Origin of the sequence: Saccharospirillum sp. MSK14-1 (assembly GCF_003054965.1) — a bacterium.
Classification (GTDB): domain Bacteria; phylum Pseudomonadota; class Gammaproteobacteria; order Pseudomonadales; family Natronospirillaceae; genus Saccharospirillum.
Map to the genome: position 1 here is coordinate 911,645 of NZ_MIES01000026.1, position 57,671 is coordinate 969,315.

General features: G+C 56.5%; 49 protein-coding genes (2 of these 49 running past the window's edge). 25 read left to right on the forward strand and 24 right to left on the reverse strand.

Translation table 11 applies throughout. The features are described from left to right. From BGP77_RS08155 to BGP77_RS08165, 3 genes are all read left to right on the forward strand, one after another. A protein-coding gene (locus BGP77_RS08155; RefSeq protein ID WP_108164206.1) for a carbohydrate ABC transporter permease crosses the window boundary here: on the forward strand, positions 1–603 show its 3' portion. 288 nt of this gene lie to the left of the window's left edge; the window shows 603 of its 891 coding nt (coding positions 289–891); its start codon lies beyond the left edge, outside the window; its stop codon occupies positions 601–603. A gap of 2 nt (positions 604–605) precedes the next feature. Then, entirely contained in the window at positions 606–2,009 is a 1,404-nt protein-coding gene (locus BGP77_RS08160) for an FAD-dependent oxidoreductase (RefSeq protein ID WP_108164207.1), read from the forward strand. 97 nt (positions 2,010–2,106) lie between these two features. Then, positions 2,107–3,516 (forward strand): hypothetical protein, encoded by a 1,410-nt coding sequence (locus BGP77_RS08165; protein ID WP_108164208.1) that lies wholly within the window; start codon positions 2,107–2,109, stop codon positions 3,514–3,516. Here BGP77_RS08165 and gcvA read toward each other — a convergent pair. From gcvA to BGP77_RS08205, 8 genes are all read right to left on the reverse strand, one after another. Further along, positions 3,513–4,454 (reverse strand): transcriptional regulator GcvA, encoded by a 942-nt coding sequence (gene gcvA / locus BGP77_RS08170; RefSeq protein WP_108164209.1) that lies wholly within the window; start codon positions 4,452–4,454, stop codon positions 3,513–3,515. The genes BGP77_RS08165 and gcvA overlap by 4 nt on opposite strands. A 63-nt stretch (positions 4,455–4,517) precedes the next feature. Then, on the reverse strand, positions 4,518–5,927 hold the full coding sequence (locus tag BGP77_RS08175) for a hypothetical protein (RefSeq protein ID WP_108164210.1): 1,410 nt from the start codon (positions 5,925–5,927) through the stop codon (positions 4,518–4,520). A gap of 171 nt (positions 5,928–6,098) precedes the next feature. Continuing rightward, positions 6,099–7,439, reverse strand: a complete 1,341-nt coding sequence (astB, locus tag BGP77_RS08180) for an N-succinylarginine dihydrolase (protein ID WP_108164211.1) — start codon at positions 7,437–7,439, stop codon at positions 6,099–6,101. Then, positions 7,436–8,905: a succinylglutamate-semialdehyde dehydrogenase gene (gene astD, locus BGP77_RS08185; RefSeq protein ID WP_108164212.1), complete on the reverse strand. Its 1,470-nt coding sequence runs from the start codon at positions 8,903–8,905 to the stop codon at positions 7,436–7,438. The genes astB and astD overlap by 4 nt, the downstream gene beginning before the upstream one ends. Further along, complete coding sequence (gene astA, locus BGP77_RS08190) at positions 8,898–9,947, reverse strand: arginine N-succinyltransferase (protein ID WP_108164213.1); 1,050 nt, start codon at positions 9,945–9,947, stop codon at positions 8,898–8,900. The genes astD and astA overlap by 8 nt, the downstream gene beginning before the upstream one ends. An 11-nt stretch (positions 9,948–9,958) precedes the next feature. Beyond that, on the reverse strand, positions 9,959–10,972 hold the full coding sequence (locus tag BGP77_RS08195) for an arginine N-succinyltransferase (protein ID WP_108164214.1): 1,014 nt from the start codon (positions 10,970–10,972) through the stop codon (positions 9,959–9,961). Between the two features lie 64 nt (positions 10,973–11,036). Further along, complete coding sequence (locus BGP77_RS08200) at positions 11,037–12,242, reverse strand: aspartate aminotransferase family protein (protein ID WP_108164215.1); 1,206 nt, start codon at positions 12,240–12,242, stop codon at positions 11,037–11,039. A gap of 167 nt (positions 12,243–12,409) precedes the next feature. Then, positions 12,410–13,801 (reverse strand): serine hydrolase, encoded by a 1,392-nt coding sequence (locus tag BGP77_RS08205; protein ID WP_108164216.1) that lies wholly within the window; start codon positions 13,799–13,801, stop codon positions 12,410–12,412. Between the two features lie 180 nt (positions 13,802–13,981). On the opposite strand from BGP77_RS08205, the gene BGP77_RS08210 reads away from it, so the two are divergent. Next, positions 13,982–15,295 carry a DEAD/DEAH box helicase gene (locus BGP77_RS08210; RefSeq protein WP_199224217.1) on the forward strand — a complete coding sequence of 438 codons (1,314 nt, stop codon included), beginning with the start codon at positions 13,982–13,984 and terminating at the stop codon, positions 15,293–15,295. Between the two features lie 112 nt (positions 15,296–15,407). Beyond that, entirely contained in the window at positions 15,408–16,403 is a 996-nt protein-coding gene (locus tag BGP77_RS08215) for a prenyltransferase (RefSeq protein WP_108164218.1), read from the forward strand. A gap of 6 nt (positions 16,404–16,409) precedes the next feature. On the opposite strand, the gene BGP77_RS08220 is transcribed toward BGP77_RS08215, so the two are convergent. Together BGP77_RS08220 and BGP77_RS08225 are read right to left on the reverse strand one after the other, a co-directional pair. After that, complete coding sequence (locus tag BGP77_RS08220; RefSeq protein ID WP_108164219.1) at positions 16,410–17,369, reverse strand: GlxA family transcriptional regulator; 960 nt, start codon at positions 17,367–17,369, stop codon at positions 16,410–16,412. A gap of 86 nt (positions 17,370–17,455) precedes the next feature. After that, a complete protein-coding gene (locus tag BGP77_RS08225; RefSeq protein ID WP_108164220.1) occupies positions 17,456–18,382 on the reverse strand; it encodes a LysR substrate-binding domain-containing protein in 927 nt (308 codons plus the stop codon). Positions 18,383–18,498: 116 nt separating this feature from the next. On the opposite strand from BGP77_RS08225, the gene betC reads away from it, so the two are divergent. The 5 genes from betC (at position 18,499) to BGP77_RS08250 (ending at position 24,445) form a co-directional block, all read left to right on the forward strand. Then, positions 18,499–20,022, forward strand: a complete 1,524-nt coding sequence (gene betC, locus BGP77_RS08230; protein ID WP_108164221.1) for a choline-sulfatase — start codon at positions 18,499–18,501, stop codon at positions 20,020–20,022. A gap of 52 nt (positions 20,023–20,074) precedes the next feature. Beyond that, positions 20,075–21,019, forward strand: coding sequence for a choline ABC transporter substrate-binding protein (gene choX / locus BGP77_RS08235; protein ID WP_108164222.1), 945 nt, complete (start codon positions 20,075–20,077; stop codon positions 21,017–21,019). 231 nt (positions 21,020–21,250) lie between these two features. Then, positions 21,251–23,083 (forward strand): methyl-accepting chemotaxis protein, encoded by a 1,833-nt coding sequence (locus BGP77_RS08240; protein WP_108164223.1) that lies wholly within the window; start codon positions 21,251–21,253, stop codon positions 23,081–23,083. Positions 23,084–23,216: 133 nt separating this feature from the next. After that, entirely contained in the window at positions 23,217–24,002 is a 786-nt protein-coding gene (locus tag BGP77_RS08245) for a hypothetical protein (RefSeq protein ID WP_108164224.1), read from the forward strand. Further along, positions 23,999–24,445 carry a hypothetical protein gene (locus tag BGP77_RS08250; protein WP_108164225.1) on the forward strand — a complete coding sequence of 149 codons (447 nt, stop codon included), beginning with the start codon at positions 23,999–24,001 and terminating at the stop codon, positions 24,443–24,445. The genes BGP77_RS08245 and BGP77_RS08250 overlap by 4 nt, the downstream gene beginning before the upstream one ends. 7 nt (positions 24,446–24,452) lie before the next feature. Here the strand turns inward: BGP77_RS08250 and BGP77_RS08255 are convergent, their stop codons facing one another. From BGP77_RS08255 to BGP77_RS08305, 11 genes are all read right to left on the reverse strand, one after another. Beyond that, positions 24,453–25,199 (reverse strand): TrmB family transcriptional regulator, encoded by a 747-nt coding sequence (locus BGP77_RS08255; protein ID WP_108164226.1) that lies wholly within the window; start codon positions 25,197–25,199, stop codon positions 24,453–24,455. Continuing rightward, complete coding sequence (locus tag BGP77_RS08260; protein ID WP_158269318.1) at positions 25,199–25,912, reverse strand: hypothetical protein; 714 nt, start codon at positions 25,910–25,912, stop codon at positions 25,199–25,201. The genes BGP77_RS08255 and BGP77_RS08260 overlap by 1 nt, the downstream gene beginning before the upstream one ends. A 73-nt stretch (positions 25,913–25,985) precedes the next feature. Beyond that, positions 25,986–26,399, reverse strand: coding sequence for a YgjV family protein (locus BGP77_RS08265; protein WP_108164228.1), 414 nt, complete (start codon positions 26,397–26,399; stop codon positions 25,986–25,988). Between the two features lie 87 nt (positions 26,400–26,486). Further along, complete coding sequence (gene ubiD, locus BGP77_RS08270) at positions 26,487–27,950, reverse strand: 4-hydroxy-3-polyprenylbenzoate decarboxylase (RefSeq protein ID WP_108164229.1); 1,464 nt, start codon at positions 27,948–27,950, stop codon at positions 26,487–26,489. Positions 27,951–28,025: 75 nt separating this feature from the next. Then, positions 28,026–28,454: a VOC family protein gene (locus BGP77_RS08275; RefSeq protein WP_108164230.1), complete on the reverse strand. Its 429-nt coding sequence runs from the start codon at positions 28,452–28,454 to the stop codon at positions 28,026–28,028. Between the two features lie 384 nt (positions 28,455–28,838). Continuing rightward, positions 28,839–29,219, reverse strand: a complete 381-nt coding sequence (locus BGP77_RS08280; RefSeq protein ID WP_108164231.1) for a gamma-butyrobetaine hydroxylase-like domain-containing protein — start codon at positions 29,217–29,219, stop codon at positions 28,839–28,841. 1 nt (position 29,220) lies between these two features. Further along, the gene (gene hslU / locus BGP77_RS08285; protein WP_108164232.1) at positions 29,221–30,567 is read right to left on the reverse strand and encodes an ATP-dependent protease ATPase subunit HslU; all 1,347 of its coding nucleotides are present in this window, start codon (positions 30,565–30,567) and stop codon (positions 29,221–29,223) included. A 10-nt stretch (positions 30,568–30,577) separates the two neighbouring features. Then, positions 30,578–31,096: an ATP-dependent protease subunit HslV gene (gene hslV / locus BGP77_RS08290; RefSeq protein WP_108164233.1), complete on the reverse strand. Its 519-nt coding sequence runs from the start codon at positions 31,094–31,096 to the stop codon at positions 30,578–30,580. A 121-nt stretch (positions 31,097–31,217) separates the two neighbouring features. Beyond that, on the reverse strand, positions 31,218–31,823 hold the full coding sequence (locus BGP77_RS08295; protein ID WP_108164234.1) for an SPOR domain-containing protein: 606 nt from the start codon (positions 31,821–31,823) through the stop codon (positions 31,218–31,220). Then, positions 31,824–33,509 carry an arginine--tRNA ligase gene (argS, locus tag BGP77_RS08300; RefSeq protein ID WP_108164235.1) on the reverse strand — a complete coding sequence of 562 codons (1,686 nt, stop codon included), beginning with the start codon at positions 33,507–33,509 and terminating at the stop codon, positions 31,824–31,826. A gap of 90 nt (positions 33,510–33,599) precedes the next feature. After that, on the reverse strand, positions 33,600–35,786 hold the full coding sequence (locus BGP77_RS08305; protein ID WP_158269319.1) for a primosomal protein N': 2,187 nt from the start codon (positions 35,784–35,786) through the stop codon (positions 33,600–33,602). A 155-nt stretch (positions 35,787–35,941) separates the two neighbouring features. Between BGP77_RS08305 and rpmE the strand changes: the two genes are divergently transcribed. Continuing rightward, the gene (gene rpmE, locus BGP77_RS08310) at positions 35,942–36,157 is read left to right on the forward strand and encodes a 50S ribosomal protein L31 (RefSeq protein WP_108164237.1); all 216 of its coding nucleotides are present in this window, start codon (positions 35,942–35,944) and stop codon (positions 36,155–36,157) included. 292 nt (positions 36,158–36,449) lie between these two features. Then, positions 36,450–37,697: a malic enzyme-like NAD(P)-binding protein gene (locus BGP77_RS08315; protein ID WP_108164238.1), complete on the forward strand. Its 1,248-nt coding sequence runs from the start codon at positions 36,450–36,452 to the stop codon at positions 37,695–37,697. A gap of 63 nt (positions 37,698–37,760) precedes the next feature. On the opposite strand, the gene BGP77_RS08320 is transcribed toward BGP77_RS08315, so the two are convergent. After that, positions 37,761–40,283: a penicillin-binding protein 1A gene (locus BGP77_RS08320; RefSeq protein WP_108164239.1), complete on the reverse strand. Its 2,523-nt coding sequence runs from the start codon at positions 40,281–40,283 to the stop codon at positions 37,761–37,763. Between the two features lie 170 nt (positions 40,284–40,453). Between BGP77_RS08320 and pilM the strand changes: the two genes are divergently transcribed. The 10 genes from pilM (at position 40,454) to BGP77_RS08370 (ending at position 54,649) form a co-directional block, all read left to right on the forward strand. Continuing rightward, positions 40,454–41,470, forward strand: a complete 1,017-nt coding sequence (gene pilM, locus BGP77_RS08325) for a type IV pilus biogenesis protein PilM (protein WP_146171220.1) — start codon at positions 40,454–40,456, stop codon at positions 41,468–41,470. Next, the gene (locus tag BGP77_RS08330) at positions 41,457–42,020 is read left to right on the forward strand and encodes a PilN domain-containing protein (RefSeq protein WP_108164241.1); all 564 of its coding nucleotides are present in this window, start codon (positions 41,457–41,459) and stop codon (positions 42,018–42,020) included. The genes pilM and BGP77_RS08330 overlap by 14 nt, the downstream gene beginning before the upstream one ends. Next, on the forward strand, positions 42,017–42,652 hold the full coding sequence (locus tag BGP77_RS08335) for a type 4a pilus biogenesis protein PilO (protein WP_108164242.1): 636 nt from the start codon (positions 42,017–42,019) through the stop codon (positions 42,650–42,652). The genes BGP77_RS08330 and BGP77_RS08335 overlap by 4 nt, the downstream gene beginning before the upstream one ends. Then, positions 42,652–43,191, forward strand: a complete 540-nt coding sequence (locus BGP77_RS08340; RefSeq protein WP_108164243.1) for a pilus assembly protein PilP — start codon at positions 42,652–42,654, stop codon at positions 43,189–43,191. Before BGP77_RS08335 ends, BGP77_RS08340 begins: the two co-directional genes overlap by 1 nt. Positions 43,192–43,210: 19 nt before the next feature. Continuing rightward, positions 43,211–45,331 (forward strand): type IV pilus secretin PilQ, encoded by a 2,121-nt coding sequence (gene pilQ / locus BGP77_RS08345; protein WP_108164244.1) that lies wholly within the window; start codon positions 43,211–43,213, stop codon positions 45,329–45,331. Between the two features lie 90 nt (positions 45,332–45,421). After that, a complete protein-coding gene (aroK, locus tag BGP77_RS08350; protein ID WP_108164245.1) occupies positions 45,422–45,940 on the forward strand; it encodes a shikimate kinase AroK in 519 nt (172 codons plus the stop codon). Then, positions 45,941–47,023 (forward strand): 3-dehydroquinate synthase, encoded by a 1,083-nt coding sequence (gene aroB / locus BGP77_RS08355; protein WP_108164246.1) that lies wholly within the window; start codon positions 45,941–45,943, stop codon positions 47,021–47,023. A 91-nt stretch (positions 47,024–47,114) separates the two neighbouring features. Next, the gene (locus tag BGP77_RS08360) at positions 47,115–48,545 is read left to right on the forward strand and encodes an SPOR domain-containing protein (RefSeq protein ID WP_108164247.1); all 1,431 of its coding nucleotides are present in this window, start codon (positions 47,115–47,117) and stop codon (positions 48,543–48,545) included. A 222-nt stretch (positions 48,546–48,767) separates the two neighbouring features. After that, positions 48,768–53,213 (forward strand): glutamate synthase large subunit, encoded by a 4,446-nt coding sequence (gltB, locus tag BGP77_RS08365; RefSeq protein ID WP_108164248.1) that lies wholly within the window; start codon positions 48,768–48,770, stop codon positions 53,211–53,213. 17 nt (positions 53,214–53,230) lie between these two features. Beyond that, on the forward strand, positions 53,231–54,649 hold the full coding sequence (locus tag BGP77_RS08370; RefSeq protein ID WP_108164249.1) for an FAD-dependent oxidoreductase: 1,419 nt from the start codon (positions 53,231–53,233) through the stop codon (positions 54,647–54,649). Between the two features lie 38 nt (positions 54,650–54,687). On the opposite strand, the gene BGP77_RS08375 is transcribed toward BGP77_RS08370, so the two are convergent. Then, positions 54,688–55,263: an ACP phosphodiesterase gene (locus tag BGP77_RS08375; protein WP_108164250.1), complete on the reverse strand. Its 576-nt coding sequence runs from the start codon at positions 55,261–55,263 to the stop codon at positions 54,688–54,690. A gap of 117 nt (positions 55,264–55,380) precedes the next feature. Here BGP77_RS08375 and hemE point away from each other — a divergent pair, with 117 nt between their 5' ends. From hemE to BGP77_RS08390, 3 genes are all read left to right on the forward strand, one after another. Further along, entirely contained in the window at positions 55,381–56,445 is a 1,065-nt protein-coding gene (gene hemE / locus BGP77_RS08380; protein ID WP_108164407.1) for a uroporphyrinogen decarboxylase, read from the forward strand. Between the two features lie 145 nt (positions 56,446–56,590). After that, on the forward strand, positions 56,591–56,890 hold the full coding sequence (locus tag BGP77_RS08385; protein ID WP_108164251.1) for a Bor family protein: 300 nt from the start codon (positions 56,591–56,593) through the stop codon (positions 56,888–56,890). A gap of 14 nt (positions 56,891–56,904) precedes the next feature. Further along, positions 56,905–57,210, forward strand: a complete 306-nt coding sequence (locus BGP77_RS08390) for a hypothetical protein (RefSeq protein WP_146171221.1) — start codon at positions 56,905–56,907, stop codon at positions 57,208–57,210. A gap of 36 nt (positions 57,211–57,246) precedes the next feature. Here BGP77_RS08390 and purU read toward each other — a convergent pair whose 3' ends face one another. Next, a protein-coding gene (gene purU, locus BGP77_RS08395) for a formyltetrahydrofolate deformylase (protein WP_108164253.1) crosses the window boundary here: on the reverse strand, positions 57,247–57,671 show its 3' end. Its footprint extends 442 nt past the window's final position; only the last 425 of its 867 coding nucleotides appear in the window; its start codon lies off the right edge, out of view; its stop codon occupies positions 57,247–57,249.

The window sequence follows — 57,671 nt, forward strand, 5'->3', positions numbered from 1 at the left end:
GCCGTTACCATGTTAATTCTGGCGGTTGCATCGATGGCGGGTTACGCCTTTGCGCGGCTGAAATTTCGCGGCAGTAATTTCATCTTTGTCTTCCTGTTGATGGGTCTGATGATGCCCGAGGAAGTCACCATTATTCCCAACTTCTACTGGATGAAACATCTGGGCTTGGTGAATACCCATTGGCCGTTGATCCTGCTGCCGGTATTCGGTTCGCAAGGCATCATCGCCACCTTTTTGATGCGCCAGTTCTTCGCGGCCTTGCCGGTGGAACTGGAAGAAGCGGCTAAGCTCGATGGCCTCAGTCGCTTCGGCATCTTCTGGCGCATTGCACTGCCATTGTCGAAACCGGCACTGGCCGCGGTCGCCATCATTTCCTTTCTGCATTCCTGGAATCTGCTGCTGGAGCCGTTGGTGTTCCTCAGTGATCTGGACAAATTCACCGTACCACTGGCACTGACCAACTTCTCCGATGCCTACGGCCTGCCGTTGTGGCATCTGCAACTGGCAGCGACGTCGCTGTCGGTCATTCCGGTCTTGTTGGTGTACATCATCGCCCAGCGGCAAATCGTCGAAAGTTTCGCGATGTCGGGCGTTAAGGGGTAACCATGACTCAAGCAACGAAAACCACCACCGTAGCCACACAACCTGCACCGCATTACCAATTGGTGGTGATGGGCGGCGGTCCATCCGGTGCGATGGCCGCCACCATGGCCGCACGTTTGGGAGTGAAAACACTGTTGATTGAACGCGGCGGTTTTCTCGGTGGAACACTGACCATGATGGGCGTCAGCCCCATGATGTCGTTTCACAATCCAGCGGGCGAACAAGTGGTCTGGGGGTTGGCGGATGAGATGGTTGAGCGGCTAAAAGCTTTAGGCGCTTCACCGGGCCATGTGATCGACTCCGTCACCTATTGTTCCACGGTAACGCCCTTTGATGCCGAAGCGTTGAAGCGCGTGCTGGAAGAGATGGTGGTAGACGCCGGTGCCGACATTCTCTATCACACCATGCTTGCCGATGTGAAAGTCGAAGACGGACGCATTGAGCATCTGGTGGTGTGTAACAAAGGGGGCTTGTCGGAAGTGACGGCGGACCACTTTATTGACGCCACCGGCGATGGCGATTTGTCGTCACGCGCCGGCATTCCCTTCGAGATGGGCCGCGAAGGCGACCACGCCACTCAGCCGATGACCATGAATGTGAAGATTGCTGGCGTTGATATTGATCGCATCCGCGCCGATGTTCAGGCGAACCCGGATCATTATGAATTCGATAAAGGTCCTGAGGAAGGTGTGCGACGTGCGCTGGCAACTGAGCGACTCAGTTTAAAAGCGTTTGGTAAGCAGTGGATGGATTATCGTCGGCGTAACAACGTCACCATTCCGCGTGAGTACATTTTGTTTTTTGAAACCCATGAGCGCGGCACCGTGGTGGTTAATTCCTCGCGCTTACAGGGTTTCGATGCGACCAATCCCTGGGATGTCACGCGCGCCGAAATCGAAGGGCGACGTCAGTGTTATCAGATCTTTCGGTTCTTGAAAGACGAAGCCATCGGCTTTGAAAACAGTGTGTTGTTGTCGACGCCTTATCACGTCGGTGTGCGTGATTCTCGTCGCATCAAAGGCGCTTATACATTGACCGCGGATGATGTGATGAATCAGGTGAAATTTGACGACACCGTTGTGCAGGGCGCTTATCCGATTGATGTGCATTCACCCGATAAAGAGGCGACCGAGTCGATTCACCTGTCGCCCAATCACACCTATTACGTGCCACTGCGCAGTCTCTATGCGAATGAAATTCGAAACCTGGTGGTCGCTGGCCGTTGCATCAGCGCTGATCACAATGCGTTTTCCGCGATACGGGTAACGCCCATTGCCATGTCCATCGGTCAGGCAGCGGGTGCGGCAGCGGCGTTGGCAGCGTCTCGGAACGTCAGCGTGGCCGATCTTGATCCGAAAGCGGTGCAGCAGGCGTTGCAAGATCAGGGCGCCAAACTGAAATTGTAATATCCAATGTATTCGGCGGCTTTCGGGTCGCCGTTTTTTTTAAAGGGAGGTTTATCGCTCGGTACGGTTTCATTTAATCCACTTCGAGGACATAACAATGACAAAACTTTCGAAGCAATTATTAGCCACCTTGTTTGGCTTAATGACAGCGGTTGGGCTTTATGCGGCGCCACCGAATTTTAATCATCAGAGTGTGGTGGTCGATCCTGCCAATCTGGCTGAAGATCTGACTGGCGAAATTATTTTCCCCAGCTTGTTGCGAGTGGCCGATCATGTTGCCAATCCACTCGGTGACTACTATCTGTATTTTGCGCCGCACGATGCACCCGGCGACATTAAAGTGGCTTACGCCGATAACATCGGAGGTCCTTATACCGAATACGCGGGCAATCCGTTGATCGACAACACCGGTCAGGGGCAGCTAGGGGTTTCGGCGGTGTCACATGTATCCAGTCCAAACGTTGTCTGGATGCCACAATACAACAAATACTTCCTGTACTTTCATGGGGAGAACAATACGACTCGCTGGGCCTGGTCGACCGATGGTCTGAATTGGACATTGGCGAACGATAATGTTGCCGTTACAGCAGCCGATTTTAATGCGGCCTTTGGCAGTGGTTTTACTGAAACCTCATACGCCCGGGTGTTCGAGTACACCATCCCAACTTGGGGTGATCGTTACACCATGGTGTTGATGGTGAACCGCAATGGTACGCGCAGTATTGCGCTGGCAACGTCGGACGATGGTAAGCATTTCACACCACGTGATGGTGCACTGGTCTCCCCCGGTCCGGACGGTCAAAGTAATATTTCCGGTGCGTTTTATTGGCAGGATGCTGGCAAGCATTATGTGTTGTATCACGGCGCCAGTAATATTTATTACACGGAAGTGGGTGCCAGTTTTAATCAGGAAATTCATCACGGTGTATTTTATAACCCTGCCAATACCGGGCCTGAATACAACAAAGCGGCTGAGCCTTTTTTGCACTATGAAAGCGGTCAATGGCACATGTTTTATTCGGTCGGCCCGCGCCTGAGTCAGAAGATTGGTTATGCCAACGAAAGCGATCCGCCGCCGACAGCCGACCTGGGTATCGTTATCGATAACGACAGCGCAGGTTTCCTGCGCAGCACCAGTGGCTGGCTAAGCAGTAACTCGACCTACGGCTATTGGGGCACGGACTATTTGGTGGATGAAAATTCGGGTACCGATGTGGGTGTTTGGGCGGTCTGGCAACCGACACTGCCAGCCAGTGGTGAGTATCAGGTTTATGCCCGCTGGAGCGCGAACAGCAACCGACCGGATGCGGTACTGTATCGGGTTTATCATCAGGGGCAGGTGACGGAAGTTTGGAAAAACCAGACCATCAATGGCAACAGCTGGCAGTCGCTGGGAACCTACTGGTTTGACGCCAATGATCTGGCCAACAACCGTGTTTCAATCGATGCCGCCAGCGACCAGGGGCGCACCATTGCCGATTCGGTGCGCTTTGTACCTGTCGATTAATAAGGGTCAGCCGAGGGTAGGGCGGCATCGGCCGCCATCTCGGCCAAAATCCAGTCACGGAACTGGCGCATGGCAAAGCTCAGTGGACGGTCTTTTTGATGAACCAGATACAGCGCCTTGCCCAGTTCCAGTTTCAGTGGCCAGGCAACCACTAATTGACCACTTTGAAACTCTTCGCTGACCAGACTCAAATCGGTCAGCGCAACCCCCAAGCCACGCGCTGCGGCCTGAGCCGTTAAGAGACCGCTGGAAAAGTGCTGACCTTTGCGCGTTTCCTGATAAACAGCGCCTGCCGCTTCAAACCAAGCCGGCCACTCGTCCGGCCGCTCCATAACATGCAGCAGCGTAAAGGCGGTGAGATCGCTCGGTCCGTCGATCGCCGTGTCGCTCAGCAGATCCGGTGAACAGACCGGTACCAGTGCAACGTCTTTGAGGTGTAAGAGCTCGACATCTTCCCATTGGCCATCGCCGAAATAGACGGCCATATCGGTATTGCTGTGCGAAAAATCAATACGATCGACCGACGCCGAAATGTCCAGTTCGATATTGGGGTGCTGGTCGTAGAAGCGACTGATGCGCGGTAACACCCAGCGCGTTAAAAAGGCCGGCGCCACAGCCAGATTCAGCTCACCACTGTTATGGGTATTGGTGAGTTTCTGGGTGGCTTTGTCGATGTCATTGAGCGCTTTTTGGATGGTTTTTAAATAGTCCTTGCCAGCAGAGGTCAGTTCAATGCGACGGGTTTGTCGAATAAACAAGTCGACTTCCAGGAAAGCCTCAAGTGATTTGATCTGGTGACTGATCGCTGATGGCGTCACAAATAATTCCCGCGCCGCCTGTTGGAAACTGCCCAGGCGGGCGGCGGCTTCGAAACTGCGTAGGCTGTTTAACGGCGGCAGGCGTTGAATGACGGCGCTCCATGGATGAACTGAATTCAAGTATAGCCGTAATCGTCGCACTGTGTCGCGAGCCCAGGATATCGGGCTCGTTGTGGTGGGTGATCAGTACTCCCAATCATTGGATGACCACGCCGGAGCGGGCAACGCCTGGGTTGTGGGTCCGTCATTCATGCTGGTAATGCGTTGATTCTGCGGCGAGTGGAAGGTGTGGTTGAGTTGCCAGTCGGTAGACACCGTTCGGGTGAACAGCTGTACCTGGCCCGCGCCGAAGGCGTTTGTTGAAGCAGCGTTGGCGTGTTCAAAAGCGCCCACGGCCAGGACGCTGCCATTGCCGTTTAGAGTGACTGAGTGACCGAAAAAATTGGCGTTATGAGGGTCCGCCGAACGCACCGTTGTCTGCAAAACCCAATGTCCATTGGGATGGCGTTGATACAGGTGGACGGCGCCACGCAGTCGTGGGAATGGTTCATTCGTGGAGAGCAGCGCCGGAGCGCCCACCGCCAGAACCTGGCCGTCGCCGCTCAGGCTGATGGCATAACCAAAGTAGGCATCGCTACGGTAACGGCTGGGCCAAAGTCGCCGGGGTGTTTGCCAGCCGTCAGGCCCTTGCTCAAAGATCTCGACGAATCGTTTCGAGTGATACAGCGGTATGTCTTCGTGCTCTTGGTTTTTGGGTGGCTGGCTGAGGATGTCGTATTGAGTGGCAACCGCCAGTACATCACCAGCCAGACTCAGACGTTTTGATCCGGCCAATGGGCTGCCAGTATGGGTGGTCGAGTCGGGAGCGACGTTGCCTCGCTGCCACTTGTTGTTGTCTTGGCGAGTGAAAATATGGGTGGCACTGCGCCGGCGGTCGCGGCTGCTAATCGCCATGACCTGACCGTTTTCATCCAGCTGAACGCGGTAACCAAACTCATCCATGGCAATGTCTGGAGTCAGCATGACGGGCTTTAGCCATTGGCCGGCCGTGTGACGATAGAGGTAAACCGTTCCGGCAGAAGTGATGCGTTGAACCTGATTGGCCGGCGCGCCGATTGCCAGTACTGTGCCGTCGTTGTTCAGGCTAAGGGTGCTGCCGAATAAATCGCTGTGCAAGTGAGGCAGCCCGAGTGTCCGAGTGTTTGTTGAGTTGTGGTGCAGGGTGACGCGGTTGGATGTGCTGCAACCGGCGCTGTTGCAACTGAGCAGACGAAAGTGGTGTTTCGAAACGTCATTGAGCGGCAGAGATACCCGATAATGAAGCAACGTCGCAGGCAAGTTGGCAGCGAAGTCGACAAAGTGGCCATTGGGTTCGGTGCTGTGTTGCAGGTGATACACGCGGGCGTCTGATACCTTTGGCCAGTGAAAGCGCAGTGTAGTGTCGTCATCAAACTCAAGGCTCAGCACAGCCGCTGGCGGAAAGTGAGTTTTTTCTGGGTGAGGCGTGATGGGTTCGGCGCCAACGAACTGGCCAACCATCAAAAGAGTGAGACTGCCGAGCGATCGAATGGCTTGAATGAAGAATCGGTGCATCAGACGGACATCCTTGATCCGGGTTGGAGATTGGATCGTTAAGGCTATGCCATGTCCGTTTGAGAAATCGTTATAATTGCCGCGGTTTTTTGACCCCAATGGCGGTTTTATCGTTTGAATTTAAGGCTTTCACCCCGTGTCGTGATGTAAAGGTGTGAAAGCCTAAGCGACTCAGCGTTGGAATGGATAAAGCGAACCGAGCCCCGTCAGTTGCGTCAGTTCATCCAGGGCGGTGCGGCTTTCCAGCAGCAGCTGAGGATCGGCCAGATCGGCTTGGGTCAGGCGATCCCGGTAGTGACGATCCACCCAGGTGTTGAGGTCGTTAAAGAGTTGATCGGTCAGGATGACGCCGCTGTTCATGGCGTGATACTCGCTTTCGTTCAGCGCCACGCGCAACCTCAGGCACGCCGGACCACCCCCGTTTTGCATCGACTGTTTCAGGTCGAACACTTCGACGGCATCGATGGGGTTGTTCGCATCAGCAACCAGAGCGTCGAGGTAGTCAGAAACCGCCGGAATTTCACGGCACTCCCCAGGCACGACCAACACCATTGTGTCGTCATCCACGCTCAGTAACTGGCTGTTAAAAAGGTAGGATCGAACGGCGTCTTGCAGTGACACCTCGTCACTGGAAACGCAGATGGCGATTAACTCAACATCCCCCAGTTTGCTCTGTAATTCATCGAGCACGGCCTGCGTATTGGCAAACGCCTGGTCGTGATAAAACAGCACATTGCGGTTGCCGACGGCGATAACGTCGTTATGAAAGACACCGGCATCGATGGTTTCGGGCTTTTGCAATGCAAAGACCGAATGGCGATCACTCAACCCGTGCAGGCGCGCAATGGCCTGGCTGGCTTCGAGTGTTTGCCGGGCCGGAAATTTAACCGGTTTTGGGGCTGTATGATCAAAAGCCGCCTGACCATAGACAAACAACTCGACACCCGGTGCATCGTAAGCACCGCAAAAACGGGTGTGATTGGCCGCGCCTTCGTCGCCAAAAAAGCTCACGGCGGGCAATGCTTCGTGGTGCGCAAAATGTCGTTCGTCGGCGAAAATCGACTGCAACATGGCCGTGGTCGTCGGGTGCTCGATGGAGCGATGGAATTTGGCGTTCAGATTGGCGGCGGTGAAATGCACCTTGCCATCAGCGGTGTCAGCACTGGGCGAAACGGTGGCCGCATTAGCGGTCCACATACACGACGCGGAACTGACCGCGCTGAGAATTTCCGGATTCTGTTGCGCAACCTTTGCCAGCACCTGAGCATCACTGCCGCTGAAACCCAGGTTGCGCAATGCCCAGATCGCCGGGCGTTCGTGCGGCAATAAAATGCCCTGACGCAAACCCCGGTCAGCCAGCGCTTTCATTTTACGCAAGCCCTGTTTGGCGGCCTCTTTGGGGTTGGACGCGGACTGCTCGTTCGACAACGAAGCGATGTTGCCATACGACAACCCCGCGTAATTATGCGTCGGGCCGACCAGGCCATCGAGGTTCATTTCAAAGGCGGTCATAAGTTCATACCCGGCGATGTTTGAGCGGGTTTTTCCAGCGTGTCACTTTCCATGGAAGCAACCGGATAGGAGCAATAATCAGCCGCGTAATACGCCGAGGCGCGGTGGTTGCCGCTGGCACCCACACCACCGAATGGCGCGGTACTGGCAGCACCGGTAATCGGTTTATTCCAGTTCACGATGCCCGCGCGGATTTCTTCCAGGAACCAGTCGTACTTGGCTTTGCTGTTCGACAGCAAACCAGCCGAAAGACCATAGCGGGTGTTGTTGGCACCCATCAGCGCATCTTCGAAATGATCGTACCGATAGACGCTGAGTAACGGACCGAAATATTCGGTATCGGGTACGTCGCGCGCGTCGGTCAGGTCAATGATGCCCGGTGTCAGCAAGGCAGTACCGGCTTCCGCGGATTTCATTTCCAGCAATATTTTACCGCCCAGATCGACCAGATTGCGTTGGGCGGTGAGCAGATTTTCAGCCGCGGCCAAAGACACCACCGAGCCCATAAAAGGCTGCTCTTCGGCATCCCAGTGACCGACGCTGAGGTTGCGTGTTGCAGCAATGAGCTTTTCCAGAAAGGCATCGCCCATGTCACCGCGTGGAATGAACAAACGACGCGCGCACGTGCAGCGCTGGCCGGCAGAAATAAAAGCGCTGAACAATACATGATGCAGTGCACCGTCGACGTCGATGTTGTCGTCGACAATCAAGGGGTTATTGCCGCCCATTTCCAGCGCCAGAATCTTCCCGGGCTGGCCGCCGTATTGCTGATGCAACAGTTCGCCGGTGTTGGAGGAGCCGGTGAAGAACAGGCCATCAATGCCGGGATGACCGGCCAGGGCAACGCCGGTTTCCTTAGCGCCCTGAACCAGATTGATAACGCCATCCGGTAAGCCGGCGGCTTGCCACAGTTTCAATGTTTCTTCGCCGGTTTTGGGCGTGAGTTCGCTCGGTTTAAACACCACGGTATTGCCCGCAATCAAGGCCGGAACGATGTGACCATTCGGCAGATGGCCGGGAAAGTTGTACGGACCGAAAACCGCAACCACGCCGTGAGGACGATGGCGCAACACCGCTTCGCCGCCAGGGATGTCTGAATGTTTTTCGCCGGTGCGTTCGTCGTACGCTTTGGCTGAAATACCCACCTTGCCAATCATGGCGCCGACTTCGGTGCGTGCTTCCCAAAGCGGCTTGCCGGTTTCGCTGGCGATGGAATGTGCCAGGGCTTCTTTGTGGGTTTCCAGCAGTTGCGCAAAGCGTTCACAGATGGCCAAACGAACATCGAGTGGCGTTTTGCGCCAGGCTCGAAATGCGGAACGGGCGCTGTCGATGGCGCGATCGACATCATCGGCGCTGGCGGTGTTGCCCGACCAGACCACCGCCTGACTGACGGGGTCGATGGAATCGAGGCTTTCGCCCTGGCCGTTTTGCCAGGTGCCATTAATAAAAAGGCTGGAATCAGACATGGGTCGTCTCCGGTCGCAGCGTTACAGCCCGGACCGAGTCGCCGTCAGCGACTTGCAGTGTTGCGGCCTGGGCAGCGCTTAAATGAAGGGTGGATTCGTTGATCGCGTTGGTGGCTACCAAACACACGCGGAAATTATCGAACCCGCGGTTGGACACCAGCGTTAAACCGTCTTTGCGGGTGAGGTCAGGCAGGGGGGCCTGATCGTCAATTTTAACGCTGTAGAGTTTGCTGTCGCGCACGGCGCGAATTTCTTTGATCTTGGCGGAAACGGTCGGGCCGCCATCGAAGATGTCGATGTAACCGTTAAAGTCGAAACCTTCGGCTTGCAGCATGGCCAGCGCCGGTTCGGTATCCGGGTGTACGCGACCGAAAGCTTCCTGTGCATCGGCCGAAAGCATGGGTACATAAATCGGAAACTTCGGCATCAATTCGGCGATAAACGCTTTGTCGCCAAGGCCGGTTAAATAGTCGGCATCGGAAAATTCCATTTGAAAAAAGTGCCGGCCCAGACTTTCCCAAAACGGCGAGCGACCTTCTTCGTCGGAGTAACCGCGCATTTCAGCAATAATGTCGCGACCGAAGAGTTGCGGGTGCTCCGCCAGGAATAGATAACGCGATTTACTGAGTAATTGACCGTTCTGATTTTTGCGGAAGTTCGGCATCAAAAACAACGTGCAAATTTCCGAACTGCCAGTTAAATCGTTGCTCAAATACAGCGTGCGAGTGATTTTATGCACGCCGATGTCTTTCGACATATGAACGGTTTTGCCAACGTGATAATTGTACCAGATGTCGTCGTGACCGATGCTGGCTTCGAGCGCGCAGATACCGGCAATTTCATCGCTGTCTGAATCGATCATGGCAAACAAATACAGCCGGTCTTTTTCTTCCAGGTCGCGCTTGAAAGAAGCCACGGCTTTGTCGAGCTTGGCCTGCATTTTTTGGCGGTTATCGGGCAGGGTGGTGACACCAATACCGGAATTTTTGGCCATCAAATAGAGGTACTCGATATCGGCCGGTGTGACGGGGCGAATGTACATGGCAGCCTCCCTTACAGCGGCGCGTAGGCGATGGGGTCGCCTTCGGAGACGCCAAGTGCTTCGGCAACATCCAAGGGCAGACGAATGGTTTCCCCGATGCCATCAACCAAGGTGCCGATGGTGCAACGGAAATCTTTCAATGAGCGATTGCAGATCAAATATTTCAAACCGCCGACCACATCACTGGGTCGCGCCTTTTTGAAACGCACCTGTTTGACGGTGTGCAAGTCGCGGACTTCGCCCGACAATACCGGGCCGCCATCGAAGGGGTCGATAAAGGGCGTTTTCTCAAAGCCTTCGCGATAGAAGAGACTGCAGGCGCGATTGGCGGCTTGCTGATTCTGACCAATGGTATTACGTGCGCGTTCCGGCAACAGCGGTACATAAACCGGGTGTTGCGGAATCAGTTCCGACATAAAGGTTTTGCTTTTTACTGAGCAATAATAATCGGCGGTATTAAAGTCGATGCCGAAGAAATGACGACCCACGCCATCCCAGAACGGACAATCGCCTTTTTCGTCAAAAATGCCTTGCACCTCGACGATCACCTGGCGCTGAAAACGTTCCGGTAAACACGCGATAAACAGCAGCCGAGCGCGGGAGAGCAATTCAAAAGCGTCGGTTTTTTTCAGGCTCGGTTCGATGGAAAACGAACGCAGCAAGGTTTTGCCAGTCAGTTCGTGCGACAGAAACAGAATGGGAACTTTGGCGCTGACGTTGAGGTTGTGTGAGGCGTGTACAACTTCATCGAGCCGGTAGTTAAAAAACGGATAACCGCCACCGGCTTCGGTGTCGAGCCCGGAGGTGCCGAGCAGTTGTTGTTGATCACTGTCTTCGAGCACAAACAAAAACGCCGCCGGTCCATCCTGGTCGAGACCGGAGGCAAAGGCATCTTCGGATGTGGTGATTTTTTCTGACAGCTTGTCGCGTTCCTTGGGCAAGGTGGTAACGCGGGCGTCGGTTGCGTGCAGTAAACGCTCGATGCTGGGCAGATCGGCGAATTGACTCGGTCGGACGACGAGCATGATGGTTCCTCTTGCTCTTGCGCAAAGGGGCCGCAGCGCGGCCCAATCTAACCAGAAAGTGAACTTAGCCTACAAAGCGAGCGATGGCTTTTTCCAGGCGGGTCAGGCCTTCATCGATGTCGGCATCAGGGACGTTCAACGCCGGCGCCAAACGCAGCACGTTGGGCCCGGCGACCAGGCACAGCAGGCCTTCTTCCAATGCCAGTGCGAGCAGATCTTTGGCCTGGCCGGCGCGGTCGTCGGTCAGTTCACAGCCAATCAACAGGCCCATGCCGCGAATGTCTTTAAAAACGCTGTGCTGTTCGTTGATGCGCGCCAGTGAGTCGAAATAATGCTGTGATTTCGCAGCAACGCCATCGAGCACGCCGTCGTTGGTGAGCACGTCGAGTACCGCCAGTGACACCGCACAGGCCAGGGGGTTGCCGCCGTATGTTGAGCCATGAGTACCAAAGCCGAGGCTGGGTGCAACGGCATCGGTGGTCAGCATGGCGCCAATCGGGAAGCCGCCGCCGAGGGCTTTAGCCGTGGTCAGAATGTCGGGTGTAACGCCGTAACGTTGGTACGCATAAAGAGAACCCGTGCGGCCTACACCGGACTGAATCTCATCGAAAATCAGCAGGGCGCCGTGCTTGTCGCACAACTCGCGCAAACCTTGCAGATACCCTTCAACCGCTGGCGTGATACCACCTTCGCCCTGAATGGGTTCGACGATGATGGCGGCCGTTTTGTCAGAAATGGCGGCGGCCATGGCGTCGAGATCGTTGTAAGGCACGTGGCTGATGCCGCCCGGTGTCGGCTCAAACCCTTCTTTGTATTTGGCCTGACCACCCACGGAAACGGTGAACAAAGTACGGCCGTGGAAGGATTGCAAGGTGGAGATAATCTCGTGCTTTTCCGGGCCCACGTTCAAGTAAGCATGACGACGCGCCAGCTTCAGCGCTGCTTCGTTGGCTTCGGCGCCGGAGTTGCAGAAGTAGACCTTGTCGGCAAAGGTGAGATCCGTCAGTTTCTGCGCCAGCTCGATCGCCGGTTCGTTGGTCATGACGTTGGCCAGGTGCCACAGTTTCTGGCCTTGTTCGGTCAGCGCACCGACCAGTTTGGGGTGGGCGTGACCGAGCGCACTGACCGCAATACCGCCTGCGAAGTCGATGTATTCGCGGCCGTCCTGATCCCAGATTCGTGACCCTTCACCGCGTACCGGAATGATTTTCCCCGGCGCGTAGTTGGGGACCATGACTTGATCGAACTGTTCTCGGGTAATGGCGCTCATATCGACTTCCATAGTTGCAGTGGGGGTGTGGCGTTGGGACGACAGTGTCATCCCAAGCATAACCGGTTCATTGAAAGGACTAGTGTAAGGATAGCGGTGGCAAAAAGGTTATGCCGGTGCGACATGGGGTTATATCGCGTGACCGGCATTTGGGGTCTTTAAGTGATTCAGCGAACCTGGGCGGTGTCGGCGACGGCGTCCAGCCATTGACGACTTTGCTCGGCGTTGAGCGCCTTGGCAAAGCGAAAACCCTGTTCCGTCGGTTCGCCCAATTGCACAAACAGCTCGCGCATCTGGTCGGCACCCACCTCACCGCTGAACTGGCGATATATCAACGCTTCCAGTGTTTTATCCGCCTGTTTCAGTTCGCTGTCGGATAAGCCGGAATGGTCCATCAGTCCGGCTTTGGCTGCGTAGAGCAACTTCATACTGAAAGAAGGCGACTGGGCGATAAAGCCGAACATGCCGGGTAGTGCGGGCTCTGGCAGCGCCGATAAGTAGTGCCAGGTGTCGGCGTCACGCTGCGCCAGTACCGCATCGGCATCGGGCCAGGTGGCTTGTAACAGGGCACGCACGATCAACTCACCATTGGAGCTGTTGGTGAGCATCACCAGGCCGCGTTTGCTGACCGGGTCGATCATCACCAGGGTCCGGATACCCGGTTCGCGGCCATCGTGCTCGATGAGCGTGCGGTCCTCCTGTTGCGTTAACCGCCAGCCCAAACCCCAGAATTCCAGTGGGTCTGGATGCGCCGATTGCGGTTGTGTCATCTGCTGGAATAACGCCGGATCGAGCTCGGCACCGCGTGACACCCAGGCGGCGAAACGGCCGTAGTCTTCGATGGTGGTAAAGGTGTTCGCGGCGGCGTTGGGTTCGCGGCGGCTGAAATCCAGATCGAGATTGTTACCCGCTTCGCCGTAACCGGCGGCAACTTGTCCGGCCAATTCGGGCTGCCAGCCAAAGGTCGTATTCTCCATGCCGGCAGGGGCGAGCACTTGTTGTTGCATCATCACCGGCATCGGTTCGTCGGTTTGTTGTTGCAGCGCGCGACGTACGTATTCGAACCCTTCGCCGGAATATTCATGGCGCTCACCGGGTGCAAACATAAAGTAGAGCCCATCGCTGCCGCGCCAGTTGGGGAAGCCGCTCTGGTGACTCAGGGCCAGACGCGCGGTCAATTCGTTCAGCCGTGGATCATCGGCCACATCCGGGTCGACCCAGTGCTCTGCCAGAGGTTCGTCCAGATCGGCATTGCCGTTGGCAACGCTGTGCAAATAACCGACCGCAAACAACGGTTTGGTGAGTGAGGCGACGTTAAAGCGTGTGCTGCGCTCGACCGGCCGATGGGTATCGGCCTGGCCATAGGTGCCTATCCATTGGATGTGGCCACGCTCAATTTTCGCCAGCGCCAGACCGGGCACGTCATAACGCGTCATCACCTGTTCGGCCGTTTGGTTGATGGTGGCTGGCGCTGCGGAGGGTACGCTCATGCAGCCTGCAAGACTGGCCAGCATAAATACGAAAGCGCTATAGCGCAGCGCTAGAGGGTTGTCCTTCATCGATGTGTTTCCTTTTTCTGAACCGACGGGTGCCGCTCGACAGCGGTTTGTGGTGTCAGTATGGCCTAGCCCGGTTCACCCTGACTATGGGTCGAAGGTACCGAAAAGCGCCCTTTGGGCGTTCGCCTCTGCTATAGTCGCGCCCAACAATCATCTGACTTTTTGAAGGTAAACCGCTTCGTGTTTGAGACTATGCAACTGCCGCCGCCGCTGGCCGCCGCGCTGAATAAAGCCGGCATCACTGAACCGACTGAGGTACAAGAATCGGTGATTCCTGCGGTGACCGACGGCAAGGACTTGTTAGTCAGCGCCCAAACCGGCAGCGGTAAAACCGTCGCCTTTGCTTTGCCGCTTATATTGCGTTTTAACAAACCCGCGCCACCCAGTACGGGGATTCGTGCTCTGGTGCTGGTACCGACTCGTGAGCTGGCGCGGCAGATCCATCAAGTGTGTCGGCAACTGGGCTCGGGCATTCAAGTCGGCAGTTTCAGCCTGACCGGTGGTGCGACGTTTAAAGAACAGAACGCGGCGCTGCGTAAGGTGCCGGATATTCTGATCGCTACGCCCGGCCGGTTGCTGGAGCATCTGAAACAAGGCTCGGTGGATCTCAATGACATTGAATGCCTGGTGCTCGATGAAGCCGATCGCATGCTCGACATGGGTTTTCGGGAAGACGTGCTGAGCATCATCGAGCAATGCCCGGCGCAGCGGCAGACGTTGCTGCTGTCGGCTACGCTCGATCACCGCGGTGTGACGGGCCTGGCCAAAACCTTACTGCACGAACCACAGACCATTGCGCTGAACGAAGCTCGCTCGGTGCCGGAAAACATCGCGCAACAATTCTTGCTCACCGATGATGATGCGTTCAAAGAAAAACAAATTCTGGCGTTGCTGAGTCAGGCTGGGAAAGATCCGGTGATTATCTTCACCAACACCATCGCCAAGGCGGAACGGTTGCAGGCGCGTTTGCGCAATGGCGAACGGCGCTGTGGTTTGCTGCATGGCAACCTGACGCAGGATGAACGCAATGCCGTCGTCAGTAGTTTGCGCAGTGGTAAATTCAAAACGCTGGTAACGACGGATGTGGCCGCTCGTGGCCTGGATCTGCCGAGTGTGGCCATGGTCATCAACTACGATCTGGCGCGTAAAGGCGATGAGTATGTGCACCGTGTTGGCCGCACGGGGCGTGCCGGTCAGGCAGGCCGGGCGATCAGCCTGATTGCTGCGAATGAATGGAACCTCTTAGCCAGTATTCAGCGCTACACCGGCCAGGTCTTTGAACGCATTGAATTGCCAGGCCTGAAAAGTTCCTATCAGGGGCCGGCAAAGGTACGCGCCTCTGGGAAAGCCTACGGCAAGAAAAACCCGAAGAAAAAAGCCGGCGGTAAAACCAAGACGGCAAACAAAAAGCCGGCGACAAAGCGGCCGCGCTCAACGCCGGGTGAGCGCGACGGTTCCGCGCCAATGAAACGAAGAAAACCCACCGCGGACTGAATCTTTTTTATCGTCCATGACGTTTTATCACCCATGACTTTGGGCCAGCGGTGTTGTCGCAAAACTTTGGTACAGTGATTGACCGTTTAACACTGAGCTGACGGAGTTTGCGATGATCCCTGGCTGGCATGACCTGCTGACAAAAATCTCGCGCCTGGAGACCGGCGACTGGCAAGCCATGGGCTGGCTTAAACGCTGGTTTGTGGCGACCCGGGCGGCGGTCTTTGTGATGACGCTGTTCTCTGCCTTAATCGGCATTATTCTCGCCATTCCCAATGCCCAGTTTGATGGGCTCAATGCGGTTCTGGTCTGTCTCGGTCTGGTGCTGGCGCATGCCACCAACAATCTGGTTAACGACTGGACCGACTTCAAAAAAGGCGTCGATAAAGACAATTACTTCCGCACTCAATACGGCCCGCAGCCGTTGGAAAGTGGTTTGCTCAGCGAACGTCAGTTGTTTGGGTACATCGCATTAACGGGCGGACTGGCGATGATGGTGGGCGCGGTGCTGATTGCGCGCACCGAATTGCAAACGCTTTACTGGATGCTCGCCGGTGCCTTCTTTGTGCTGTTCTACACCTGGCCGCTGAAATACGTCGGCCTCGGTGAACCGGCGGTCTGGATCGTCTGGGGGCCGTTGATGGTGCTGGCATCGTCGCTGGTGGTCTCGGGCGAGTACAGCACCACCGCGATCTGGGTGTCCTGCTTGTATGGCATCGGACCGACCACAGTGGTGTTCGGCAAACACATCGATAAGTTAACAGAAGATACCGCCAAGGGTGTGCGTACCTTGCCGGTGCAGTTGGGCGAGCGGCTCAGTCGGGCCAGTGTGCTGGGTTTGTGGCTGATTCAATACGTGGGAGTAACGGTTGGCGTCATACTCGGTGCCTTGCACTGGGCGTATCTGATCATCTGGCTGGCATTGCCCAAATTCTTCGACGCCTGGCGTCGGTACCGTCAACCTCGTCCGGAGGTTTGCCCCGATGATTGGCCCGAGCAAGCCTGGCCGCTGTATCTGGTACACGTCGCTTTTCTTTATAACAAAGGCTTCAGCGGTCTGATGTTTTTGGGTGTGGTGCTGAGCGTGGTGTTGCCCGTTGTTTTCTAGAACGGCTTATTTATCCACCGCCATCTGCTGATGCAGGCTGCGATCTTCCGAGGGCGTTAAGCCATATTGATTGCGGTAGGCGGTGGAAAAATGCGCGCCGGAACTGAATCCACAGCTCAGACCAATATCGGCAATGCTGTCGTTGCGTCCAAGCAAACGGGTGCGCGCTTTTTCCAGGCGAATCTGTAAGTAGTAGCGGCTGGGGACAGCGTTCAGATGCTTTTTGAATAAACGCTCCAGTTGCCGCCGACTGATGCCGACGTGAAACGACACATCATCGGTGCTCAGCGGTTCTTCGATATTGGCTTCCATCAATTCCAGCGCTTCGGCGAGCTTGGGTTGCTCAGCGCGAGTTCGTTCGCTCAGTTGCTGAGGCAGACTGTCGGAGGGCACGCCCAGGCGCTCATTAACGAAGTGCCGCGATACGGCCTCAGCGGTATCCGCACCGAGGCTGCGCGCGATCCACATCAGCATCATGTCCAGGCTGGCACTGCCGCCACGGCAGGTCAGACGGTTGCGGTCGATGCAGAACTGTTCCGAGGCCAGCAAAATAGAACGATGTTGTTTGAGCAACTCGTCGTAGCCCAGCCAATGCACCACAGCGCGATAACCGTTCAGCAACCCTGCCTTGCCCAATACATAACTGCCCGACGCCAATCCACCCAGCGCGCAATGCGCAGGCAAAGCGCGCAGAAAATCGTCCAGCCCCGGTGTTGCCGGGTGACGGGCCGGAGAGGTGCCCGCGACGATCCAAACGTCGGCTTCGGGTGCGTTGTCCAGCGAATAATCGGTGTCCATGCGGTTGCCCAGGCTGGAATGGGTCTTGTTGCCCGACAAGGCCACAGTAAAGGCGCTGAAGCGGTCTTCACCGGTCAGATCGTTACACACCAGCAGGGGTTCCATGGCCGAAACGTAAGCCATGGATGAGTAGCCGGGCAGCAAAATAAAGCCGATTCGCTCGGTCAACTTGGGGTGAACTCCTGTCTGAATGAGGTCGGTAGGCGCAGATCGCCCCGCGATGATACTGGGCTCGGGCGCTCAGACCAAGGCGACTAGGATGCCCCTCGCTTGGCCCGGCTTTCCGCCTGCAACCAATCGGCGAGCGTCAGCACCTGTGGTGCCAGTCGCTGATGGCTGGAAAACGCCAGGTAATAACCCAGGTCGTCATCGCCGCCGAGCCGGTTTTCAGTCAACGCCACCAGACCACCGCTGGCCAGCATCGGTTCGATAAAGGGTGACCAACCGATGGCCACGCCCTGGCCGGCAAGCGCGGCCTGCAACAACAAGGTGTAGTTGTTGAAAATCAGCTCAGCTTCGCGCGGTACGCGACCCAAACCCAGCCGGGGAAACAGCGCCGGCCAGTCGAACCAGCCACTGTGGTAGTCAGCCTCCAGCTGCAGCAACGGCAGCTCAGTCAGTGATTCCAGTTGAGCGGGCAGTTGCAACCGATCCAGCAGTAATGGGCTGACCACCGGCGTTACCGCTTCACTGAACAGCTGTCGCGCCGGCGCCTGCAGCGTTGAGCCGCGCGCAAAAAGGATGGCGATGTCCGCTTCAGCTTGATCCGGCAATAACGGTTGCTGCGAGGTAATGATGCGCACGTCCACGTCGGGATGGGCATCCCGGAAGCGACGCAGGCGCGGCAATATCCAGTAAGTGGCGATGGCAAAATCGGTCACCAGATTGATGACAGCGCTGCCACTGTGCTGGCGGGCGTCGGCATAGCCCTGAGCCAGGCGGCTGAGTCCGTCGGCCACCGATTCGTAGAGTTGTTGTCCCGAGCGAGTCAGGCGTACACCGCGCGGCTGGCGTTCAAACAATCGCAATCCTAAATCTGCTTCCAGGCGGTGCACATGCTGGCTGATGGCCGGCTGGGTACTGTTCAGTGCGCCCGCGGCCGCCGTGAAAGAACCCAGTCTGGCTGCGGCTTCGAAGGCTTGTAAGGCGGCCAGAGGTGGCAGGTTGTTTTTTTGGTGCATAAGTAAAGCTTATGGTTTCTATAAGTAGAGAGCCAGTTTACAGCCGTTGGCTAGCCAAACACCATGACAAAGACATGACGTTCCATTTGAATTTCTTATAGTCAGAGTGATCAAAGATGACTGCCAGCCAACCCAATATTCTGATCCTTATGGCCGACCAACTGGCCGCACCCACCTTGTCGATCCACGATCCGGACAGCCCGGTACAGACGCCGAATATCCAATCCATGGCCGACCGCGGGGTGGTATTCGAGTCGGCTTACTGCAATAGCCCACTCTGTGCGCCATCGCGGTTTGTGTTTATGACCGGTCGCCTGCCATCGAAAATCGGCGCTTATGACAACGCCGCCGAGCTGCGTTCGGATGTGCCCACCTTTGCGCATTATCTGCGCGAAATCGGTTACCAGACGGCGTTGTCGGGCAAGATGCATTTTTGCGGCCCGGATCAGTTGCACGGTTTCGAGCAGCGCTTTACCACCGACATCTATCCGGCCGATTACGGCTGGGCGGTCAACTGGGACGGTGATGCCAGCCGGCCGACCTGGTATCACGACATGTCATCGGTCACCCAGGCCGGACCCTGTGTACGCTCCAATCAGCTCGATTTCGATGACGAGGTGGTGTTTCACGCCAAGCGTTACCTTTACGACCGGGCGCGCGATGACGCCGGTGATCGTCCCTTCTGCCTGACCGTGTCGATGACTCATCCGCACGATCCGTACGCCATTCCCAAGGAATACTGGGACCGCTACCGCGAAGAAGACATCAAGCTGCCATCGCTGAGTTATGCCGATGCGCCGAGCGATCCGCATTCCGAACGCCTGCGCTCGCTCTATCAGGTCGATACCACTGAGATCAGCGACCAACAAATCCGCAACGCCCGTCGCGCTTATTACGGCGCCATCAGTTATGTCGATGATCAGATTGGCGAGTTGCTGAATACCCTGGAAGAAACCGGCATGGCCGAGAACACCATCGTGGTGTTCTGTGGCGATCATGGCGACATGCTCGGTGAGCGTGGCCTCTGGTACAAGATGAGCTTCTTCGAGTGGTCAACGCGGGTGCCGATGATCGTTTGCGCACCCAAACAATTCTCACCCCGTCGGGTAGCCGAAAGCGTGTCAACGATGGACCTGTTGCCAACACTGGTGGAACTGGCTGGCGGCGGCATCGACTACGCCACCGATCTGGAAGGCCGCAGCCTGGTGCCGCATCTGACTGGCCGCGGTGGTCACGACGAAGTGATTGGCGAATACATGGGCGAAGGTACCGCCGCGCCGGTGCTGATGATTCGCCGTGGTAATTACAAGTTCATTCATTCGCCGATCGACCCCGATCAGCTCTACAACCTGGCCGACGATCCGCATGAAATTCGCAATCTGATTGATGAGCCTGCTGAAGCGGAACGCGTGGCCGCCTTGCGTCAGGAGATTGCCGACAACTGGGATCTGGATGCGGTGCATCAGGATGTACTCGACAGTCAGCGTCGTCGGCGCCTGGTCGCCAGCGCCTTGAGCAAAGGCAAGGTCACGCCTTGGGATCATCAGCCTCATACCGACGCCAGTGTGCAATACATGCGCAACACTCTGGATTTGGGTGATCTGGAAAAACGCGCTCGTTTTCCAAGGGTGGCCGATTGAGGCCACCTTCTTTCAACCAACCCATCGACCGACACAACCAAGAGGAAGCATTATGAAACACTTCTTTCGCCCGGGACTGATCTCCCTGGCCATCTGCGCCGGTGCCGTCGCGACGGCGGCTCAGGCAGAGGTGGCCGAGCAATGTCAGACCGTACGTTTCAGCGACCCGGGCTGGACCGATATTGGCGTCACCAATGCCATGACCACCACCGTGCTGGAAGGGCTTGGCTATGAGACCGATGTCAGCCTGCTGGCGGTGCCCATCGGTTTTCAGGCGCTGGGCAGTAACGAAATTGACGTTTTCCTGGGCAACTGGATGCCCGCGCAGCAAGGTTTCTTTGATGAATACCGGGATGGTTTTGATCAGGTCCGCGCTAATCTCGAAGGCGCTAAATTCACGCTGGCTGTACCGCAGTATGTTCAGGATGCTGGCGTAGAAAGTTTCGCTGACTTGGCCGAATACGGTGAACAATTCGACCATTATATTTACGGCATTGAACCGGGTGCGCCCGCCAATGAATCCATTCAGGCCATGATCGACAGTGATGACTTTGGTCTGGACGATTGGGAATTGGTGGAATCGAGCGAACAGGCCATGCTCAATCAGGTGGGACGTCAGGTGCGCGGTGAAGACTTTGTTGTGTTCCTGGCGTGGGAGCCACACCCGATGAACCTGCGTTTTGATCTGGCGTATTTGTCCGGCGGCGATGACTACTTCGGCCCCAACTATGGTGGCGCTACGGTCTACACCCTGACCCGGAAAGGCTATACCGATGAATGTGCGAACGTCGGTCAGCTGCTGGCGAATCTGGAATTCAGTCTGGATATGGAAAGCGGCGTTATGGGTGAAGTGCTCCGCGGCGACGCCGATGCACAAAGCGCGGCACGCGCCTACCTGATTGAAAACCCCCAGGTGCTCGATGCCTGGTTAGACGGTGTTGAAACCGTGGAGGGCGAGCCCGGCCTGGCCGCTGTGCGCAGCCACCTCGGTCTGTAATCCTGCTTTACGTCTCCCCCTTGTCTTCGAGGGTTGCCTCTGCCGTTTTGCGGCAGGGGCTTTTTTATGCGCCTAATGATCAAGTTGGCTAAGTTTGGGTCGATAACAACCGAAATAGGCTTGAATTGACTTGAACATACCGAACCCTCGGCCAATTCTCCGTTGTTTCAGGCCCGCCGTCGTCCGGCTTTGCTAAACTGGACGTTTTGTATTCTTCGGACGAGGTCGACCATGCTGTCAGTTAAATCATTGCATCCCAATCGTTGGTCGCTGTTTGTGCGCACCCAGGTGTTGGTTGCATTGATGGTGGTGTTGTTGGCCGTTGGTTTTGCCTGGGTGTTGTTCGATCTGCAGCAGTTGGTGGAGCGTAACCGTCAGCAAATTGAGCGTGTCGATCAGCAACAAGCCACGCTGGCGCACCAAAATGAAGTGGTGCAAGCGCAGAAAGCTCAGTTAACACAACAGCAGGAAACCCTCGAAGACCAGCGCAATGCGCTGGTGTTACAGCAGCAAGCCAGTGTGGTGTTGCAGCTTTATCCGGAATTTTTGTTTTGGCGCTTTGCCGCCACGGCCTCCCAATCGAACACGGATATTGGCGAGGGGGATCGCGCTGAAACGCAGCTGCGTGAAGCGGTGGCGGTATTGTCGGATCTCGATGCTGACCTTGGCGAAGCCATGGATGTCTTCCTGCTGGATCTCGACACCTTTAATGAGCGCATCAGCGAAGCCATTGACGCCTTCCGCGACGGCGACGACGCCGGTGGCCGTCGTATCGTCCAAACTACCCAAACCCCGTTTATTTCCATGAACACCATGGCGGAAGTGGTGGCCGATATGGCTAACGAAGCGGTGGTGGCGGCTAATGGTCGGGTGGCGACTTCCTTGCAAGAACTCGAAGCCACGGTGCTCGATGTTGAACAGGCCGCCGCCAGTGTTGCCGAAGCCGGGAACGTTTTGTCGGCGGACATTGAATTGGTGGTTGAGCAGGCTGACGCCACCGGCGTGCAGGGTTGGATTACGCTGGCGATCATCGGTGTGTTGTTTTTGGCGGTCGGCTGGGTGTTATCGCGGTCGGTCAGTGGGCCTGTACTGCAACTGCAACGGTCGATCAAACACATTGACGAGACCGCCGATCTGACTGAACGGATTCACCTAAGACGCCACGACGAAGTGGGGCTGATTGCCCAGAGCGTGAATGCCATGTTGCAAAGCTTTGGCGACATCATCCGCGATGTGCGCCAGGGCGCCGGCGCGGTGGCAGGGCGCGTGGGCGATAACAGCCGCGCGAATGAAGAAGTCGGCCGCATTCTCGACCAGTTAAACGAAGAAGTGGAGCAGGTGGCCGCGGCCATCAATGAACTCTCGGCGACGGTGCGCGGCATCAATGAAAGTACCTCGGCGGCGGCAGAGCGGGCGTCCCAGGCTGAGCAGGAATGCCGTTTGGGGGCGGAGCGTTCCCGGGCCAGTGGTGAGCAGGAAGCGCGCCTGCAAAATGAAATCAGCACCGCCTCGACTAACCTGAATCGTCTGGCCGAGCGCGCCGGCGATATTCAGGCCGTCATCGACGTCATTCAGGAAGTTTCTGAACAAACCAATTTGTTGGCGTTGAACGCGGCCATCGAAGCGGCCAGGGCTGGCGAATATGGCCGCGGTTTTGCGGTAGTCGCCGAGGAAGTACGGACTCTGGCACAGAAAACCGAAAACTCCTCCGCTGAAATTAAAACCATGATTGAACAGTTTGCGGCCGAAGTAGGCACCACGGTCGAGGCCATGGGGCACGCTGTTGAGTCGGCTCAGGCAGCGGGTGAGCTCAGTGAAGAAGCCAGCCAGGTGATGGATGGTGTCTTCGCCATCGTTGCGGAAATCCGCGCCACCAACGAACACATTTCCCAGGCCACACAAGAGCAAAGCGAAGCCACCGATTCCATCGACGGCAGTGTGACCAGCATTGCTGGCTTGATCTCCCAGGTCGCCGATCAGGCGCAGCACACCGTGGCCGGTGTGCACGAAATCGCTGAACAGTCCGATCGGCTGCAGCGACAAACGGAGCGCTTTACGGTTTAGTCTTCAGCCGTGGTTGCATTCCTCTGTGGTCTATGGTGATTTGATCGCACCGTCGGTGAGCAAAGGCGTTATCTGAGCCGAGCAGTATTGGTTGGCGGCGTTTAATCACTTCTCTGGCCAGGGATAATGTCTGATGAACGTTCGTCGGTGGCAAACCGTCTTGTTCCAATTAAAGCGTCAGATCTGGGTACTGCTGTTGCTGCTCTTCAGCCCGGTGTCGGTGCTGGCAGAAGAGGCGGGCTTTTCTCATTTCTCACCGATCTCTGAAACAACCTTTCCTGCCTTTCCGCTGGCGGCTGATTCGCTTCAGGATATCCGACTGCATCAGTTGGAATTGGATGAATATTATCGCCATGACTTGCAGACCTTTACCCGGCGCCTGGAAGCCTACCGACGCACGCTGGAAGAAGCCCGCCAATCACTGGAAGCGCAACGCGAAGACGAAGAGCAGGTCAGTATTGATGCCTGGCGTCATAAAGAACAACTGCGCCATGCGTCGGTGGAGTGGGAGCAGCGTCGCCAAGCACTGGAGCAGCAGCGAACCGATACCGAGCAGGCATTTTCTCAGGGCAACATCAGCCGCCCGATGTATGTATCGCAACTGGATGAGTATCGGCAGGGCATTGTGCAATACAAGGCGTTTCATGAACGCTATCGACGCGCACGAGCGGTGTTTGATCGGGCGCATCAATCATTCAGCGAATACCTTGAGCGTACCTACCGTCCGGGTATTGATGCCTATCAACGAGCGGTTCGCGAATCACTGGAGCCAGAGCAGCAACGTCAGAGATTGTTGATGGCACGCTATGAAGAACGTCGGTTGTGGTGCCTGGCGGTGATTGATGAACTTAAGTCCATTGAGGAAGAAACGGCTCGTCAAGAAACGTTGGCACGATTAAAAGAGGAAGCCGGCCTATGAATGGCAGTGGATTTTCGTTGATGACGCTGTTGCAAACCATGACGCTGAGCGAAACCTTGTACTTTGTTTGGCGGGTTATCAGCCAACTGATTTTGCCCATTGTGCTGGTGCCAGCGTTGTGTGTCTCGGTGGTAGCGTGGGTGCGTCGTGGTAAGGGTTTTTTCAGGCTGGAAAGTTCGCTGGCCATGATGTTCTGTTTGATCGGCGGCACCCTGGGTTTTGCCGCCGGTTTCAGTCGCAGCCCGGTGGTGGACGTTGCGTTAACGGCATCGGTGTCACTGGTGGTGACTTTGTTGGGTTATAGCTTTGTGATCAAAAAAGACGTCAACGAAGGCGTGCGTCATGCCGTGCCGACCGCCTTGCTGGGCTTTGTTTTGACGCTGTGGATCGCCTTGCTGGTGGCAACCGCCTTTCGGTTTGAATGGCAGGCGATGATTGCCTGAGTTCGCCTTAGAGCGAATTCCACAGGGTATTAAAAATCGTCTGCTGAGTGTTGGCGATGGTCGGTGAATTAATCACCACCGCTGTCGGTAAATCGCCATGGCTCAGTGAAATCATCGCCATCTTTGGTGGATAGATCGCAATGTAACTGCCAGCGTGTTCGCTCGAGGCTTCGTCGATCCATTTCCGATCCGCCAGTGCGGCTTCTTCGCCGCCTTCGCCGATGGCAATCACCCGTACATTAATCCCCAGCTTGACGCGCTGGCGGGTGTAATTCGGAAAGGGACGGTACAGGTATTTACGAATCGCCTTGGCAGAATAGATGCAGTAGGACGGGTCTTCCTGTTCGCTGACGGTGGAGAGAATGTCTTTAAGCACCAGCTCAATGCCATCGTCGCCTTCGTAGTAATGCACATCGGCATTACCGGTGGCCGGGCGCAGGTGGCTCAGTTCGGGGATGACTTTTTCATCCAGCAATTCCATCGCTTCACTGACTTGCTGCTGATGATTCAGCGCCAGTTCCTTTAAGCGTTTTGGCGGCTCGGCGCTGAAGTGGCGGCGCTTGCCTTTGGGAAAATAACTGACCACGCCTTTTTGCTGCATGCGTTTTAGCAGTTCGTGGGTGGTACCGCGGTTGATGCCCGCGCGGTCGGCGATGTCGCGAATCGATGCCGGGCCCGATTGCAGCAGTGCCAGATAGATGCGCGTTTCACGCGGCTCTAAACCAAAAGTGCGCAATACATCTGCGGTATTCATCAGGCTGTCCTCGGGGCAAATTGAAAGACGTCGCTGAGCATGGCGTCGGGCCGAAAACCATGTTCGGTCAGCGCATCCAGCAGGGTGTAGACCATGGCGGGTGAACCGCAGCAGATTGCTTGGCAGGCCTGCAAATTGTCGTGATCACCGTGAATGGCGTGTACCAGCATCTGGTGTTTGTCGTCCCAATGACCCTGTTCGAAAATCAGCGCTGAGGTGTGGACGTTGTCGTATTGATCGGCCCAGTTTTCTGCGCGTTCCAGCATATACAGCTGACTCAGACGGTGGCCGGACCAGTACAGATAGATGGGCCGGGTGGCGCCGTTGGCGAGCAGATCTTCGAGCACGGATTTGACCTGACTGAAGCCAGTGCCTGAAGCAATTAACAGCAAGGGACCGGTTTCCGCGGGCAGATTGCTCAGCCGCGTGTCACCGCCGGGAGTGGTGAAGTCGATGGCTTTGGCCTGCTTTAGCCAGTTGATCAGGCCATCGGCCTGGTCGGTTCCCGCCTGAATGTGCAATTCGATGCAAGGTGTTTTGGGCGCTGAGGCGATGGTGTAGTAAAGGTCGCTGAAACCGGGAATGCGCAGTTCCAGATACTGACCGGCCTCAAACGGATAGTCGTCGAGCGGTTTCAGTTGCACCTGCCAGACATCGCCCGTTAAGGCTTTCAAGTCGTGAAGGGTGGCAGTGTGCAGCGGGGTTTCGGACACAAAAACGCTCCGTTTGGTGCATGTCAATGGACATTATACACAGTCAAACGGAGCGCTGAATGGGGCTGGCTGTTTAGGCGGCGAGCGATTCGCTGTGCTGCAGCGAGGCCGCGTTCTGCTCGAGCAATTCCAGCGCTACCGGCTGGTTGCCACGGTAGCTGACGCGAATACGCTGACCGGCTTGCAAGGCGGATGCCTGCGGCAAGCTTTGCACCAGAATGTTTTGCACATAGGCGTCGCCGGCATCGAAATCGACCTGGTTCAGCGGAGCCGGGCGGCGGTAAATCTGCCACAGATGAACGACGTCGATCAGTACGATAAAACCGTTCAACAAAGCGACCGGCCAGGCTTGGATCAGCAAGCCGTAGCTGGCGAAGGTGCCAGCGCCAACCAGGTTGATCCAGCGCAGTTTGCGGATGTCAGCCATCATCAACGAGATGGCGATCAACACGGAACCGAGGTAGCCGTAAACTTCTAACCACTGCATTTAATGCGTGTCCTTTCCTGAGATACTTGAACGAGTGGTCAGGATTTTATGGATGAATGCGAGGAAATCAAGCTGGAGCCTTGCGACTTATAAGCCCAGCTTGATCATCAATTCGTCCACTTTTGTGGACACCTGGGGATCCTTAGCGATCGGCCGGCCCCATTCGCGGTCGGTTTCTCCCGGCCACTTATTGGTGGCGTCCATCCCCATTTTCGAGCCGAGGCCGGCGACCGGGCTGGCGAAGTCGAGATAGTCGATGGGGGTGTTGTCGATGATCACGGTATCGCGTTTCGGGTCCATGCGGGTGGTCATCGCCCAGATCACGTCTTTCCAGTCGCGCGCATCGACATCGTCGTCCACGACAATCACGTACTTGGTGTACATAAACTGCCGCAGAAACGACCAGACGCCCATCATCACCCGCTTGGCGTGACCGGCGTATTGCTTCTTCATGCTGACGACGGCCAGACGGTAGGAGCAGCCTTCCGGTGGTAGATAGAAATCGACGATTTCCGGGAACTGCTTTTGCAGAATCGGCACGAAGACTTCGTTCAGCGCCACGCCCAGAACCGCTGGTTCATCGGGCGGACGGCCGGTGTAGGTGGAGTGATAAATCGGCTTGCTGCGGTGCGTCATGCGCTCGACGGTGAACACCGGGAAGGTTTCAGTTTCGTTGTAGTAGCCGGTGTGATCGCCGTAGGGGCCTTCTTCCGCGGTTTCGCCCGGGTAGAGAAAACCTTCGAGGATGATTTCCGCGCTGGCCGGGACTTTTAGGTCGTGAATGCCGCATTTCACCAGTTCGGTGCGGCTGTCACGCAGCAAGCCGGCAAAGGCGTATTCCGACAGCGTATCGGGTACGGGTGTGACCGCGCCGAGAATGGTTGCCGGATCAGCGCCGAGTGCCACGGCAATCGGGAACGGCTCACCCGGCTTTTCTTGCTGCCAGGCCTGAAAATCCAATGCGCCGCCGCGATGCGACAACCAGCGCATAATCAGTTTGTTTTTGCCGATCACTTGTTGGCGATAGATGCCGAGGTTGACCCGGCCACCTTGAGGACCCTGGGTGATCACTAAAGGCCAGGTAACCAAAGGCGCGGCGTCTTCCGGCCAGCAGGTCCAGACCGGCAGTTTGCCCAGATCGACATCCGGGCCTTCGAAAATCTCTTCCTGGCAGGAGGCTTTGCGCACCGTCTTGGGCGCCATCGAGAGCACTTTTTTCAGCAGTGGTGCTTTGTCCCAGGCATCTTTTAAACCCTTGGGCGGATCGGGTTCTTTTAAGTACGACAGTACCTTGCCAATTTCGCGCAGGTCATGCAGCGATTCTGCCCCCATGCCCATGGCCACGCGCTCGGGTGTACCAAAGAGGTTACCAAGCACGGGCATATCGAATCCGGTTGGGTTTTCGAACAGCAAAGCCGGGCCGTTTTTGCGCAACACCCGGTCGCACAGATCGGTCATTTCCAGTTTGGGATCGACCGCCTCAGTGATGCGCAGCAGTTCGCCACGTTGCTCAAGGCCGGTGAGGAAGTCGCGCAGGTCGCGGTATTTCATCGGGAAAGTCACTGCCTGGGAAGATGGCGGCTAATGCTAATGCATTGAGCTGAAAAGCCCAAACCTGGCACCAATTCAGTCTGCTTGCAGGCGCTGCATGACCGGGTGATCGGCTTTGAGTTGCAGCAGATCCCAGAGATTGCCGTACAGATCTTTGAACACAGCAACGGTGCCGTACTCGACGTCTTTGGGTTCGCGCACAAATTCCACACCGCGCTCGCGATAGCGTTGATAATCACGCCAAAAGTCGTCGGTGTTTAAAAAGAAGGTGACGCGGCCGCCGGTCTGGTTGCCGATGTAGCTTTCCTGATCGGTATTGGACGCGCGGGCTAATAATACGGACACGCCCTTCGAGCCTTTCGGCGCTACCGTCACCCAGCGTTTGTCTTGTTCCGGTTGGTAGCTGTCTTCGATCAGATCGAAGTCGAGGATATTGAGGTAAAAATCCAGAGCGCGATCGTAATCATCAACGACTAACGCGAAGTGTACGATTTCCTGAGTCATGGGAATTCTGGTCGTTATTGCCTAAGCGCTACTTAGTTACGGGTTGGTTATGAAGTCGAGAGGGTTGTGGTGGTGCTCGATCAAAGTGTAGTCGAACCATGACTCCGGGGGCCGCCGTCAATACGTCCCTGTAGGCTAGGCGGCAACATCCATGTTGCCGACACCCCCTCCGCCATGGTTCGACCACACTTTGATCCGCATGATCATCGCCAAATTTTGATTTTCAGAACCGCGACTTACCTCTGATGGAGGTGTGGAGCGCTGGACCAGTTTTTCGGGGTAGAGCTCGGCATGGATGCCGAGCTCTAGGCCCCATGGATGGGTTCACGCCGACCCCGAGAAACTGGTCCAGCGTTTCATACCGGACCAATGCCACAGGTCGGGCTAAAGCTGCTTCGCCTGAATAAACATCGGCTCACGGGTTTTACCGGCGACTTCCAGTTCGTGCAGATAGGCCTGCCAGTAGGCTTCGAATTGAACACCCAGTTCGCGCAGGTATTCCCAATCGTAAAGCCCGGAATCGTGACCGTCATCGAACACCAGCCGCACTGCGTAGCGGCCTGTGGGTTCGATGGCGTTGATGCCCACGCCTTGCTTGCCGTGCTGCAACACCGCCTGCCCCGCGCCGTGGCCGCGTACTTCGGCTGAGCGCGAATGCACCCGGAGGTATTCGGCGCTCAGTTCGTGCACCACGCCGTCCGGCCAGGTGATTTCCAGGACGGTGTCGGCACGGCGGTAATTGAGGGCAGTGGGTACTTGGCTCATATCAGAGAATAAACCGGCTCAGGTCTTCGTTCTTCGACAATTCGCCGAGGAATTTTTCGACGTAAGCCGCATCGATGGTGACGGTGTCACCGCCCAGTTCGCTGGCCCGATAGGAGAGGTCTTCAAACAGACGCTCCATAATGGTGTGCAGACGACGGGCGCCGATGTTCTCGGTGCTTTCATTGACCTGATACGCCGTTTGCGCCAGCGCTTCGATGGCGTCGTCGGCGAATTCGATGGTCAGACCTTCGGCACTCATCAGCGCTTTGTACTGCTCGGTGATGCAGTAATCCGGCTCGGTCAGAATGCGTTTGAAATCGTTCGGCGTCAGCGCATCGAGTTCGACGCGAATGGGCAGACGACCCTGCAATTCCGGAATCAGATCGCTGGGTTTGGAGAAGTGGAACGCGCCGCTGCCGATGAACAGAATGTGATCGGTGCGCACCATGCCATACTTGGTGCTGACGGTGCTGCCTTCGATTAAGGGCAACAGGTCGCGCTGCACACCTTCGCGGCTCACTTCGCCACCACTGCGCTGATCGCTCTTGGCGATCTTGTCGATCTCATCGAGAAAGACGATGCCGCTTTGCTCAACGGCTTTCACAGCTTCCTGCTTCAGCTCTTCTTCGTTGACCAGCTTGGCGGCTTCTTCTTCGATCAGCTGCTTGAGCGCGTCCTTCACTTTCAGGGTGCGCTTTTTGGTGTTGCGATTCTGGCCGCCCATGTTGGCGAACATGTTCTGCAACTGGCTGGTCATTTCTTCCATGCCCGGCGGCGCCATGATTTCCACGCCCATGCTCTGCTGGGCGACGTCGATTTCAATCTCTTTGTCGTCCAGTTCACCCTGGCGCAGTTTCTTACGGAAAACCTGGCGGGTGTTGCTGTCGGTTTTGGGTTTTTCCACGCCGTCGTCGCCGAAGTTGGTGTCGCGTGCCGGCGGCAGCAGGATGTCGAGAATACGATCTTCGGCGGCGTCTTCCGCGCGCGGCCGGGCGCTTTGCATGGCCTGTTCGCGGAACATCTTTATGCCGGTTTCGACCAGGTCACGGACGATGCTTTCGACATCGCGGCCGACGTAGCCGACCTCGGTGAACTTGGTCGCTTCGATTTTGATAAAGGGCGCGTTGGCGAGCTTAGCCAGACGACGGGCGATTTCGGTTTTACCAACACCGGTCGGGCCAATCATCAGAATGTTCTTGGGGGTGATTTCCTCTCGCATGCTGTCGTCGAGTTGCAGGCGGCGCCAGCGGTTACGCAGGGCAATGGCGACAGCGCGTTTGGCGTTGTCCTGGCCGATGATGAACTTATCCAGCTCGTGGACAATTTCACGGGGAGTCATGGTCGACATCAATGAGACCTCAGAGCGATTCGTAGATGGCATTGTGGTTGGTGAACACACAGATATCGGCAGCGATATCGAGCGCTTTGCGGGTGATTTCCTCAGCGCCCATTTCGGTGTTCTCGTGCAGCGCGCGGGCCGCAGCCAATGCAAAGTTGCCACCGGAACCGATGGCGGTGATGCCGTGTTCGGGTTCGACCACATCGCCGTTGCCCGAAATCACCAGCGTGGCGTCTTTGTCGGCGACGATGAGCATGGCTTCGAGTCGCCGCAGGGCACGGTCGCTGCGCCATTCTTTGGCGAGCTCTACCGCTGAGCGGGTCAGGTGGCCGCTGTGTTGTTGCAGATGGCCTTCGAATTTTTCAAAGAGGGTAAAAGCATCGGCGGTGCTGCCGGCGAAACCGGCAATGACGCGGTCATTGTACAGGCGGCGAACTTTGCGCGCGTTGCCTTTCATGACGGTGTTGCCGAGAGAGACCTGGCCGTCGCCACCGACGACAACAGCGTCATCGCGGCGCACAGAAACAATCGTAGTCATGCGAACATACCTTGGGTGACTTCAAGAGTTGACTTCAAGCCAGCTAGGTGGGGGCAGGGATGGGATTTCAAAGGGAGGGCGGGTCAAGCGGTGACCTTTGACCCGCAAACAGTGATGGCGTTCAGTTTAGGGTACGCACCATCACCTGATGGTTCAGGCCGGCAAGAATATCCTGCGCCTTGTTCAATTGAGAGCGATCATTAAAGGGGCCGACCATCACCCGATGATAAATGCCGCGATCGCCCAGGTCGGCTTCGGTCAGATGGGTGGTCGTCAAACCGTTGATGATCAGCTCAGCACGCAACCGTTCGGCATCAGCGGCATCACTGAACGAGGCCACCTGGATTTCCCAGCGACGATTGGACGGTGAAGCGGCAGGCGATGCGTTGCTGTTATTGCCGGTGTTGGCTGAGGGAGCCGGTGGCGCAGGAACCGGTACTTCGTCGTCTTTGAGCAGTTGATAGAATTCGAAGGCTTCTTCCAGACTCGGCGTGCGCACCGCACTGTCACTGCTGCTGTCGTCTTCGCGGGTGGTGGTCTCGGGCAGCGCTTGTTGCAAACGCTCGCGCAACGCCGTGCCACCGCCGCCTTCGCTAGGTACCTGGCTTAGGTAATACAGAAAGCCGACGAAGGCGACGGACGCACAGCCGGTAAAAATCCATACCCAACGCGGCACGCGTGAACGTTCCGGTTCGGGCTGGCGTTTGTTGGCGTAATCTCTGGCCACTTACATGGTCTCCGGGGCGCTAACGCCGAGCAGGTCGAGGCCGTTAAACAACACCTGACTGATGGCAACCGACAAAGCCACACGGCCGTTACGCAACGCAGCATCGTCGACCAGCATGCGGTTGTTGTTGTAGTAGGCGTGGAACAGCGCCGCCAAGTCTTTCAGATAGGTGGCAATGATCGCCGGTTCCAGGCTGTTACCTGCATGTTCTACCACTTCAGGGTAACGACGCAACTGAGTGATGAGTTCGCGCTCGTCGTCCAGTTCCAGCTGACCCAGCGCTTCGATGCCGGCAGCCTGGTCGTAATCGTGACCTTGCTCGTTCAGTTTGCGCAGCAGCGCATGCACGCGGGCGTGGGCGTATTGGATGTAATAAACCGGGTTGTCGCTGCTTTGGCTGCGGGCCAGGTCGATGTCGAAGGTCAGTTGCGAATCGGCGCGGCGTGACACCAGGAAATAGCGGGTAGCGTCGCGGCCGACTTCATCGATCAGGTCGCGCAGCGTCACATAACTGCCGGCGCGCTTCGACAATTTCACTTCCTCACCACCTTTGGTGACCATCACCATCTGGTGCAGCACGTAATCGGGGAAGCCTTCCGGAATGCCTTCGTTTAACGCCTGCAAACCAGCGCGGACGCGGTTGACGGTCGAGTGGTGGTCGGCGCCCTGTTCATTGACGACGCGCTTGAAGCCACGCTCGAATTTGTCTTTGTGGTAGGCAACGTCGGGCAGGAAGTAGGTGTAATGACCGTCCTGTTTGCGCATCACACGGTCTTTGTCGTCGCCGAAATCGGTGGTGCGCAGCCACAAAGCGCCGTCTTGCTCGTAGGTGTGACCTTGTTCGATCAACTGTTTGACCGTGGCTTCCACCTTGCCGGTCTCATACAGCGACGATTCCAGATAAAAGACATCGAATTCGACGCCAAAGGCTTTTAAATCCAGATCCTGTTCACGGCGCAGGTAAGCCACGGCGAAATCACGAATGGCGGCCAGATCGTCGGTATCGCCGCTACCGGTAACGTGGCGGTCGTCGGCATCGATGGTGGTTTTGTCCATGTAAGCGTTGGCGACGTCGCTGATGTAGTCGCCGCGATAACCGTCTTCGGGCCAGCCAGCATCATCCGGCCCCAGACCTTTGGCGCGCGCCTGAGTCGACAGCGCCAGATTCTGAATCTGTGCACCCGCGTCGTTGTAATAAAATTCGCGGGTGACTTTCCAGCCATTGGCTTCGAGCACACGCGACAGTGAATCGCCCACCGCGGCCCCCCGGCCGTGACCGACGTGCAGTGGCCCGGTCGGGTTGGCGGAAACAAACTCAACCTGCACTTTTTGCTGCTGACCGTTCTGGTTGCGACCGAAGGCGTGGCCAGCGGCGAGAATGTCTTTGACGATTTCCGCCTGGGATTCGCTGGCCAAATAAAAGTTGATAAAGCCGGGACCGGCGATGTCGACTTTCTCGATCAGGTTGTTCTCCGGCAACGCCTTGATCACCGCTTCGGCCAGGTTGCGCGGCGGCTGACCACACGGTTTGGCCAGTGTCAGCGCCAGGTTGGATGCCAGATCGCCATGAGACTTGTCTCGGCTGTTGTCGACCATGACGCGCACTGGGTGATCTTCTGGGATCACACCGTCCTCTTTAAGCCGCGCAACGGCCTGGTTCAAAAGTTCAACAACCGCGTCTTTCATGGGTCTGACTACTCCGGATCGAGCGAAGAAAAGGAAAGGGCCGCATTATCCACAAAATGGGGGGTCCGAACCACCGCTGGCGTCGCTGGATCAGAGCGTTTCCAAAGGATCGATATCCAGATGCCAGCTGAGCCCGCGCTGCTGACGCGGGTAATGTCGCACCAGCGGCTCCAGGGCATTATGCAACTGGCTGCGCTTATCGCTCTGCACCACCAGCACAAATCGGTGTTTGCCCGCGCGGCGCGACAAAATGGCCGGCAGCGGACCGAAGACACGAATGCCGGTTTGTTGCAGTAAATAGTCGGCCATCTCCGCCAGTAAAGCTTCGGCTTGTTGCGGGTAGGCCGAGTCGCTGCGCAGGCAGGCGAGAAAGCCGTAGGGCGGCAGGCCGGCGGGTTGGCGTTCACTCAGCAACTGGTCACTGAAACGCTGATAATCCTGCTTCAGCAACGGCTCGAAAAACGGATGATCGGGATGCCAGCTTTGCAATAAGACTTCGCCAGCGGCATCGCCCCGCCCCGCGCGACCGGCGACTTGGACCAGCAACTGACCGGTGCGTTCGCGTGAGCGGAAATCGGCGCTGAACAGACCGGCGTCCAGATCCAGAATACCGACCAGCGTGACCTTTTCGAAATGATGCCCTTTGGCCAGCATCTGGGTGCCGACCAGAATCGCCGGTCCAGCATCGCGGGTGCGTTCCAGTTGGCGGTTGAGCGCGTCGGCGGTGGTGATGGCGTCCCGGTCAAAACGGATGATCGGCACCTGTGGAAACCATTGCTCCAGCGCTTCTTCGGCGCGCTCGGTACCGGCGCCCAGCGGCATCAGTTCGTGGCTGCCACAGTCGGGGCAGACAGTTTCCGGGCGCGATTGATAGCCGCAGTGGTGACAAATGGTCTGATGGCGACCGCGATGATAGGTCAGCCGAGAATCGCAAAACGGACAGTCGGCCATCCAGCCACAGGCGCTGCAAAACCAGCTCGGTGCATAGCCACGGCGGTTGAGAAACAGCAATACCTGCTGCCCTTGCGCCAGATGTTCGCCAATGCGCAAACGCAGTCGTTCGGACATGCCGTGCTCATGCTGCTGGCGGCGCATATCAACGGTTTCCAACTGCGGCCGTGATCGGCCACCGGCACGTTCATTCAATACAGCATGCCGATATCGACCGTTGCGGGCATTGTGCAGCGATTCCAGCGAGGGTGTTGCCGAGCCCAGAATCACCGGAATCCCGGCCTGATTGGCGCGGAAGATGGCAACATCACGGGCGTGGTAACGCAGGGTATCCTGCTGTTTAAAGGAGGCATCGTGTTCTTCGTCGATGACGATCAACCCCAGATCGGGCAGCGGTGTCAGTACCGCCGAGCGGGTACCGACGACGATGGCCGCTTCGCCGTGTTGCGCTTGCAGCCAGGCGTTGTGACGTTCTTTGTCGGTCAGGCCCGAATGCAAGGCGACCAGTTCATCGGCAAAGCGCTTCTGGAAACGTTCCAGTGTTTGCGGCGTTAGGCCGATTTCCGGCACCAGCACCAGAACCCGTTTACCGGCCGCCAAAGTGCGCGCCATGGCTTGCAAGTAGACTTCGGTTTTACCGCTGCCAGTGACACCCTCCAGCAAGAGCACGTTGAAGGTGTCGTGGCTCAGTTGGTCCAGAGCGCTGCGTTGGTCGGTGTTTAAGGTCAGAGGGTCTTGCCGCAACTGTCCGCTCGGTTGACGCGACTCGGTGCTCAGTGCCACCTCCTGAGCAAAGCGTTTTTCCACCAATGCGCGCCAGTGTGTGCGCTCGATGCCGTGGCGGCGCAACTCCGAAGGCGTCGCCGCACCATGAGTCTGCAGCCAATGCAGCGCTTCCCGTTGGCGCTTGCCTTTGAGCTGATCTGCGTCGAGGTGTTCACCTGCGACGGTCAGTTCCACTCGCGCTTCGGTGACCAGCTCGGCTGCTTCGCCGTTGCGAAGCAAAGCGGGCAGGGCTAGCAGGTAAGCACTGGCGGCATCGTATAAATAGTAGCGAGACATCCACTGGGCGACCTGGAGCAGGGCGCTATCGAGCAGCGGTTGTTGATCGAGCAAGGCGTCGATGGGTTTGAGTTTATCGAGCTTGTCGCGTTCGTCGGCATCGCGCCGTGCCACCACAATGCCCACCACCGTTTTGTTGCGCAGTGGCACCTGGCAACGCGTGCCGATGTCGGGCGTCATATTGTCCGGAATTCGGTAGCTGAGCGGCCCGGCAAAGGGGCCGGGAACGACGATGTCAGCGAGGCGTATGGCGGTGGTTGTCAATCGGAAAGACTCTGGTATGATTGCGCTCCCAAATTTTGGGGCCTGGGCGCGTCCTTCTGGATAAAGGCCGCAGCATTGTGCCCCGAAGCCGATTCTTACGTCAAAGTTGCGGTGCCCGGCAATAACGACCGGGTGGCGGCACAGCGAGGTGACCCATGAAAGCTGACATCCATCCTAAGTACGAAGAACTGGTTGCAACCTGTTCTTGCGGCAACGTTATCAAAACTCATTCCACCCGTGGCGGTGAAATGCACCTTGACGTTTGCTCGGCTTGCCACCCTTTCTACACCGGTAAGCAGAAGATCGTTGACTCCGGCGGCCGTATCGACCGCTTCAAGTCTCGCTTCGGCGCGCGCAGCATCAACAAATAAGGTTGATCCTGCGGTACCAAGAAACCCGGCGTTGCCGGGTTTTTTTATGTCTGTCGATCGCCCATCCAGGCGATGACGAATCAGGACACAGCAGTCCCGCCTTGGAACGCTCCCTAAGGTGTGCGAAAAGGGCCGGTTAGTGGGTCTGGGTTGGTGCCTTGCCTGACGGGCAAAACTGTCGTGCGTGAACAGCGTTTTGCATCGCTTGAGCCGCTTCTGTGCGTTGTTTATGCTAACTTCCACTTAGTTTCCTAGCCTCCCCCCACCCAATAAGAACAGATGGAAGACGGACATGTCGGATGACTTAAAGCGCGACGCGCTTGAATACCACGCCCTGCCAACGCCGGGAAAACTGAGTATCGAGATCACCACACCGGCGGAAACTTCCCGCCACCTCTCGCTGGCCTACAGTCCGGGCGTTGCCGAACCGGTAAGAGCGATCGCCGAAGATCCGGAAGATGCCTTCAAATACACCATGAAAGGCAACCTGGTTGGTGTGGTCTCCAACGGCACCGCGATTCTCGGTTTGGGTAATCTGGGTGCTCTGGCCAGTAAGCCGGTGATGGAAGGCAAAGCGCTGTTGTTTAAGCGCTTCGCGAATGTCGATGCCATCGACATTGAAGTCGACAGTGAAAATGTCGACGAGATTGTTCGTACCGTGGAGCTGATTGCTGAATCATTCGGCGGTATTAACCTGGAAGATATTAAGGCGCCGGAGTGTTTTGAAGTTGAACGTCGCCTGATTGAAAGCTGCAAAATTCCGATTTTCCATGACGACCAGCACGGCACCGCCATCGTCACGGTCGCCGGTATGTTGAATGCGCTGGAAGTTCAGGGTAAGTCACTGGCCGATGCCAAACTGGTAGTGCTCGGTGCCGGCGCGGCAGCGATTTCCTGTTCGCGTTTGTTGATGTCCGCCGGCATGCCGCTTGAAAACATCTTAATGATTGACCGCAAAGGCGTGATTCATGCGGGTCGAGACGATCTGAACCAGTACAAGGCGGAATTCGCTAACCCAGTCACCGAAGCGCGCACCTTGGATGACGCCATCGACGGCGCTGATATTTTCCTGGGTCTGTCCGGTCCGGATATGTTGTCCGCTGAGCAGCTTAAAAAGATGGCGCCGAACCCCATCGTGTTTGCCTGTGCAAACCCCGACCCGGAAATTCGGCCGGAGCTGGCATTGGCAACGCGCGATGATCTGGTCATGGCGACGGGTCGTTCAGACTATCCGAACCAGGTCAATAACGTGCTCGGTTTCCCCTTTATTTTCCGTGGTGCGCTGGATGTGCGCGCGACGGCGATCAATGAAGCGATGAAGCTGGCGGCGGCCTACGCCATCAAAGAACTGGCGCGAGAAGAGGTATTGCCGGAAGTGGTGGCGGCCTACGGTGGCGAGCAGTGGACCTTCGGTCGCAACTACATCATTCCCAAGCCAATGGATGCACGATTGCTGAATCGCGTTGCCGGTGCCGTGGCGCGGGCAGCGGTTGAAACCGGTGTGGCGCGCGCGCCCTTGCCGGATAAATACAAAGCCTGATTCGCTGTTGGGATACAAAAAAGCCACCCGAAGGTGGCTTTTTTTATGCGCGCTGATCGCGGTTTAAAACAGCATTTGCGGTGTGATGTTTTCGTCGCCGTTGCCAGAGTCGCCGCCATCGCCACCTGAGAAATCGATGGTTACGCTTTCGCGGCTGTATTCGGTGGGTGCGTTCTCGGCTTTGAAGATCTCAAAGATGGCGCCGGCCTGACCCGGTTGTGCCAGTAAGCCGGTTTGTGGGTCGATGCGCACTCGCACAATACCAACCGGCTGCGACAGATTGTTGCTCGGCTGGCCATTCAGCGCGGTTTTCATGTACTCGATCCAGCCGGGCAAGGCGGCTCGACCGCCAAATTCGATCTGACCTAAACCCATGTTGTTGTCATAGCCCACCCAGGTAGAGGCCACGAAGTCGCCGTTGTAACCGGTGAACCAGGCGTCGACGGCGTTGTTGGTGGTACCGGTTTTACCGCCCAGGTCATCACGTCCCAGCGCCTGATTCGCCGCCCGTCCGGTGCCGCGACGGACCACGTCTTTGAGCATGGAGTCGATCAGATAGGTGGTTTGGGGTGTTAACACCTGAGGCGCATAGCGGCGTTCTGTTTGCACTGGCTGATCGTCAATTTCGCCTTCCAGATTGAGTTCAATCGGCGCGATGTCGACACCGGTGGCGCTGCTGCTGGCGGTCTCATCCTCGCTCCAGTAGGGCGTTGGCGTTTCCGGGCACCCGCGACAAACAACCGCTGGGCTGGATTCAAAAATCACATTGCCGTTGTTGTCTTCAATGCTGGAAATGAAATAGGGGTCGATGCGATAACCGCCATTGGCGAAAACGGCGTAACCGCGTGCGACTTCCAGCGGCGAGGCGACGGTACTGCCCAGCACCAGGGTCATGTCATTAGCGAGCTTGTCGCGCTCGAACCCAAAACGTTCGGCGTAACGGCGAGCGTAGTTGACACCGATGGATTCCAGCACCCGGATGCTCGACAGGTTGCGCGATTGGTACAGCGCCTGGCGTAACGGAATCGGCCCGAGGTAACGGTCGCCGGAATTGCGTGGTCGCCAGACATCTTCCAATGCATCGTCAGCGCGCACGATGGGAGCATCGTTAACGATGGTTGCCGGCGTGAAATCTTTATCCAGCGCAGCGGCATAAACGAAAGGTTTGAAATTGGAACCCGGCTGGCGGTTTGCCTGAATGGCACGGTTGTATTTTGACAGCAAGAAATCATAGCCGCCGACCAGGGCCTGAATGGCCCCATCGTTTGGTGACAATGACACCATAGCGCCTTGAGCATCCGGTATTTGCGCCAACTGCCAGTTACCATTCACTTGCTCTACGCGAATCAGGTCGCCGGGTACTGCAATGGAGAATGGGGTGGTGACTGCCGGCCCCAGGGTGTCGACATCAATGCGCTCGCGGGCCCATTCCATTTCGTCCAGCGCAAGCGTTGTCAGGGTGCCGTCACGCGGCAGAATCCACAGTCGGCGATCTTCGGCACGCACCACGATGGCCGGTGTCAGGCCGCCAAAACGAGGCGTGCCGTTAACCACTTCCCGCCAGTAGGCATAAGCCTCCGGTGGCGTACGGCCGGCCGTAGCGAAATGATTTTCGACGCCCAAATAGCCGTGTCGGCGGCTGTATTCGCTGAGCGTTTTGCGCAAGCCTCGAGTGGCGGCTTCCTGCAATTGCGAATTCAAGGTGGTGTGGACGGTGTACCCATCGCTGTAGGCCGCATCACCGTACCGTTCGATCATAAAAGCACGCACCATCTCGGCCAGATAGGCGGCTTCCAGCCCCGGACCGTTGCCTCGATATTGCGCACTCAGCGGTTGGCGAATGGCGGCTTCATAGCTGGCATCCGACAGATAGTTCATCTCGTGCATGCGACCGAGGACAAAATTGCGCCGGCGCAGGGCGCGGTCTGGATTGGCCAGGGGGTTGGCGGCCGAGGGAGCCTGGTGCAGGCCTGCAATCATCGCCAGCTCGGGCAGCGTCAGATCATTGATGTCGCGACCGTAGTAGACATCGGCCGCCGCCTGGATGCCGTAGGAGCGGTAACCGAGGAAATGCTTGTTCACGTACAGCTCGAAAATCTGCTCTTTGGTCAGTTCGCGCTCCATCTGGAAGGCCAGCAGAATTTCGGTAAATTTCCGGGTGATGGTTTTATCGCGTGTCAGGAAGAAGTTGCGGGCAACCTGTTGGGTGAGCGTCGAACCGCCGGGACCGTCGGTTTCACCCGTTGCCAACACCGTTAATACCGCCCGACTGAATCCTACGGGATCGACACCAAAGTGCTCTTCGAAACGGCTGTCTTCGACGGCGGTCAGTGCTTGGATGAATTGGGTGGGAATTTGCTCGTAGTGCAATGGACTGCGGTGCTGTTCACCGAACTCAGCAATGAGTTCATTGTCAGCACTGAGGATACGCATCGGTGTTTGCAGGCGTATGTCTCTGAGCGTTTCCACTTCAGGCAGCGTGGGTGACAGATACAAATAGACGCTGGCTGAAATGAGAACCAGAGCGCAAATCAGAGCATAGAGCGTCCACAGGATGAATTTGGTGCTATTGGCCAGAAACTTCATGTTTTCCCAATTAAATGAAAGGGTTAGCAGCAAGACGCCTTAACGGCCGGCCATTATAGGGGGAATTGCGTCTTTTTTATACATTGCGCATTGATTTTACGTGCGCTGTAATCGGTCGCCTGTAGGGATATGGAAAAGTCTCTAAGTGATTGTTATTGAAGGGATTATCAGTGACAACCTTACTCATGAAAAAGCCTGCACCGCTGCTGGGTGTGGATATTTCGTCGTCTGCAATTCGGCTGATTGAACTGACAGCGTCCGCTCGTTCACAGCGGGTTGAGGCCTATGCCTGCGAATCACTTCCTGAGGGTGTCGTGGTCGATCAGACCATTAAAGACGCCAATCGATTGAGCCAAATGATTGCCCGTCTTATACAACGGTCGCGCAGCCGTATCAGGCAGGCAGCGACCTTGGTTTCGGGCACCTCGGTGATTACCAAGGTGATTACCGTGGACGATCTGGCGTCGGATGTTGAACTGGAGCACCTGATTCAATTGGAAGCCGGCGCTCATATTCCCTATCCGCTGGAGGATGTCGCGCTCGATTTTGATGTGCTGGGCCCATCGTCGGAGCCCGATCGATGGCGGGTTTTATTGGTGGCCAGTCGTCGCGAAGAAGTTGAAGCGCTGGATGATGTTCTGCAAATGGCCGGGCTGGATGCTCAGGTGGTGGATGTCGAGGCTCTGGTGCTGGAACGGGCGTTGGCACTGATCGCTCATCAATACGATGCGCAAGCTGACGATGCGGTGGCATTGGTCGATCTTGAACCGCAGCGCTTAACACTCAACGTCCTGCAGCAAGGACACATTGTCTACCGCCGTGAGCAAGCGTTGCCCAGCCCGCCGCTGACCGGTTTGTCAGCGTCGACAGCCGCCGAACCGGTCTCCGGGTCGCTGGGTATGGCGCAGGACATGATTGAAACCATCCAGCAGAATTTGCAGTTCTTTTATGCCTCCACATCGGCTTCACCCATCAGTGGTGTATTACTGGGCGGGTCTAGTGACGGTCTTCCCGTGCTTGCCGATGCATTGTCTGAGGCGATCGGTCTGCCCGCGGAATTGGTTGATCCGGTGGCTCATCTTGAATGCGCGCCGAGGGTGAATCGTCAGCAATTGGCGAACGACAGCAGTGCCTTGATGAGGGTTTGCGGTCTGGCTCTGAGGAGTTTTGATCATGGCCACCGTTAACCTGCTTCCATGGCGTGAACGACGGCGCTATCAGCAACAACGGCGCTTTAAGCGACTGCTGCTGATGGTGGTGATTGTGGCGTTAATCAGCCTTTGGCTGTGGAACCGACATCTGTCACAACGGTTACACCATCAGCAGCAACGCAATGCCTTTCTGCAGCAACATTTGTCTGAGTTGGATCAGCGCTACCAGCGCCAACAACGGCTGCATCAGGAACGTACGGTGCTGATGCATCAACAGCAGCAATTGGCGGGCATTTATCGCAATCCGCAGGCACTGGTGAGGTTGTTGGAAACCCTGGCGCAGACAATACCGGACGGAGTGTATCTGACCTCGCTGAACCAGACCGCCGAACGAATTGAAATGGCTGGCCGCGTCGATCAGCCGGCCAGTTTGACGCCTTTTTTGCGACAGATGAATGCATCCGATGGGTTGGCTGAGGCAACCCTGGTCACGCTGGAGACCGATTCGGATCACCCCTCGTCGATGGCCAACCACTTCCAATTGGACGTGCGCAGTGTTGACCTGACTGAGGAGGAGGCCGGATGAGAAATTCAGACTTATGGAACGCCTTACGCCGGTTCGATTATCAACATTTGGACGTCGATAACCTCGGCTCCTGGCCGTTGGCGCTGCGCGGGTTGGTGTTGGTGGGTGTCGCAGCGCTGGTGATCGGTGCTGGTTGGTTTTTGCTACTGAGCGGGCGGTATGAACAATTCAATCGTGCCGTACAAAACGAAGTGCAATTAACGCAGCAGTTTCGGCGACAGGTCGACCAGACCGATCACCCGGCCGTACTTGACGCCGAACTGGCAACCTTGAGAAGTCATATTGAGGTAGCGCTGACCGAGGTTCCCAACCGGCTCGATTTGCCCGAACTGATCGATGCAATCAACAGGCTTGCCGCCGGTGCGGGTCTGTCTATTGAACAAATCACCCCCGATGCTGAACGTCTGCAGGGGCGGCTGATGGCGACACCTATTCAGGTGTCCATGCGGGGTGGTTACCATTCGTTGGGGGCATTTATTGCTGAGCTGTCGACCTTACCCAGCCTCATTAGTCTGCATCGCCTGACCATAAAACGACAGGCACCCGCTGAGCCTGGCGCATCGGCGGACAACGCTTTGTTGATCACTCTAGAGGCGCGAGCCTATCGCCAGACATCTGCAGGTGAGGAATAATGCGCCCGCTACTCACAGCGCTGTTGCTGACTACACTGTTGTCTGGCTGTGAACGCCAGACGGCCATGAGTGATCTGCATGCGCTGGTGGCCGATACCGAAGTGGCGGCGCTGGCGAAGGCGTCGTCGGATTCTCTGGCGATGGATCGCAAGGTTCGATACACAGCGCAAGACCAGCGCTCGCCATTCCAATACGCTGTGTCACCGACGGCATCGAAAGAGCGTGCGTCGACGGCGTCGTTGAATCCTGTGGATCGAAAAGCACCGGCTAAGTTGTCGGCCGTTTCTTTGGATGACTTGACGATGGTCGGAACCCTGAGTGGGATAAATTCTGCCTCGGCCCAGGCGTTGTTTCGCGATCGCAGTGGGCAAATCCATCGCTTGTCGGTGGGCGATCTCGTCGGCGCTCATGCTGCCCGTATCGTGTCGGTGTCTGAAGAACGGGTTGAGCTGCTGGAGAAAGTACCGCTTGAGGAGGGCGGTTGGATCTTAGAACCACGAACGTTTTTGCTGACTCAGCAGAAGCCATCAAGACTCTAAAAGACAAAAGAAGAACGTCATGATTTTCTACAAAACACTGCGCGTTTTCATGGCAGCTGCCATTCTGGCTTCAATCAGTCTGCACGCTCAGGCGGTGGTCCTGACCAAGCTGGAAATTAACGAATTATCTGCCGGGCGTACGCAATTGGAGCTGACTTTCAATGGCACAGCGCCCGAGCCGGTTGGCTACAGCGTTGAACGTCCGGCACGCATTGCTCTGGATTTTGCTGATACCGAAAATCGATTGCCGCAAAAACGCTTTGCCGTTGGCAGTGGTAATTTGCGTAACGCCATCGTGGTATCGACGGCCGATCGAACCCGGTTGGTTCTCAGTATGGCGACCCTGATGCCCTATAACGTGACAGTGTCCGGCCGTCGGGTGCGGGTGATCGTGGGGCCGAATGTACAGCAAAGCCAAGTCACTGGTTCAACACCAGCATTTAACAATACCGTGGATCAGCACGCCGCAAAGGTCAGCTTCTCGAATCATCCGCAATCGGCTTCCAACCCGCCCATGCCGCGCCTGTTGTCAGCACACTGGCAGGGCGACCATCAGTTGCAACTGAAACTGTCGGCTGATCGGGCTCAGGCCAGAATGTATCAAGACGGCAGCACAGTGAGGCTGCGGCTGGCGCAGTATCGAGTGCCTCCTACCCTGGCGCAGCCGTGGGCAGAATCCACCTTGCCCGATGCCGTTCAGTCGATGGCGTTTTTTCAAGACGGAGACGATGCACTCCTGCACTTGCAGCTGTCCCATCCTCTCATTATTGAAGCCTTTCAAAACGACGGTTTAGTAACCTTGGCGCTGCAACCAAACGCTGGTGTGGCCGGAGCCCTTGAAGACACGGCCGATGTCGATAACGACACTCGGCTGACGATGAACCTGCAAGACATTGAAGTGCGCTATGCGCTGCAACAAATTGCGGATTATGTCGGTCTGAATCTGGTCGCAGCAGATTCCGTGCAGGGCAGAATCACCTTGCGATTGCAGGACGTTTCCTGGCAGGAAGCGCTCGATTTGGTCCTGCGCAGCAAAAATCTGGATAAACGACTCAACGGCAGCGTGTTGCTGGTGGCGCCGGCTCAGGAGCTCGCAGAACAGGAGCAGTTGGCGCTGGAAAATCGGCAACGAGCGGAACAGTTAGCGCCGCTGGAAATCGATTTTATTCAGGTTAATTACGCCAAGGCCGACGACATTCTTGGCATTCTGAATAATCAGGTCGATGAACCCGCAACGCCCGAGAAAACCAGTTTGGGTTTTTTGTCTGAGCGAGGTGCGGTGTCCATCGACAGTCGGACCAATACGCTCATTGTGCGCGATACGGCGGCCAATCTGGCCAGTATTCGTCGTGCGGTTGAGCACTTTGATGTGCCGGTGCGGCAAGTGTTAATTGAGGCGCGTATCGTGGCGGCCCGTACCTCCGTCGGTGAGCAGTTAGGCGTGCGCTGGGGCGGCAACATTAACAGCGGCGGTAGCTCACCGGTGGTGGTGTCTGGCTCTTTAGATTCGACATCGAGCATTGGCAGTGGCTTAAACGCCTCCAATGGCCATGCTTATGAACAGGTGTACCCCGACGCTTTGGTAGTCGACTTGCCCGTCACCAACCCCAGTGCATCGTCGTTCGCCATTGGCGTTGCAGCTTTTGATTACGCCTTGGATCTTGAGCTATCCGCACTGGAAACCCGCGGCTCGGCCGAGGTAGTCTCGCAACCAAGAGTGGTGACCTCCAATGGCCAGGAAGCCTTTATCAACTCGGGGCAAACCATCGCCTTTGATGGCGCTGAAGGGGGTACAACCTTTGTGGATGCGGGGTTGTCGTTGCGAGTGACACCACAAATTACACCCGATGATCATGTGGTGCTCGACCTGGTTGTCACCCAGGACTCACTGGCCGCCGGTGGTGGGGCGATTGATACCAATTCGGTGACCACTCAGGTGTTGGTCGATGATGGCGAAACCCTGGTGTTAGGCGGCGTCTATCGAACCGAGACCATAACCACCATAGAAAAAACGCCATGGTTGGGTGACCTGCCGATACTCGGCCGATTGTTTCGCCGCACGGCCGATACCGAAGAGAAAACCGAATTACTGGTCTTTATTACCCCCAGTCTGGTTGCCGATTATCTTGCTGCAAACTGACGTTCGTTCTCACCCATACCTGCCACTTTAATACGCACTCATCACGCCAGGCATCGTTACCTGTCTGCCGGACAGTGATAAACTGACGCGATGAATGACATTTCCATTATTCTGATCGGTCCTATGGGATCGGGTAAAAGCACCATCGGTCGATTGCTATCGACGCGATTGGGCTTGCCGTTTATTGATTCCGATCGTGAAATCGAAGCACGCTCTGGCGCAGATATTCCGTGGATTTTTGATCTTGAAGGCGAGTCCGGATTCCGTGATCGCGAAACAGCGGTATTGGCAGAACTGGTCGATGAAGGGCGTCAGGTCATTGCTACCGGTGGCGGTGCCATTATCCGCCCGGAAAACCGAGAATTGCTGAAATCGAAAGGTCAGGTGGTCTATCTTAAGACGTCGGTAGAGCAGCAATTGGTGCGGACAGCCAAGGATCGAAATCGCCCCTTACTGAATGGCCCGGACCCGGAAGGTACGCTGCGGCGTCTGGCCGGCGAGCGCCGTCCTTACTATGAAGAGACCGCTCACCTGACCATCGATACCAATGGTCAAACACCTCGAACGGTAGTTCGGGAAATCATCAAACAACTCAAACTGAAGCGTTGAATCATGCAACTGAGTGTCGACCTGGGCGATCGTTCTTATCCCATCATTATTGAAGCTGGAATTCTGTCTGACGCCACGGCCTGGCAATCGGTGCTTCACCATACTGAAGTGCTGGTGGTGACCAATGAAACCGTTGCGCCGCTGTATCTGGATAACGTTCTTACCGCTCTGACAGCGCCGGGTCGTCGGCTGGAAAGTCTGGTGTTGCCGGATGGTGAGGCGCACAAAAACGCCGACACGCTCGGTTTAATCTACGACGCTTTATTAGAGCGTCGCTTTTCCCGCAAAGCGGTTTTGGTGGCGTTAGGCGGTGGCGTGATTGGTGATCTGACCGGTTACGCTGCTGCAACTTACCAAAGAGGCATCGACTTTGTTCAGGTGCCGACCACCTTGTTGTCGCAAGTGGATTCCTCGGTCGGAGGTAAAACCGGCATCAATCATCCGTTGGGTAAAAACATGATCGGTGCGTTTAAGCAGCCCATCGCCGTCATGATTGACCCCAATGTGATGAGCACCTTGCCTGAGCGGGAACTGTCTGCTGGTTTGGCTGAGGTGATCAAATACGGTCTGATTTACGACGCTGATTTTTTTGTCTGGCTTGAGCAACATCTGGATGAACTGCTGGCGCAACAACCGCAGGCGTTGGTGCAAGCCATCGCCCGCTCATGCGAGTTGAAAGCCGAAGTCGTTGCTGCGGATGAAACCGAGCAAGGCATTCGCGCTATTTTGAATTTGGGGCATACCTTTGGCCACGCCATTGAAGCCGAGCAAGGCTATGGCGCCTGGCTGCATGGCGAAGCCGTCGGTACCGGCATGGTGATGGCTTGCGACTTATCGCATCGACTGGGCTGGATTGACGCTGAGGTCTTCGATCGTGCGCGTGCCTTGATTGAACGTGCCCGTTTGCCCGTAGCCCCGCCGCCGTCAATGAGCGCCGACGACTTTATGAATCAAATGAGTCGTGACAAGAAAGTCGAATCCGGCCAGTTGCGTTTGGTATTGTTAAAGGCGTTAGGGCAGGCGGTTGTCACCGCAGATTTCGACGCCAGCCAATTGCAGGCGTCTTTGACAGCACGTTATTGAGGCCTGAACCTTGACGAACCCAATCGACTGGTCCAAAGCTAGAGAGCGATTGCGTTCGTGATAATGGAATTACTTCGTCCAGGTGGATGTTATGCAAGACTTTACTGACCAGACCCAGCGCATGCTCGACTACTACGGCCTCTATCAGGATCCCTTCGGTGAACTGGTGGATGCCTCTGTATTCAGCGGGGCCGGTGAGCGGTTGGAAATGGCCGAGCATATTCGCCACCTGCTGAGTTTCAGTGCACAAGATTGCCTGTTGATGGCGCCAACCGGTGGCGGTAAACACGCCATTTCGCATCAGGTGATCCGTTTATTGGATGACGACTGGCGCATTGCCTGGCTCGATGGCAGTGAAATCGACCGGCTCGACGGCGCCAGCCGTGAATTGATTGGCCAGTTGGGGCTGGGCCTGAAAACCGACGGCGACACCGCCAGTCTGTATCGCAATATGGCCGATGCCATTGCCCAGCGCACCGACGATGGCGAGAATTTTCTGTTAATCGTCCAGCAGGCCGACCTGCTTCCGGCCGATGTGCAAACCTGGCTGCAGTCGATGCGAACGCTGGCGCCTCGTACCGAAAGCCGTTTGCGCCAGTTGTGGTTGGCCAGTTCCGCCACCGCCATTGCGCAATCCGATAATGACGACCACTGGTATCGCCTGGTTTTGGAGCCACTCAGCGGTGCTGATGCGGTGGTTTATCTGAACGATCGTTTTGCGGCCTCTGGCCAGCCGAATGGCATTCCTATTGGTGATAACGACGTTGCGCGGTTAAACGATCTGGCCGGTGGGTTACCAGCTGAGTTGAATCAGGTTGCTCGTGATTACTTGATCGCCGGCACGTTCAAAACCACCGAGCGCAAGCAAGGCTTCCCGCTGACTCATGTATTGGCCGGGGCCGGTGTGGTGACGCTCATTGTATTGACGGTTCTGTATTCCAACCAAAGCGACTCCACGGATAACGCGGATGATAGCGTCGAACTGGCGGACATCGAACCGGTAACGTCGGACGCCGAAGAACCGCTCGAATCGGAGGTCCAGCAGCGACTGGCCGATGCGGTTGCCCGGGTGGAAGCGCGTCGTCAAGAAGCGGAGGCGGCGCAGGCCGCTGCCCAGGCGGAAGCCGAAGCGGCGGCGAGTGAAGCTGCGCAGACACCCGCTCCCGAACCTGCCCCTGAGCCTGCTGCCCCTCAACCCGAGCCAGAGCCGACGCCCCAGCAGAGCGCTTCGGCAGAACCTGCCGTTCAGGGATTGGCCGCCAACGCAGCCGATAACGAATACACCCTGCAATTGGTGGGTGTGCGCAACCGCGCCTCTGTTGAAGCCATCCTCGCGGAAATGGACAACCCCGAACAGTACGACATCATCACCTCCAGCTATCAGGGCCGCCCCTGGTACGTGCTGATCCATGGTCGGTACAGTGGCCCTTCGGCGGCGCGTGCGGATATCGCCAATCTGCCTGCCCGCTTCCGTGACCAGGAGCCCTGGGCGCGGACCTTTGCCAGCTTACGTAACAACTGAGATGAGCGAATATCGGGCAATCCGATAATTCAACCGCTTAATATACCGTTATTGTTTGTGTGACGTGCGTCACTGAATAGACTCGGTTGCGAACCTTCAGTAGGGGCGTCGGGATGTTTCTGTACCCGGCCGTTCAACCCCCGGTTTCCCTCGCGCACTGTGATGCCCCCAGTTTTTCGGGTAGGCAGCGCACGGTCACCGGCCCAGCAAGGCACTATTACAATGACAAACGGTCTCTATAATCCGGCTGAATTTCGCGACAACTGCGGTTTTGGCCTCATCGCTCACATGGAAGGCCAGGCCAGCCACGATCTGCTGCAAACCGCAATCGAGTCGCTGACCTGCATGACCCACCGCGGCGGTATTGCCGCCGACGGCAAAACCGGTGATGGCTGCGGCTTGTTGCTGCAAATGCCCGACGCCTTTATCCGCGCCGAAGCCAAATCTCACTTTGATGCCGACCTGGGCGATGCCTATGCCGTTGGCATGATTTTCCTCAGCGCTGAAACCAGTCGTGCCACCGAAGGCCGCAAAGCACTGGAATCATCGTTGACCGATCAAGGTCTGGAGGTGCTCGGCTGGCGCGTGGTGCCGACCGATGAATCCGTCTGTGGCCCGATGGCGCTGGCGTGCATGCCGACCATCGAACAGGTGTTTATCCGCGCGCCATCGCGTGAAGGTCTGGCCGTTAAGCTCTACGTCGCTCGTCGCAAAGCCGAACAGGCCATGGCCCACGACGAAGAATTTTACATCTGCTCGCTGTCTGACACTGTGTTGTCGTATAAAGGCCTGATGATGCCGGTCGATCTGCCGGCCTTTTATCCGGACCTGGCCAGCGAATCCATGGCAACCGCCATCTGCGTGTTCCACCAGCGTTTTTCCACCAACACCATGCCGAAGTGGCCGCTGGCTCAGCCGTTCCGTCTGATTGCGCATAACGGTGAGATCAACACCATTCAAGGCAACCGCAACTGGGCCAAAGCGCGGGCGTCTAAATTTGCTTCGCCTTATTTGCCTAACCTCGACGAATTGCAGCCCGTGGTGAATACCACCGGGTCAGATTCCTCCAGCATGGACAACATGATGGAGCTGATGCTGCTTGGCGGTATGGATTTATTCCGCGCTGCGCGCACCATGATTCCACCGGCCTGGCACAACGTCGAAAACATCGACGGCGATTTGAAAGCCTTCTACGAATACAACTCCATGCACATGGAACCCTGGGACGGTCCGGCGGGCATCGTACTGACCGATGGTCGTTACGCCGTGTGCATGCTCGACCGTAACGGTCTGCGTCCGGCGCGCTGGGTGATCACCAAAAACGGTTACATCACTCTGGCTTCGGAAATCGGTACCTTCGATTACAAGCCCGAAGATGTGGTCGCCAAAGGTCGTGTCGGCCCGGGTCGTATCGTTGCTGTCGATACCCAGACCGGTGAATTCCTGCAAACCGAAGAAATCGATGATCGCCTCAAACGCGCTCATCCGTACAAAGATTGGTTGAAAACCAACGCTGTGCGGTTGCGTTCCAAATTGGAACTGGCCGAGGAAGTGAACGGTTCATCGCTGTCGCCCGAACAACTGCTGGCCTACCAGAAACTGTTCCATATCTCTTTTGAAGAGCGCGATCAGGTGTTGCGTCCGCTGGCCGAAAGCGGCCAGGAAGCGGTTGGTTCCATGGGTGATGATACGCCGATGGCGGTGTTGTCGCGTCAGGTGCGCCCGGTCACCGACTACTTCCGTCAGCAGTTTGCCCAGGTCACTAACCCGCCGATTGATCCGCTGCGCGAAGCCGTGGTGATGTCGCTGGAGACCTGCCTGGGCCCGGAACGCAATTTGTTCCAGCCAAGCGCTGATCATGCCAAGCGATTGATTCTGACCTCGCCGGTGTTATCGCCGCTGAAGTATCAAAACTTTTTGCATCAGGAAGCGCCCGAGTTCCGCCATCAGCATTTGCCACTGGCCTATGCCGCCGATGGCGATCTGCGCGCTGCCGTTGAAGCACTGTGCGATACCGCTGAAGCGGCCAGCCGTGATGGCGTTAAGATCGTCATTCTGTCGGACCGAGATCTGCAAGCTGGCCAGGTGGCCATTCCGGCGGTCATGGCGACCGGCGCGGTGCACCACCGACTGGTGGAAAAAGGCCTGCGCTGCGACACCAACATCGTGCTCGACACCGGCGATATTCGGAATCCGCATCAGTTTGCTGTGGCCATCGGTTTTGGCGCTACAGCGGTGTATCCGTACCTGGCTTACGAAGTGCTGGATGACATGATCCGCACCAACGAGCTGCAAGGCGATCCGCGTCAGCTGCACAAAAATTACCGCAAAGGCATCAATAAGGGTCTGTTCAAAATCATGTCCAAGATGGGCATTTCGACCTTGGCGTCCTACCGCGGTGCGCAGTTGTTCGAAGCCGTGGGTCTGCATTCCGACGTTGTGGATCTGTGTTTTAAAGGCGTGCAAAGCCGCATTCAGGGCGCGCGTTTTGAACACATTCATGACGATCTGTGCACCCTCGCCAACAACGCCTGGAAACCGCGCAAACCGATCCAGCAGGGCGGTTTGCTGAAATACGTCCACGGCGGTGAATACCACAACTACAACCCGGACGTGGTTAAGGCGCTGCAGGACGCGGTGCAGTTGGGCGACCATTCCCGTTTCCGCGATTTCGCCAATTACGTCAACCAGCGTCCGGTCGCGACCATACGCGATTTGTTCGAATTGACGTCGGATCGCAAAGCCATACCGGTCTCCGAAGTTGAGCCGGTCGAAGCCTTGTACCCGCGTTTCGATTCTGCCGCCATGTCACTCGGTGCCTTGTCACCGGAAGCGCACGAAGCGCTGGCGATGGCGATGAACGAACTCGGCGGTCGTTCCAACTCCGGTGAAGGCGGTGAAGACCCGAAACGCTACGGCACCAACCGCCGCTCCAAAATTAAGCAGGTGGCTTCCGGCCGCTTCGGTGTGACACCGGCGTACCTGATGAGCGCTGATGTCATTCAGATCAAAGTGGCTCAGGGCGCCAAGCCCGGCGAGGGCGGCCAGCTGCCCGGTGGCAAGGTCAATAAATTGATTGCCGAGCTGCGCTATTCGGTGCCCGGTGTGACGCTGATTTCACCGCCGCCGCATCACGATATTTACTCGATCGAAGATTTGGCACAGCTGATTTTCGATTTGAAAGAGATCAACCCGAGTGCGCTGATTTCGGTGAAACTGGTCAGCGAACCCGGCGTCGGCACCGTCGCCGCTGGTGTTGCTAAAGCTTACGCCGATTTGATCACGGTCTCCGGTTACGACGGCGGCACTGCGGCCAGCCCGCTGACCTCGATCAAACACGCCGGCTCCCCGTGGGAGCTGGGTTTGGCGGAAGTGCAGCAAACGCTGCGCGGCAATGATTTGCGTGACAAAGTGCGGCTGCAAACCGACGGTGGTTTAAAAACCGGCCTGGACGTCATTAAAGCCGCCTTGCTGGGCGCTGAAAGTTACGGCTTCGGCACCGCGCCGATGGTCGCTCTGGGTTGTAAATACTTGCGTATCTGCCACCTCAATAACTGTGCGACCGGTGTCGCCACTCAGGACGATGCGCTGCGCGATCAACACTTCCGTGGCACGGTGGAAATGGTTAAACATTACTTCCGTTTTGTCGCTGAAGAAGTGCGCGAGCAGTTGGCGTTGTTGGGGTATCGCAGCCTGGGCGAGATCATTGGTCGTACCGATTTGATTACCGTCAAAAAAGGCGAGACACCGAAACAGCAAAGTTTGGATTTGTCGCCGATTTTATCGACCGCAAACATCGATCCGAGCAAACCACAGCAGTGCATGGTTGAGCGTAATAAACCCTTCGATGAAGGGGGTAAACAGCGCGAAATCCTCAAGGCAATTTTGCCGGCGATCGAAAACAAAACCGGTGGCGAATTCGAATTTCACATTGGTAACTGCGACCGTTCCATCGGCGCATTGGCGTCAGGTGAAATTGCCAAACGCTACGGTAATCAGGGCATGGCCGACCGGCCGATCACACTGAAACTCAACGGCATTGCCGGTCAGAGTTTCGGTGTCTGGAACGCCGGTGGTTTGAACATGGTTCTCGACGGCGATGCCAACGATTACGTCGGCAAAGGCATGACCGGCGGCAAGATCGTGATTCGTCCGCCCAAAGGTTCGGCTTTTGAGACCCAGCAAACCTCGATCATGGGTAACACCTGCCTCTATGGTGCAACGGGCGGTACTTTATTTGCCGCGGGCTGTGCCGGTGAACGCTTCGGTGTGCGTAACTCTGGCACCGTTGCGGTCATCGAAGGCGCCGGCGATCACTGCTGCGAATACATGACCGGCGGTATGGTCGCCGTACTCGGTAACGTTGGTGGCAACTTCGGTGCGGGCATGACCGGCGGCTTTGCGTATGTGCTCGATCTGGAAAACACCTTCCCGGATAAATACAACCGCGAACTGGTGGATATTCAACGTATCGGCACCGAAAGCATGGAAACCTACCGCGATCATTTGTTTGGCGTGATCGGCCGTTTTGTCGACGACACCAAGAGCGCCTGGGGCGCGGAATTGCTGGACAACTACGACGATTACGTCGGGCGTTTCTGGCTGGTCAAACCGAAGGCATCGAGCCTGTCGGATTTGTTATCCAACACCCGGGCCCGACCGGAATAAGCGACGGAGAAACCAAGATGACTCAACGACTGAACAACGATTTTCAGTTTGTCGACGTTGGCCGTCGCGAACCGGCCAAGAAAGACATTCACACCCGCAAACACGAGTTCGTGGAAATCTACGAACCCTTTGCGCAAAAACAGGCGGCCGAGCAATCGCATCGCTGCCTGCATTGCGGCAATCCCTATTGCGAGTGGAAGTGCCCGGTGCACAACTACATTCCTAACTGGCTGAAGCTGGTCAGCGAAGGCAACGTGCTCGAAGCGGTGGAGCTGTGTCACCAGACCAATTCCCTGCCTGAAGTCTGTGGTCGGGTTTGCCCGCAGGATCGTCTGTGCGAAGGCGCCTGTACGCTGAACGATGGTTTCGGCGCGGTCACCATCGGCAACGCCGAGAAATACATCACCGACACCGCCTTTGCTATGGGCTGGCAGCCGGATATGTCGAAGGTGGTGTGGACCGATAAAAAGGTCGCCGTTATTGGTGCAGGTCCCGCTGGCTTAGGGTGTGCTGACGTACTGGTGCGTAACGGCGTTAAACCGGTGGTGTTCGATCGCTATCCGGAAGTTGGCGGCCTGCTCACCTTCGGTATTCCTGAATTCAAACTGGAAAAATCCATCATGGCGCGCCGCCGTGAAGTGTTTGAAAGTATGGGCGTGGAATTTCGGCTGAACACCGACATTGGTGTCGACATTGAATTCGACGAATTGCTCGCCGACTACGATGCCGTTTTTATGGGCATGGGCACCTACAACTACATGAAAGGTGGTTTCCCTGGCGAAGAGTTAGAGGGTGTTTACGATGCGCTGCCGTTTTTGGTGGCCAACGTGAATCACGGTCACGGCTGGGAAAAAGATCCGGCCGACTTTGTCGACATGGCGGGTAAGCGCGTGGTGGTACTCGGTGGTGGTGACACCGCCATGGACTGTAATCGCACCTCCATTCGTCAGCAGGCGGCGAGCGTTACCTGTGCTTACCGTCGTGATGAAGCCAACATGCCGGGCTCGCGCAAAGAGGTTGCTAACGCCAAAGAAGAAGGTGTGCAATTCCTGTTCAATCGTCAGCCGGTTGAGATCGTTGGCGATGGCAAAGTCGAAGGCATCAAACTGGTGAGCACTCAGTTGGGTGAGCCGGATGAAAACGGTCGTCGTCGCCCGGAAGTGGTGCCCGGTTCGGAAGAAATTTTGCCCGCCGATGCGGTCATCGTTGCCTTCGGTTTCCAGCCGAGCCCAGCCGACTGGTTCGATAAAGCTGAGATTCAACTGGACGACTGGAAGCGCGTTAAAGCACCGGAAGAACAGGAATTCGCCTTCCAGACCAGCAACGCCAAAATCTTCGCTGGTGGCGATATGGTGCGTGGCTCCGACCTGGTCGTGACCGCCATTTGGGAAGGTCGTCAGGCGGCGGAAGGGATCTTGGATTATCTCGACGTTTAACTGTCTAAGCAGACGCGGTTGGATAAAAGCGGGCGCCTCTAAAGGCGCCCGCTTTCGTTGAGTAATCGCTGTAGAAATGCATCGACCGCCGTCTGCTCAGCGTCCAATTGTTCTATCGCCCATAAACCCTGTGCTTCCATCTCATCGGCAAACCGCAGGCGACGTGACAAACCACCCAGCGCGCGAACAATGTTCTCTGGCCGGCGGTAGCCTGCGAGCCAATCGTCTTCAATCAGCCAATGCAGCGTCCGCTCCAGGCGCGGTGGCAGTGGCAACGCATCAAAGCGGCGGGTTTCGCGATAGCGTTCTTGGGTAAAAGCAGTCAGCGTTTGCGCGTGATACTGCGACCAATAACGCGCCAAGTAATGATCGAGCAACATGTCGACGACAATGGGGGTGGTCTTGCGCAGTTTGGGACGCAACCGCTGGCGCAGCGATTCCAGTTCGGGGCTGGCATCGGTGGTACGATCAATCCACTGATGGCGATCAAAGTGCTCAATAAAACCGGATGAAACATCGTTCGGGTCGGGCCGCAGCGCAAAATCGGGCCAGAGACTGCCTAATAAAGCATCCGCGTCCGGGTCGGAAAATAACCAGTGGCCGAGAAAGTTCACCGCTGCTCCTGAGTCTTGACTGGCGTCAGTCTAACACGCCATCGAACCGCCACAGCATTCGTCAGCACAGGTCAGCATGCGTATAATGCGCGCACTTTGATGAAGGGTAGAGTGACTGTGGCTGAACTGAAAAACGACCGCTTCCTGCGCGCCTTGCTGCGCGAATCCGTTGATCGCACCCCGGTATGGATGATGCGCCAGGCCGGTCGCTATTTGCCGGAATACCGCGAGACGCGTGCTCAGGCCGGCGATTTTCTGAGTCTGTGCAAGAACGCCGAACTGGCCTGCGAAGTCACGCTGCAGCCGCTGCGCCGTTACCCGCTCGATGCCGCCATTCTGTTCTCCGATATCCTCACCATTCCCGATGCCATGGGTCTGGGTCTGTATTTCGAAACCGGCGAAGGTCCGCGTTTTGAACGCACCGTGCGCTCCATGGCCGATGTCGACGCGCTGAAAACACCTTCGATGGAAACCGATCTGGGTTACGTCATGAAGGCCGTCAGCACCATTCGCCAGGCATTGAATGGCGATGTGCCGTTGATCGGTTTTACCGGCAGTCCCTGGACACTGGCGACCTATATGATCGAAGGCGGCAGCTCCAAAGATTTCCGCCACGCCAAAGGCATGCTCTACGATCAGCCGGAAGTGCTGCACGCACTGCTCAGCCGACTGGCCGATGCCGTCACCGACTACCTGAATGCCCAGATCGAAGCCGGTGCACAAGCCGTACAGATTTTCGATACCTGGGGCGGTGCGCTGGCGCACGATGCTTATAAGACTTTCTCACTGGCGTATATGAGCAAAATCGTCGCCGGTCTTAAACGAACCCACCAAGGCAATAAAGTCCCGGTGATCATCTTCACCAAAGGCGGCGGCCAATGGCTGGAAAGTATGGCCGAAAGCGGCGCTGATGCTTTGGGGTTGGACTGGACGACACCGCTCGATAATGCCCGCCAACGAGTCGGCGATAAAGTAGCACTGCAAGGCAACCTCGACCCAGCGGTGTTGTATTCATCACCGGAACGCATTCGCGACGAAGTCGAACGTATCCTCGCCGAATTTGGTAAAGGCAGTGGTCATGTATTCAACCTGGGACACGGCATTCATCCGCAGATTGATCCGGAACATGCGGGGGCTTTTGTTGAGGCGGTGGTGGAGTTGAGTCCGAAGTATCATCGCTAACTGATGGTCGTCAATTTTGAATCAGAAAATGAAGGTTAATTGTCAGTGTTCATTGACAATTTGTTGGGTGGTTATAGGCTAAGAGAAGCCCTGTGATCTTGAACGTCAGGGAATCTCCCCGTAATGAACAAAGGAATATTCACACATGAAGCGTCTACTAACGACTGCCGTTGTTGTGTTTGCCGTCTTATTGAGTGGCTGCGCAACTGTCACTGCGACCCCGGATGGTCAACCAAAGCTGGCAACCACTCCCAATTACGAGCAAACACAGCACTTCTTTATTGGTGGTTTACTTCCTCAGAAAAATGTTGTTGATACGCAAGCAGTATGCCCTGATGGCGTGCGTCAGCTGCAAACTCAGACAACTTTCACTGATGGTTTGTTGAGATTTGTGACCTTCGGTTGGTACGCGCCGCGTACTGCTCGAGTCTGGTGCCAGTCATAAGGAGCATGCAAAAGATGAAAAATATTAAAGCGTTAGTTCTCAGCTCTGTATTGCTGGCACTGCTTGCTGGTTGCAGCACTATCGAATTTTCTAATACGGGTGCAATGTCTTCAAATACTGAAGCCTATGGTTACTGGCATCACAATGTGGCGTTCTCCCTGTATGAATTGTCCGACCCAGTAAACTTGAACAACTGTCAAAGCGATGAGTGGTCATCTTTGACGGTAGAGAAAGATATTATTACAGCCGTTGCAGGCGTTGCTGATATCTTCTTGTTTGTAGACGTTTGGGATCCTTGGGCCGTTGAGCTCGGTTGCTAAATGTTCAAATAAAAAAGCAGCCATCGGGCTGCTTTTTTAATCCGGAAACACCACCGTCCGGTTCCCCGTCAAAAACACCCGCTTCTCGATGTGATAACGCACCGCCTTGGCGAGAGTCTGGCTTTCAATATCCTGACCCTTGGCAACCAGTTCTTCCGGATAATGGCTGTGATCTACGGCCTGTACGCCCTGAGTAATAATCGGGCCTTCGTCCAGATCATCATTCACATAATGAGCCGTGGCGCCGACCAGTTTGACGCCTTTCGCCCAAGCCTGGTGATAGGGCTTGGCGCCTTTGAAGCCGGGCAGCAGTGAGTGATGAATATTGATCGCCCAGCCGTCGAGTTTGGCGGACATTTCTGGCGACAGCACTTGCATATAACGCGCTAGAACCACCAGCTCGCACTGAGCGTCGGTGATTAATTCCCAGATTTGAGCTTCCTGTTCGGCCTTGGTATCTG

What these genes read in the sequence shown, in the direction of transcription:
- BGP77_RS08225 (WP_108164220.1), bottom strand. Translation starts at nt 18,382, where the DNA reads ATGCACCAAAAAAACAACCTGCCACCTCTGGCCGCCTTACAAGCCTTC.
- BGP77_RS08265 (WP_108164228.1), bottom strand. Translation starts at nt 26,399, where the DNA reads ATGCAGTGGTTAGAAGTTTACGGCTACCTCGGTTCCGTGTTGATCGCC.
- BGP77_RS08160 (WP_108164207.1), top strand. Translation starts at nt 606, where the DNA reads ATGACTCAAGCAACGAAAACCACCACCGTAGCCACACAACCTGCACCG.
- hslU (WP_108164232.1), bottom strand. Translation starts at nt 30,567, where the DNA reads ATGTCGACCATGACTCCCCGTGAAATTGTCCACGAGCTGGATAAGTTC.
- argS (WP_108164235.1), bottom strand. Translation starts at nt 33,509, where the DNA reads ATGAAAGACGCGGTTGTTGAACTTTTGAACCAGGCCGTTGCGCGGCTT.
- BGP77_RS08335 (WP_108164242.1), top strand. Translation starts at nt 42,017, where the DNA reads ATGAGAAATTCAGACTTATGGAACGCCTTACGCCGGTTCGATTATCAA.
- rpmE (WP_108164237.1), top strand. Translation starts at nt 35,942, where the DNA reads ATGAAAGCTGACATCCATCCTAAGTACGAAGAACTGGTTGCAACCTGT.
- BGP77_RS08215 (WP_108164218.1), top strand. Translation starts at nt 15,408, where the DNA reads ATGATCCCTGGCTGGCATGACCTGCTGACAAAAATCTCGCGCCTGGAG.
- astB (WP_108164211.1), bottom strand. Translation starts at nt 7,439, where the DNA reads ATGACCGCCTTTGAAATGAACCTCGATGGCCTGGTCGGCCCGACGCAT.
- BGP77_RS08315 (WP_108164238.1), top strand. Translation starts at nt 36,450, where the DNA reads ATGTCGGATGACTTAAAGCGCGACGCGCTTGAATACCACGCCCTGCCA.
- astD (WP_108164212.1), bottom strand. Translation starts at nt 8,905, where the DNA reads ATGTCTGATTCCAGCCTTTTTATTAATGGCACCTGGCAAAACGGCCAG.
- BGP77_RS08360 (WP_108164247.1), top strand. Translation starts at nt 47,115, where the DNA reads ATGCAAGACTTTACTGACCAGACCCAGCGCATGCTCGACTACTACGGC.
- BGP77_RS08390 (WP_146171221.1), top strand. Translation starts at nt 56,905, where the DNA reads ATGAAAAATATTAAAGCGTTAGTTCTCAGCTCTGTATTGCTGGCACTG.
- BGP77_RS08275 (WP_108164230.1), bottom strand. Translation starts at nt 28,454, where the DNA reads ATGACTCAGGAAATCGTACACTTCGCGTTAGTCGTTGATGATTACGAT.
- BGP77_RS08175 (WP_108164210.1), bottom strand. Translation starts at nt 5,927, where the DNA reads ATGCACCGATTCTTCATTCAAGCCATTCGATCGCTCGGCAGTCTCACT.
- gltB (WP_108164248.1), top strand. Translation starts at nt 48,768, where the DNA reads ATGACAAACGGTCTCTATAATCCGGCTGAATTTCGCGACAACTGCGGT.
- BGP77_RS08370 (WP_108164249.1), top strand. Translation starts at nt 53,231, where the DNA reads ATGACTCAACGACTGAACAACGATTTTCAGTTTGTCGACGTTGGCCGT.
- BGP77_RS08245 (WP_108164224.1), top strand. Translation starts at nt 23,217, where the DNA reads ATGAACGTTCGTCGGTGGCAAACCGTCTTGTTCCAATTAAAGCGTCAG.
- BGP77_RS08255 (WP_108164226.1), bottom strand. Translation starts at nt 25,199, where the DNA reads ATGAATACCGCAGATGTATTGCGCACTTTTGGTTTAGAGCCGCGTGAA.
- BGP77_RS08340 (WP_108164243.1), top strand. Translation starts at nt 42,652, where the DNA reads ATGCGCCCGCTACTCACAGCGCTGTTGCTGACTACACTGTTGTCTGGC.
- BGP77_RS08280 (WP_108164231.1), bottom strand. Translation starts at nt 29,219, where the DNA reads ATGAGCCAAGTACCCACTGCCCTCAATTACCGCCGTGCCGACACCGTC.
- aroK (WP_108164245.1), top strand. Translation starts at nt 45,422, where the DNA reads ATGAATGACATTTCCATTATTCTGATCGGTCCTATGGGATCGGGTAAA.
- BGP77_RS08385 (WP_108164251.1), top strand. Translation starts at nt 56,591, where the DNA reads ATGAAGCGTCTACTAACGACTGCCGTTGTTGTGTTTGCCGTCTTATTG.
- betC (WP_108164221.1), top strand. Translation starts at nt 18,499, where the DNA reads ATGACTGCCAGCCAACCCAATATTCTGATCCTTATGGCCGACCAACTG.
- hslV (WP_108164233.1), bottom strand. Translation starts at nt 31,096, where the DNA reads ATGACTACGATTGTTTCTGTGCGCCGCGATGACGCTGTTGTCGTCGGT.
- BGP77_RS08330 (WP_108164241.1), top strand. Translation starts at nt 41,457, where the DNA reads ATGGCCACCGTTAACCTGCTTCCATGGCGTGAACGACGGCGCTATCAG.
- BGP77_RS08320 (WP_108164239.1), bottom strand. Translation starts at nt 40,283, where the DNA reads ATGAAGTTTCTGGCCAATAGCACCAAATTCATCCTGTGGACGCTCTAT.
- BGP77_RS08200 (WP_108164215.1), bottom strand. Translation starts at nt 12,242, where the DNA reads ATGAGCGCCATTACCCGAGAACAGTTCGATCAAGTCATGGTCCCCAAC.
- BGP77_RS08195 (WP_108164214.1), bottom strand. Translation starts at nt 10,972, where the DNA reads ATGCTCGTCGTCCGACCGAGTCAATTCGCCGATCTGCCCAGCATCGAG.
- ubiD (WP_108164229.1), bottom strand. Translation starts at nt 27,950, where the DNA reads ATGAAATACCGCGACCTGCGCGACTTCCTCACCGGCCTTGAGCAACGT.
- BGP77_RS08165 (WP_108164208.1), top strand. Translation starts at nt 2,107, where the DNA reads ATGACAAAACTTTCGAAGCAATTATTAGCCACCTTGTTTGGCTTAATG.
- choX (WP_108164222.1), top strand. Translation starts at nt 20,075, where the DNA reads ATGAAACACTTCTTTCGCCCGGGACTGATCTCCCTGGCCATCTGCGCC.
- BGP77_RS08240 (WP_108164223.1), top strand. Translation starts at nt 21,251, where the DNA reads ATGCTGTCAGTTAAATCATTGCATCCCAATCGTTGGTCGCTGTTTGTG.
- BGP77_RS08205 (WP_108164216.1), bottom strand. Translation starts at nt 13,801, where the DNA reads ATGAAGGACAACCCTCTAGCGCTGCGCTATAGCGCTTTCGTATTTATG.
- astA (WP_108164213.1), bottom strand. Translation starts at nt 9,947, where the DNA reads ATGTACATTCGCCCCGTCACACCGGCCGATATCGAGTACCTCTATTTG.
- BGP77_RS08250 (WP_108164225.1), top strand. Translation starts at nt 23,999, where the DNA reads ATGAATGGCAGTGGATTTTCGTTGATGACGCTGTTGCAAACCATGACG.
- pilQ (WP_108164244.1), top strand. Translation starts at nt 43,211, where the DNA reads ATGATTTTCTACAAAACACTGCGCGTTTTCATGGCAGCTGCCATTCTG.